The 57,671-nt window shown below is 68.7% G+C and carries 48 protein-coding genes and 3 pseudogenes (1 of these 51 running past the window's edge); 24 read left to right on the plus strand and 27 right to left on the minus strand.

Annotated elements, in window-relative coordinates; translation table 11 throughout:
• From DM816_RS05015 to DM816_RS05020, 3 genes and pseudogenes are all read right to left on the minus strand, one after another.
• Window positions 1–279: pseudogene (locus DM816_RS05015) on the minus strand (hypothetical protein); the annotation flags it as partial.
• 114 nt (window positions 280–393) lie between these two features.
• On the minus strand, window positions 394–645 hold the full coding sequence (locus tag DM816_RS42210; RefSeq protein WP_162907126.1) for a hypothetical protein: 252 nt from the start codon (window positions 643–645) through the stop codon (window positions 394–396).
• Between the two features lie 9 nt (window positions 646–654).
• Entirely contained in the window at window positions 655–1,584 is a 930-nt protein-coding gene (locus DM816_RS05020) for an LPXTG cell wall anchor domain-containing protein (protein WP_117208877.1), read from the minus strand.
• Window positions 1,585–1,608: 24 nt separating this feature from the next.
• Here DM816_RS05020 and DM816_RS05025 point away from each other — a divergent pair, with 24 nt between their 5' ends.
• Together DM816_RS05025 and DM816_RS05030 are read left to right on the plus strand one after the other, a co-directional pair.
• On the plus strand, window positions 1,609–2,781 hold the full coding sequence (locus DM816_RS05025; protein ID WP_117208878.1) for a pyridoxal phosphate-dependent aminotransferase: 1,173 nt from the start codon (window positions 1,609–1,611) through the stop codon (window positions 2,779–2,781).
• On the plus strand, window positions 2,778–3,578 hold the full coding sequence (locus tag DM816_RS05030) for a carbon-nitrogen hydrolase family protein (protein WP_117208879.1): 801 nt from the start codon (window positions 2,778–2,780) through the stop codon (window positions 3,576–3,578). The genes DM816_RS05025 and DM816_RS05030 overlap by 4 nt, the downstream gene beginning before the upstream one ends.
• Before the next feature lie 163 nt (window positions 3,579–3,741).
• On the opposite strand, the gene DM816_RS05035 is transcribed toward DM816_RS05030, so the two are convergent.
• Window positions 3,742–5,184 carry an RICIN domain-containing protein gene (locus DM816_RS05035; protein WP_211588549.1) on the minus strand — a complete coding sequence of 481 codons (1,443 nt, stop codon included), beginning with the start codon at window positions 5,182–5,184 and terminating at the stop codon, window positions 3,742–3,744.
• Window positions 5,185–5,402: 218 nt separating this feature from the next.
• On the opposite strand from DM816_RS05035, the gene DM816_RS05040 reads away from it, so the two are divergent.
• The 4 genes from DM816_RS05040 to DM816_RS05055 all read left to right on the plus strand — a co-directional run bounded on the left by DM816_RS05040 (window position 5,403) and on the right by DM816_RS05055 (window position 12,431).
• Window positions 5,403–8,060 carry an AfsR/SARP family transcriptional regulator gene (locus tag DM816_RS05040; protein ID WP_117208880.1) on the plus strand — a complete coding sequence of 886 codons (2,658 nt, stop codon included), beginning with the start codon at window positions 5,403–5,405 and terminating at the stop codon, window positions 8,058–8,060.
• Between the two features lie 72 nt (window positions 8,061–8,132).
• Window positions 8,133–11,228 (plus strand): S8 family serine peptidase, encoded by a 3,096-nt coding sequence (locus DM816_RS05045; protein ID WP_117208881.1) that lies wholly within the window; start codon window positions 8,133–8,135, stop codon window positions 11,226–11,228.
• On the plus strand, window positions 11,221–11,733 hold the full coding sequence (locus DM816_RS05050; protein ID WP_117208882.1) for a SigE family RNA polymerase sigma factor: 513 nt from the start codon (window positions 11,221–11,223) through the stop codon (window positions 11,731–11,733). The genes DM816_RS05045 and DM816_RS05050 overlap by 8 nt, the downstream gene beginning before the upstream one ends.
• The gene (locus tag DM816_RS05055) at window positions 11,730–12,431 is read left to right on the plus strand and encodes a hypothetical protein (RefSeq protein ID WP_117208883.1); all 702 of its coding nucleotides are present in this window, start codon (window positions 11,730–11,732) and stop codon (window positions 12,429–12,431) included. The genes DM816_RS05050 and DM816_RS05055 overlap by 4 nt, the downstream gene beginning before the upstream one ends.
• A 7-nt stretch (window positions 12,432–12,438) precedes the next feature.
• On the opposite strand, the gene DM816_RS05060 is transcribed toward DM816_RS05055, so the two are convergent.
• The 5 genes from DM816_RS05060 to DM816_RS05080 all read right to left on the minus strand — a co-directional run bounded on the left by DM816_RS05060 (window position 12,439) and on the right by DM816_RS05080 (window position 20,990).
• Window positions 12,439–12,948: a hypothetical protein gene (locus tag DM816_RS05060; RefSeq protein WP_117208884.1), complete on the minus strand. Its 510-nt coding sequence runs from the start codon at window positions 12,946–12,948 to the stop codon at window positions 12,439–12,441.
• 146 nt (window positions 12,949–13,094) lie between these two features.
• Window positions 13,095–15,500, minus strand: a complete 2,406-nt coding sequence (locus DM816_RS05065) for a hypothetical protein (RefSeq protein ID WP_117208885.1) — start codon at window positions 15,498–15,500, stop codon at window positions 13,095–13,097.
• Between the two features lie 5 nt (window positions 15,501–15,505).
• Window positions 15,506–18,544 carry a hypothetical protein gene (locus DM816_RS05070; RefSeq protein ID WP_117208886.1) on the minus strand — a complete coding sequence of 1,013 codons (3,039 nt, stop codon included), beginning with the start codon at window positions 18,542–18,544 and terminating at the stop codon, window positions 15,506–15,508.
• 321 nt (window positions 18,545–18,865) lie between these two features.
• Window positions 18,866–20,092, minus strand: coding sequence for an esterase-like activity of phytase family protein (locus DM816_RS05075; RefSeq protein WP_246001570.1), 1,227 nt, complete (start codon window positions 20,090–20,092; stop codon window positions 18,866–18,868).
• Window positions 20,022–20,990, minus strand: a complete 969-nt coding sequence (locus DM816_RS05080) for a DMT family transporter (RefSeq protein WP_117208888.1) — start codon at window positions 20,988–20,990, stop codon at window positions 20,022–20,024. The genes DM816_RS05075 and DM816_RS05080 overlap by 71 nt, the downstream gene beginning before the upstream one ends.
• 71 nt (window positions 20,991–21,061) lie before the next feature.
• On the opposite strand from DM816_RS05080, the gene DM816_RS05085 reads away from it, so the two are divergent.
• Entirely contained in the window at window positions 21,062–22,048 is a 987-nt protein-coding gene (locus DM816_RS05085) for a LysR family transcriptional regulator (protein ID WP_117208889.1), read from the plus strand.
• Here DM816_RS05085 and DM816_RS05090 read toward each other — a convergent pair.
• The gene (locus DM816_RS05090; protein WP_117208890.1) at window positions 22,007–22,453 is read right to left on the minus strand and encodes a Dps family protein; all 447 of its coding nucleotides are present in this window, start codon (window positions 22,451–22,453) and stop codon (window positions 22,007–22,009) included. The genes DM816_RS05085 and DM816_RS05090 overlap by 42 nt on opposite strands.
• Window positions 22,454–22,538: 85 nt before the next feature.
• On the opposite strand from DM816_RS05090, the gene DM816_RS05095 reads away from it, so the two are divergent.
• Window positions 22,539–23,588 carry a coiled-coil domain-containing protein gene (locus tag DM816_RS05095; RefSeq protein ID WP_246001578.1) on the plus strand — a complete coding sequence of 350 codons (1,050 nt, stop codon included), beginning with the start codon at window positions 22,539–22,541 and terminating at the stop codon, window positions 23,586–23,588.
• A gap of 58 nt (window positions 23,589–23,646) precedes the next feature.
• On the plus strand, window positions 23,647–24,387 hold the full coding sequence (locus DM816_RS05100) for a class I SAM-dependent methyltransferase (protein ID WP_117208891.1): 741 nt from the start codon (window positions 23,647–23,649) through the stop codon (window positions 24,385–24,387).
• A gap of 101 nt (window positions 24,388–24,488) precedes the next feature.
• Here the strand turns inward: DM816_RS05100 and DM816_RS05105 are convergent, their stop codons facing one another.
• Window positions 24,489–25,115 carry an SRPBCC family protein gene (locus DM816_RS05105; protein WP_117208892.1) on the minus strand — a complete coding sequence of 209 codons (627 nt, stop codon included), beginning with the start codon at window positions 25,113–25,115 and terminating at the stop codon, window positions 24,489–24,491.
• 275 nt (window positions 25,116–25,390) lie between these two features.
• Here DM816_RS05105 and DM816_RS05110 point away from each other — a divergent pair, with 275 nt between their 5' ends.
• Genes DM816_RS05110 through DM816_RS05120 form a run of 3 tightly spaced genes read left to right on the plus strand, consistent with a single transcriptional unit; the run spans window position 25,391 to window position 30,098 of the window.
• Window positions 25,391–26,935 (plus strand): serine/threonine-protein kinase, encoded by a 1,545-nt coding sequence (locus DM816_RS05110; RefSeq protein WP_117208893.1) that lies wholly within the window; start codon window positions 25,391–25,393, stop codon window positions 26,933–26,935.
• 52 nt (window positions 26,936–26,987) lie between these two features.
• Window positions 26,988–28,823 (plus strand): vWA domain-containing protein, encoded by a 1,836-nt coding sequence (locus DM816_RS05115; protein ID WP_117208894.1) that lies wholly within the window; start codon window positions 26,988–26,990, stop codon window positions 28,821–28,823.
• A 3-nt stretch (window positions 28,824–28,826) separates the two neighbouring features.
• The gene (locus DM816_RS05120; protein ID WP_117208895.1) at window positions 28,827–30,098 is read left to right on the plus strand and encodes an extracellular solute-binding protein; all 1,272 of its coding nucleotides are present in this window, start codon (window positions 28,827–28,829) and stop codon (window positions 30,096–30,098) included.
• Here the strand turns inward: DM816_RS05120 and DM816_RS05125 are convergent.
• Window positions 30,070–30,771: a universal stress protein gene (locus DM816_RS05125; protein WP_211588550.1), complete on the minus strand. Its 702-nt coding sequence runs from the start codon at window positions 30,769–30,771 to the stop codon at window positions 30,070–30,072. The genes DM816_RS05120 and DM816_RS05125 overlap by 29 nt on opposite strands.
• A 150-nt stretch (window positions 30,772–30,921) precedes the next feature.
• On the opposite strand from DM816_RS05125, the gene DM816_RS05130 reads away from it, so the two are divergent.
• A complete protein-coding gene (locus DM816_RS05130) occupies window positions 30,922–32,067 on the plus strand; it encodes an alkaline phosphatase PhoX (RefSeq protein ID WP_117208897.1) in 1,146 nt (381 codons plus the stop codon).
• A 349-nt stretch (window positions 32,068–32,416) separates the two neighbouring features.
• Here DM816_RS05130 and DM816_RS05135 read toward each other — a convergent pair whose 3' ends face one another.
• From DM816_RS05135 to DM816_RS05175, 11 genes and pseudogenes are all read right to left on the minus strand, one after another.
• The gene (locus tag DM816_RS05135) at window positions 32,417–32,881 is read right to left on the minus strand and encodes an NUDIX hydrolase (protein ID WP_117208920.1); all 465 of its coding nucleotides are present in this window, start codon (window positions 32,879–32,881) and stop codon (window positions 32,417–32,419) included.
• A 159-nt stretch (window positions 32,882–33,040) separates the two neighbouring features.
• Window positions 33,041–33,091, minus strand: a pseudogene (locus tag DM816_RS45150) (hypothetical protein); the annotation flags it as partial.
• A 103-nt stretch (window positions 33,092–33,194) separates the two neighbouring features.
• Window positions 33,195–33,374, minus strand: a pseudogene (locus DM816_RS45465) (hypothetical protein); the annotation flags it as partial.
• Window positions 33,346–33,618: a hypothetical protein gene (locus DM816_RS42215; RefSeq protein WP_162907127.1), complete on the minus strand. Its 273-nt coding sequence runs from the start codon at window positions 33,616–33,618 to the stop codon at window positions 33,346–33,348. The gene DM816_RS42215 and the pseudogene DM816_RS45465, both read right to left, overlap by 29 nt.
• Before the next feature lie 388 nt (window positions 33,619–34,006).
• Window positions 34,007–34,825 carry an ion transporter gene (locus DM816_RS05145; protein ID WP_117208898.1) on the minus strand — a complete coding sequence of 273 codons (819 nt, stop codon included), beginning with the start codon at window positions 34,823–34,825 and terminating at the stop codon, window positions 34,007–34,009.
• A 34-nt stretch (window positions 34,826–34,859) separates the two neighbouring features.
• Window positions 34,860–36,404: a hypothetical protein gene (locus tag DM816_RS05150; protein WP_162907128.1), complete on the minus strand. Its 1,545-nt coding sequence runs from the start codon at window positions 36,402–36,404 to the stop codon at window positions 34,860–34,862.
• On the minus strand, window positions 36,397–37,815 hold the full coding sequence (locus DM816_RS05155; RefSeq protein ID WP_117208900.1) for a phenylacetate--CoA ligase family protein: 1,419 nt from the start codon (window positions 37,813–37,815) through the stop codon (window positions 36,397–36,399). Before DM816_RS05155 ends, DM816_RS05150 begins: the two co-directional genes overlap by 8 nt.
• Before the next feature lie 72 nt (window positions 37,816–37,887).
• Window positions 37,888–40,860, minus strand: a complete 2,973-nt coding sequence (locus tag DM816_RS05160; protein ID WP_246001572.1) for a S8 family peptidase — start codon at window positions 40,858–40,860, stop codon at window positions 37,888–37,890.
• Between the two features lie 43 nt (window positions 40,861–40,903).
• Window positions 40,904–41,794: an NAD-dependent epimerase/dehydratase family protein gene (locus tag DM816_RS05165; RefSeq protein ID WP_117208901.1), complete on the minus strand. Its 891-nt coding sequence runs from the start codon at window positions 41,792–41,794 to the stop codon at window positions 40,904–40,906.
• Window positions 41,791–42,174 (minus strand): rhodanese-like domain-containing protein, encoded by a 384-nt coding sequence (locus DM816_RS05170; RefSeq protein ID WP_117208902.1) that lies wholly within the window; start codon window positions 42,172–42,174, stop codon window positions 41,791–41,793. Before DM816_RS05170 ends, DM816_RS05165 begins: the two co-directional genes overlap by 4 nt.
• Before the next feature lie 121 nt (window positions 42,175–42,295).
• Window positions 42,296–42,475, minus strand: a complete 180-nt coding sequence (locus tag DM816_RS05175; protein ID WP_117208903.1) for a hypothetical protein — start codon at window positions 42,473–42,475, stop codon at window positions 42,296–42,298.
• A 42-nt stretch (window positions 42,476–42,517) separates the two neighbouring features.
• Here DM816_RS05175 and DM816_RS05180 point away from each other — a divergent pair, with 42 nt between their 5' ends.
• From DM816_RS05180 to DM816_RS05200, 5 genes are all read left to right on the plus strand, one after another.
• Entirely contained in the window at window positions 42,518–42,742 is a 225-nt protein-coding gene (locus tag DM816_RS05180) for a type II toxin-antitoxin system Phd/YefM family antitoxin (protein ID WP_117208904.1), read from the plus strand.
• Window positions 42,739–43,119, plus strand: coding sequence for a type II toxin-antitoxin system VapC family toxin (locus DM816_RS05185; protein ID WP_162907129.1), 381 nt, complete (start codon window positions 42,739–42,741; stop codon window positions 43,117–43,119). Before DM816_RS05180 ends, DM816_RS05185 begins: the two co-directional genes overlap by 4 nt.
• A gap of 94 nt (window positions 43,120–43,213) precedes the next feature.
• Window positions 43,214–45,058 carry a choice-of-anchor B family protein gene (locus DM816_RS05190; protein WP_117208906.1) on the plus strand — a complete coding sequence of 615 codons (1,845 nt, stop codon included), beginning with the start codon at window positions 43,214–43,216 and terminating at the stop codon, window positions 45,056–45,058.
• Window positions 45,036–45,851: a hypothetical protein gene (locus tag DM816_RS05195; protein ID WP_117208907.1), complete on the plus strand. Its 816-nt coding sequence runs from the start codon at window positions 45,036–45,038 to the stop codon at window positions 45,849–45,851. Before DM816_RS05190 ends, DM816_RS05195 begins: the two co-directional genes overlap by 23 nt.
• 146 nt (window positions 45,852–45,997) lie before the next feature.
• On the plus strand, window positions 45,998–46,402 hold the full coding sequence (locus DM816_RS05200; RefSeq protein WP_117208908.1) for a hypothetical protein: 405 nt from the start codon (window positions 45,998–46,000) through the stop codon (window positions 46,400–46,402).
• A gap of 22 nt (window positions 46,403–46,424) precedes the next feature.
• Here DM816_RS05200 and DM816_RS05205 read toward each other — a convergent pair whose 3' ends face one another.
• On the minus strand, window positions 46,425–47,192 hold the full coding sequence (locus tag DM816_RS05205) for an alpha/beta hydrolase (RefSeq protein ID WP_246001573.1): 768 nt from the start codon (window positions 47,190–47,192) through the stop codon (window positions 46,425–46,427).
• A gap of 81 nt (window positions 47,193–47,273) precedes the next feature.
• Between DM816_RS05205 and DM816_RS05210 the strand changes: the two genes are divergently transcribed.
• Window positions 47,274–48,422 (plus strand): AI-2E family transporter, encoded by a 1,149-nt coding sequence (locus DM816_RS05210; RefSeq protein WP_246001575.1) that lies wholly within the window; start codon window positions 47,274–47,276, stop codon window positions 48,420–48,422.
• Window positions 48,397–48,810, plus strand: a complete 414-nt coding sequence (locus DM816_RS42220; RefSeq protein WP_162907130.1) for a VOC family protein — start codon at window positions 48,397–48,399, stop codon at window positions 48,808–48,810. Before DM816_RS05210 ends, DM816_RS42220 begins: the two co-directional genes overlap by 26 nt.
• Here DM816_RS42220 and DM816_RS05215 read toward each other — a convergent pair.
• Window positions 48,744–50,093, minus strand: a complete 1,350-nt coding sequence (locus DM816_RS05215) for a DUF1254 domain-containing protein (RefSeq protein WP_162907131.1) — start codon at window positions 50,091–50,093, stop codon at window positions 48,744–48,746. The genes DM816_RS42220 and DM816_RS05215 overlap by 67 nt on opposite strands.
• Before the next feature lie 414 nt (window positions 50,094–50,507).
• Between DM816_RS05215 and DM816_RS05220 the strand changes: the two genes are divergently transcribed.
• Together DM816_RS05220 and DM816_RS05225 are read left to right on the plus strand one after the other, a co-directional pair.
• Window positions 50,508–51,041 (plus strand): SigE family RNA polymerase sigma factor, encoded by a 534-nt coding sequence (locus DM816_RS05220; protein ID WP_246001577.1) that lies wholly within the window; start codon window positions 50,508–50,510, stop codon window positions 51,039–51,041.
• A 200-nt stretch (window positions 51,042–51,241) separates the two neighbouring features.
• Complete coding sequence (locus tag DM816_RS05225) at window positions 51,242–52,042, plus strand: hypothetical protein (RefSeq protein ID WP_162907132.1); 801 nt, start codon at window positions 51,242–51,244, stop codon at window positions 52,040–52,042.
• 438 nt (window positions 52,043–52,480) lie between these two features.
• Here the strand turns inward: DM816_RS05225 and DM816_RS05235 are convergent, their stop codons facing one another.
• The gene (locus tag DM816_RS05235; RefSeq protein WP_162907133.1) at window positions 52,481–55,255 is read right to left on the minus strand and encodes an AfsR/SARP family transcriptional regulator; all 2,775 of its coding nucleotides are present in this window, start codon (window positions 55,253–55,255) and stop codon (window positions 52,481–52,483) included.
• Window positions 55,256–55,638: 383 nt separating this feature from the next.
• On the opposite strand from DM816_RS05235, the gene DM816_RS05240 reads away from it, so the two are divergent.
• Both DM816_RS05240 and DM816_RS05245 read left to right on the plus strand, forming a co-directional pair.
• The gene (locus DM816_RS05240) at window positions 55,639–56,454 is read left to right on the plus strand and encodes a helix-turn-helix domain-containing protein (protein WP_117208913.1); all 816 of its coding nucleotides are present in this window, start codon (window positions 55,639–55,641) and stop codon (window positions 56,452–56,454) included.
• Window positions 56,451–57,272: an SAM-dependent methyltransferase gene (locus tag DM816_RS05245; protein ID WP_117208914.1), complete on the plus strand. Its 822-nt coding sequence runs from the start codon at window positions 56,451–56,453 to the stop codon at window positions 57,270–57,272. The genes DM816_RS05240 and DM816_RS05245 overlap by 4 nt, the downstream gene beginning before the upstream one ends.
• A 283-nt stretch (window positions 57,273–57,555) precedes the next feature.
• On the opposite strand, the gene DM816_RS05250 is transcribed toward DM816_RS05245, so the two are convergent.
• Window positions 57,556–57,671, minus strand: partial view of a DUF397 domain-containing protein gene (locus tag DM816_RS05250; protein ID WP_117208915.1) — the 3' portion only. It continues 85 nt past the right edge of the window; the window shows 116 of its 201 coding nt (coding positions 86–201); the start codon falls outside the window, past its right edge; it ends in the stop codon at window positions 57,556–57,558.

Genomic DNA, 57,671 nt, shown 5'->3' on the forward strand with positions numbered 1-57,671 from the left:
ATCGGCGTCGGCGAACGCCCGCCATGCCGCCTCGGCGGCGGCCTGGGCGGTGAGCCACTCCTGCCGCCGGCGGCCGGCCATGGCCGCCGCCCGCTGCGCCGCGACGCCCACCTCCTCGGCGTAACGGCCCAGCTCACGGGACTGAGCGAGCAGCGGTTGGGGGTCGATCGGGGTGGTGTGGCCGGCCCAGTTGCGCGACAGCAGCGCAACCGCGGCCAACGCGGCGAGACCTATCAAAACGCACCAAATGCCAACGGCAAGCAGCAATTCAACAATCATTTTTGAGGGGTACCTTCGAAGTCGTCGGTTGATTAGGTCGATGCGCGGGAAGCCGGGCGCGGTCGATCCGCAGGCACGGAGGGGCCCGAGCGGATCAGCGATGCAACGGCGCCGTCAGGCGGTCAAGCCCGGCGCGTCGCATCGCACGCGCCCGGATCTCAGGGGTGGGGCACGCTCACTGAGCGGCGAGGTGGCCCGCCGCACGGCGGGAGTCCACAATGGAGCGAGCGCGGCCGGCACGCGAAGCGTTGCAGCGCAAAGGCTCTCGACGGTCAAGGCCGGCGCGGGCTGCGGTGCGCCGCGCAGCACGGCCAAAAAGCGCGCCACGCCTGCCACCAGGCGGCGGACAGGCGCGACAAAGAACATGAAAACAACTTACCCCATGGTTCGGCGGCGTGCGAACGCAAACACCCCAATTCCGGCTATCACGAGCGCCACACCAAGCCACGCAAGCGATTGCGTCTTCGATCCCGTGATCGGCAGCCCGCCCGCGGCGCAACTGGCCGGGGCCGCGTAGGTGTGCTCGCCCAACGGCGGCACCGAGGCGTGAGCGTAGTTGGCCCGGATCGTGTCCCCCTCCGTGACCGGGATCGAGTAGGTGTGCGGCCCGCCCACCGGGACCCAATCGCTGCGAATGGCCTCGGTGCCCTTGGCCAGGATCACCCGCTGCGCGCCCCTGGCGTTGTTGGTCACCGTCCACTCGATCCTGCCGCACCTGTCGGCGAAGGCGTGCTGCAGTGTGCTGGGACCACAGCCGTCCGGTGTCACATACCCATGGTTGGCAAGGGTGCCGACAGCCCCGTGCGGACTCGTCCAGTTGATGGTGAAGGCGTGCTGGGCCACGTGCGTCGAGTCGCCCGGCGGCAGGGCCGGAATCTGCGTCGAAACACCCCTGCCGACGATCTGGTATCCGGTCGCCGGGACCGTGCCACTGTTGCGGAACGTGACGGCCGAGTGATCCTGGCAGCGATCTTCGAAGGACACCACGCTCACCTTGGGCTCATCGCAGCCCGCCGGCGTGGCGTGCGTGTGCGAGCCGGAAACGGAGCCGGCCAGCGAGATCGCCTGACCCGCCTGGGCCACGATCGCGAAGTTCCCACCCTCGGGAAGCGGGCTGGGGACGGCCGTGACATCCTCGCCGTCACGTGTGACCGTGAACGAGCCGGTGACTCCCGCGGGGTAGGTCACGCGGACGAGCCCGCACTCATCGGTCAGCTCCGCGGCGACGGGGGTCTGCGCCGCCACGGCGGGTGCGGCCGTGAGCACGGCCACGCACGCGGCCAACGCCAAGAGGGGCTTGCGCATAGCTGGGCAACATACCATCCCCTCATGACCGATCCCACCTCACGCGATATGACGAGCCGCAAACTTCGGGCCGTCGGGACCACCATCTTCACCGAGATGACCGCGCTTGCCCGGCGGACCGGCGCGGTCAATCTCGGCCAGGGGTTCCCCGACACGGACGGCCCACCGGCCATGCTGGCGGCCGCGCAGCGCGCGATCGCGAGCGGGCTCAACCAGTATCCGCCGCTGGACGGGCTGCCCGAGCTGCGCGAGGCCATCGCGCGGCAGCGGCTGCAGCGATACGGTCAGGACGCGGGCGACATCCTGGTCACGGCGGGCGCGACGGAGGCGGTCGCGGCGGCCCTGATCGGGCTGTGCGATCCGGGCGACGAGGTCGTGGTTTTCGAGCCGTACTACGACAGCTATCGGGCCAATCTCGCGATGGCCGGTGCCGTGCGCCGCCCGGTGCAGCTGGGCGGCGAGGGTGAGGCGTTCGCGTTCGACCCGGACGAGCTGCGCGCGGCGATCACCCCGCGCACCAAGCTGATCCTGCTCAACAGCCCGCACAACCCGACCGGCAAGGTGTTCACCCGCGCGGAGCTTTCACTGATCGCGGAGCTGTGCGTGGCGCACGACCTGATCGCGGTGACCGACGAGGTGTACGAATACCTGGTGTACGACGGGCTTGCGCACATTCCACTCGCGACACTGCCCGGGATGGCCGACCGCACGCTGACCATCTCGTCGGCGGGCAAGACGTTCAGCGCGACGGGGTGGAAGATCGGGTGGGCGTGCGGCCCGGCCAACCTCGTGTCCGCGACCCGGACCGCCAAACAATTCTTGACATTCGCCTCTGGTACGCCGCTGCAGGCCGCTGTCGCCGTCGGGCTCGACGAGGAACTGGGCTGGGTCGCGGCCCTGCGCGACGACATGCAACAGCGGCGCGACCGCCTGGGGGCCGCGCTCGTGGGCATGGGAGCGCGCGTGTACCCGTGCGAGGGCACCTACTTCCTGCAGATCGACGCGCGGTCGCTGGGCTATGACGATGGCGTGAAGCTGTGCCACGACCTGGCGCACAAGGCAGGCGTCGTGGCCATCCCCGCGCAGGTGTTCTTCGACGACGCCGACGCGGGCCGGCGCTACGTGAGGTTCGCGTTCTGCAAGTCCGACGCGGTGCTCGACGAGGGCATTGGACGGCTGTCAAAATTCAGCTCATGAGAGTAGCGGTTTGCCAGCTCAACGCGCGCGACGATCGCGCGGCCAACCTCGCACAGGCGCGCGGGCTGCTGGAGCGCGCCGCCGCGGCGGGCGCGGACCTGGCCGTGCTGCCGGAGTTCACCGACTATCTCGGCCCGGGGCCCGCGCCCTCCGAGCCGCTCGACGGCGAATACGCCACGTTTTTCGCCAAGGCCGCGCAGGACCTGCGCATGTGGGTGCTCGCCGGTTCGTTCCACGAGTCCATCCCGGGATCGGAGCGCAGCCACAACACGGCACCGCTGTTCGACCGGACGGGCGCGCTCGTTTCGGCGTACCGGAAAATCCATCTCTACGACGTCGAGATTCCGGGCCGGGTGTCCTACCGGGAGTCCGCCACGATCGCCCCCGGTGCCGAAACGGTCGTCGCGGACGTCGACGGCGTCCACATTGGACTGTCGACCTGCTACGACCTGCGCTTCCCGGAGCTCTACCGGCGGCTCGCGATCGACGGCGGCGCACAGGTGATCGTGGTCCCGGCGGCGTTCATGCTGCACACCGGCAAGGATCACTGGGAGGTCCTGCTGCGCGCGCGGGCCATCGAAAACCAGTGCTACGTCGTGGCGGCGGGCCAGATCGGCGACCACGACCCGGGCCGCACATGTTATGGGCGCAGCATGGTGATCGACCCGTGGGGCACGGTCATCGCACAGGCCCCCGACACCATCGGCGTCACCGTCGCGGAGCTCGACCTGGAGCGCCTGGCCCGCATCCGGCAGGAGCTGCCCAGCCTCGCCAACCGCCGCCTCTGGTCGCGATAAGCTCGCTGGGCGCCATAGTCTTTGGGCACCATAGTCTTTGGGCACAACGAGGACGGCGGCCCCCGAGGGTGGAGGGGCCGCCGTCGTGGGCGCCGTGCCGCGTCGCCGTCGACCGAGCCCGTGCTGTCCGTGCAGCGCGTCAGCGGAATGGCACCACAGGGGTTCAGGCGGCCCGACGCTGGAACTGCTGGTTCGTGCCGCCGTTGCACGTGTACTGCACGATGCGTGCGCTGTTGGCGGTCGAGGAACTGGTCACGTCGAGGCACTTGCCGCTGTGCCGGGCCACGACGCGCACGTAACCGCCGCCCGCGTCCTGCAGCTGGAACTGCTGATTGGTGCCCACGTGGCAGGTGTACTGGCTGACCTTGGCGCCGTCCGCTGTGGACCAGTTGGCGACGTCCAGGCACTTGCCGCTGTGCCGGGCGACCAGCTGCACGTAGCCGCCGCCGAAGTCGACCACCGTGAAGCGCTGGTTGGTGCCCGTGCCGCAGGTGTACTGCACCAGCTCGGCGCCGTCGCCCGTGGACCCGTTGACCACGTCGGCGCACTTGCCGCTGTGCCTGGCGACGAGGTTGGCCAGCGGCCCGTCCTGGCCTGTTACGGTGCCGGTCGCCGTGTCTATGGAGACTTGGGGGTACCAGTCGAGAGCCATCGTGGTGTTGGACGGGAAGCGCACCGGGAGCCAGACATAGCGCGACTCGTTGACCGGGCGGCTCACCGCGCCCGCCCAGCGGTCGCCCAGGTACAGGTATGACGTGCCCTGCGTGCCCGCAACGGGTACCACATAAGCGGTTTGAGAACCGTATGTCGTGGAGTTGCCGGCGTTCTGCCAGGCGCTCCACGGGCCGGTGATGCTCGTGGCGGTCGCGTAGCGCTGCTGGTTGGGGTTCCAGCTCGTGGCTCCGGAGGTGAGCATGAAGTACACCCCGTTGCGCTTGAACATCCCGGGCGCCTCGCGGTGGTCGCCGACCCACTGCCGCACGAGTGCGGCGACGTTGGTGAAGTCGGTCGTCAGCCGGTACACGTGCAGGTCGTAGTTCTCGCGGGCGGCCGAGATCATGTATCCGGTGCCGTCGGTGTCCACGAACGCGGTGATGTCGCGCGACATGTGCCCCATGGGCCGGAAGCTGCCGAGATAGGTGTAGTTGCCGTCCACAGTGGACGAGACGGCGACCGCTGCGCGCGCCTCGCCGTAGTCCGAGCCGTTCTCCTTGTGCATCCACATCACGTAGCGGTTGGTGGCAGCGTTGTAGATGACCTTCGGCCGCTCGATGTTGGCCACGTTGAGCTCGGCCGCCGACGATTGCGTCAGCACGTGGTTGCGGAACTCCCACGTGCGCATGTCGGTCGACCGATACGCCGACACGTAGCGGAACGTCCCGTTGGAGTTGCGATTCTCGCCGAACCAGTAGTAGTACTGGCCCACCTTGATGATGCCGCCGCCATGCGCCTGCACCGCCGCGCCGCTCGTATCGTTCGTCACGGCCCCGCTGACCACCGACACGGGCGCGGCCGAAACCGGCGACGCACCGATTGACGCACCCATTGACGCACCCATGCTCAACACCGTCGCGGCGACCGCGATCCTCGTCCAAACCCTGCGCATCACAAATCCCATCACGAGTGGCGAAACGGTCCATCCCAGCCCGGATTGGGATATCGACCATGCTCAACCCCCATCCCACCCCCTGTCAAGCGGGGGTTTGCCTTCCCGCCGTGGGCTTGTTCGCGCGCTACATCTCTGCACCGGCTACTCGGAGCAGAGATGTAGCGCGCGAAAGTGCCTGATGGCAGGGCCGGGGCCATGGCGGTTACAGTGGGCGCGTGCGGGTGCGGCTGCTCGGGCCGGTCGAGGTGATGGTGCGAGGCGAGGCACGAGGCGTGCCGGGGGTGCGCCGTCGTGCGGCGCTTGCGGCGCTCGCGCTGCAGCCGGGCCGGGCCGTGAGCAGCGAGCGGCTGATCGAGATGGTGTGGGACGGGTCGGCTCCGGCCACGGCGGGCAACTCGTTGCAGGCGCACGTTTCCTATCTGCGACGCGAGCTGGGCCTGCGTGATGTGCTGCTGGCCCGCGCACCAGGTTACGTGCTCGATCTGGAACCGTCCGAGGTGGACGCTGCGCTGTGCGAGCGGCTGATCGCCGGCGAACCGGCGGGGGAGGAGCCGGCCGCGCGGGCGCGGCGGCTGCGGACCGCGCTCGGGCTGTGGCGTGACCGGCCGCTGGCCGACCTGCCCGGACTGTCGTGGGTGGACGGTGAGGTGGAGCGGCTGGAGCGCCTGCGGCGCATCGCGATCCACGGGTTGGCCGAGGCGCGGCTCGCGCTGGGTGAGCACGCCGAGCTGATCCCGGAGCTGACCGGGCTCACGGCCCGTTATCCGACCGACGAGCGGCTGGTGGGCCTGCTCATGACCGCGCTGCACCGGGACGGCCGGCGGGGTGAGGCGCGGGCGGTGTACCAAAAAGTCAAGGAGCCGGGTCGGCGGCTCAGGGAGCTTGCGGCGCAACAGGATCCGCTTGTGCCGGTGCCTGCGCAGCTGCCGCCCGCGACCGCGGCCTTCGCCGGGCGGGAGGTGGAACTGTCGCGATTGGACGCGTTACTGGAGTCCGGCCGGTTCCGGATCGCCTTGTCGGGCACGGCCGGTGTGGGCAAGACGACGCTGGCCGTGCACTGGGCGCAGCGGCAGGCGCACCGTTTCCCCGACGGCCGGCTCTACGCCGACCTGCGCGGGTTCAGCCCGGCCGGTGCGGTGGCCGATCCGTCCGAGCCGCTGCGCGGATTTCTGGAGGCGTTCGGCGTCGCGCCACAGCGTATCCCGTCGGGATTGGACGCTCAGGCGCGCCTGTTCCGCAAGACCGTGGCCGGGCGGCGCGTGCTCATCCTGCTCGACAACGCGCGTGACGCCGCCCAGATCCAACCCCTGCTGCCCGGAGCGGATGAGACCGGCTGTCTCGTGCTGATCACCAGCCGTGCGGTTGTCGGTGAGGACGGTGTGCGCTTGGAGCTGCTCGCCGAGCCGGACGCGCAGCACCTGTTCGTGGCCCGCCTGGGCCGGGAGCGGGTGGCACGCGAACCGGAGGCCGCCGCCGCGCTGATCGCCCGCTGCGCCGGGTTGCCGCTCGCGCTCGCCATCGTGGCCGCGCGGGCCGCGAGTTCTCCGCGGGTGCCGCTGGCGAGCCTGGCTGGTGAGATGGCGGAGGCGGAAAGCGCGCTCGATCTGCTCGACGGCGGCGATCCGATCTCCAATGTGCGCGCGGTGTTTTCGTGGTCGTTCGGTGCACTCGGGCGGGATGCCGCGAGGCTCTTTGGGTACCTGGGAAATCATCCGGGACCGGAAATCTCGGCGACGGCCGCCGCGAGCATGGCGGGGATGTCAGCCGGGGCGGCAAGGGTTTTGCTCGCCGAACTCGTCGCGGCGAACCTGCTCATCGAGCGGGCCGAGGGGCGCTATTCGCTGCATGATCTGTTGCGTGCCTATGCGGGCGAGCAAGGCGTGGAGGACCAATCCGGTGCGCTGGAAAGAATGTGCGCGCACTATCTGCACACCGCGCATCGGGCCGCGATTCTGCTCGGCTCCGATCACCCGATTCCGCTCGGAGCCGCGCCGCCCGGGGTCACGGTGGAGGCGCTCGACGACTATCGCTCGGCAATGCGCTGGTTTGACGCCGAGCGGCAGACGCTTGTGGAGGTTGCCAAACGGGCTCTCGATAATGGACTGCACGAGCAGGTGTGGCAGCTGGCCTGGACGATGCGGGTCTATTTGAGCTATCAGGGGCTGTGGCAATGGCAGTCGAGCGTCCAATCGGCCGCCGTGGCCGCCGCGCAGAGACTCGACGATCCTTATGCGCTGGCGCACGCACTGCGCGGGCTCGCCTATGCCGATTCGGCGCTCGACCGGCATGACGACGCGTGCGCGCATGTGCGCCGCGCGGTCGAATGCTTCGCCGAGGCGCAAAGGCTTCCCGAGCAAGCCCTTTCACTGCTCAGTCTCGCGCGCCTTTTGGACAGCCGGGGCGACAGCGATCAGGCGCTCAAACACGCCCACGAGGCGCTCGAAATCTATCGCGCCACCGATTACGACTATGGGGTCGCCTACGCGCTCAATGCGATCGGCTGGTGCCACGGCCGGTTGGCCGATTATCAGGCGGGTCTCGACCATTGCCATCGCGCGTTGGGTCTGCATCGCTCGCTCGGCAATCAGGAGGGCGAGTCGTTCACTCTCGACAGCCTCGGCTACATTTACCACCATCTTCGTGACTTTCCCAAAGCCATTATCCGGTACCGTGAAGCGCTCGCGCTGTTCCAAGAACGCGCAGACCGTTCGAGCGAGGCCGAGACCTCCGAGCGGCTCGGCGACAGCCTGCACGCCACGGGTGACCCCGCGGCCGCCCGGCAGACCTGGCTGCGCGCGCTGGAACTGGTCGAGCAGGTGCGCGAGCCCGACCACCCAGACGGCGCCCGCCTGCGCCGCAAGCTAGCCCCCTGACCTGCGGGGAACCGGGCGGCCCGGTCCGCGCGTGTCTCATCCGGAAGCTTCAATAGATGAACGGAGCCCTCGATGACACGCGTGCTGAAGGCACTGCTGTGCGCCGCGATGGCCGGAGCGCTGGTCCAGCCGCCTCCGGCCCTCGCCGCCGCGCCCACCGGTGCACCCATTTTCGCGGACGCCGGTGATCGTTTACACACCGTCACACTGATCACCGGAGATCGCGTCACGGTCGCGGACGGGGAGGGCGGCCTGAAGATCGTGCGGATCGACGGTCGCAAGGGGATCACCTTCTCCGCGTACCGATCGCGCAACCGGCTGCTCGTGCTGCCCCGCGACGCGATCGCCCCGCTGGCCGCCAACCGGCTCGACAAGCGCCTGTTCGACGTGGCCGCGCTGCTGGAGTACGGATACGACGACGCCAGGCGCAAGGAGCTGCCGCTGATCGTCGGTGGTGGCGTGCCCATGCGCGCGGCCAAGCAGAGCCTGACCTCGCAATGGCGCGAGCTGGCCAAGTCGGGCAAGGTGTGGCTGGACGGGATGCGCAAGCCCGTGCTCAAGGAGAGCGTGCCCCAGATCGGCGCCCCGCAGGCGTGGCAGGCCGGCTACGACGGCACGGGCATCACCGTGGGCGTGGTGGACACCGGGGTGGACGCGAACCACCCCGACCTGGCCGGCAAGGTGGTCGCGGCGCAGGACTTCGTGGGCGACGGGCACGACCGCGACCTGGTCGGGCACGGCACGCACGTCGCGGCCACCATCGCGAGCACGGGCGAGTTCCGTGGTGTCGCGCCGGGCGCGAAGCTGGTTTCCGCCAAGGTGTGCATGGCCTTCGGCTGCCCGGAGTCGGCGATCCTCGCGGGCATGCGATGGGCAGTCGACCAGGGAGCGAAGGTCATCAACATGAGCCTGGGCGGCACGGACACGCCCGACATCGACCCGGTCGAGGCGCTGGTCAACGAGCTCACCGCGCAGCGAGGGGTGCTGTTCGTGATCTCTGCGGGCAACGCGGGCGGCGACGCGACCGTCGGATCGCCGGGAAGCGCGGACGCGGCCCTGACCGTCGGCGCGGTGACCAAAACCGATGAGCTGGCCGACTTTTCCAGCCGGGGCCCGCGCATCGGCGACGGCGCGATCAAGCCGGATGTCACCGCGCCGGGCGTGGACATCGTGGCGGCCCGCAGCGCCGACGGCCGGCTCGGTGAGCCCGGCCAGTCGCATATGAGCCTGTCCGGCACGTCCATGGCCGCGCCGCACGCGGCGGGCGCGGCGGCGATTCTCGCCCAGCAGAACCCGGCCTGGGGGCCGACCGATCTGAAGGCGGCGCTCATGAGCTCGGCCGTTGCCGGCGACGGCATCGGCGTGTTCGGGCAGGGCGCCGGCCGGGTGGACCTGACGCGTGCGGTACGCCAGCAGGTGATCGCCGAGACGCCGAGCCTGAGCTTCGGCGTGCAGCTGTGGCCGCACACCGACGACGTGCCCATCACGCGGGCGGTGACCTACCGCAACCGGGGCCCGGCCGATGTCACGCTGGGACTGCGAATGACGGGCGGCGCGCCCGCCGGGCTGTTCACGCTCTCGGCGGACTCGGTGACGGTGCCCGCAGGCGGGTCGGCCACGGTGAACCTCACGGCCGACACGCGTATCGACATCCCGGACACCGTCTACAGTGGACATCTCGTCGCCACGGACACAGGCGGCGTCGCCATCAACACGCCGTTCGCCGTGGACAAGGACACGGAGCGCTACGCGATCGACTTCCGGATCACCGACCGGGCCGGGCAGCCGGCGCAGGACGCCGCGCTGTTCCTGGTCAACACGACCAACGACGCCTTCATCGAGGTGTACGGCGGTTCGCAGACGGCACGCCTGCCCAAGGGCACGTATGTGGGCATTTTCAACGTGTACGAGGACGCCTCGGCGACCGCGCTGTTCCAGGCGGAGGTCGTGGCCGATCGGGATAGGACGGTCGAGGTGGACGCGCGGCGTGGACGCCCGGTGTCCATCACCGTCCCGTTCGCCGACGCACAACCCAACTTCGTGGTCGCGAGCACGGTGGTGCAGCACGCGGCGGGCGGGGCCATCGGCTTCCTCGCGTGGGGCGAGCCGGACGGGCCGCTTTACACGGCCAGCCTGGGGCAGCAGCGCCACCCGGCGGTGGACTCGCTCGTCGTCGCGCAGTACCAGCCCGCCGATGCGTCGTATGTCGCGCAGCTGGCATGGCTCGAACCGGGACGCCTGTTCGACGGGCTGACGAAGCGACTGTCCAAACACGACCTCGCGACCGTGCGAGCCTCGCATGCCGCTGCGGAAACACGGGAGGCGCTGCTGCGCTTCGGCCCGACGTGGCAGGAGCTGAAGCAGGCGGACAACCCGATCGACCCGGGCGCGTTCTTCACGATCCCGTCAACGCACACCGAGTACGTCAACACCGACGGCGGCGTCCGCTGGCAGCGCACGTTCTACCAGGTCAATGACGCGTCCGAGCAGGCACTGGCGCTGTTCGGGCCGCCGGTGCAGTTCCGGGCCGGGCGCGAGTACAGCGAGAGGCGTGGGCAGGCGGTGTTCGGTCCCGGCTTCACGGGCCTGGCGCCATTCGGGGTCTCGCGCCGGGGCGACACCCTTACGCTGTACCCGACCGTGCTCAACGACCAGCTGAACTGGGCAGGCGTGTCGAACGCGGAGTTCCGGATGACGCTGGACCGCGACGGGGTGCGGATCGTGGACTCGGCCCAACAGGCAGTGCAGGTCGGGGTACCGGCTAAACCGGCTCTTTACAGGTTGTCGGCGGAACAGGCGGGCGTCAGTTGCGTGTGGGAGTTCCGCTCAGGACGGTCGTACGGCCCGCTTCCGTTGTCCGCGGTGCGGTTCCTGCCCGACCTCGACTTGAACAACGCGGCGCCGGCCGGGCGGGCGTTCGCCATCCCGTTCGAGGTGCAGCGGCAGCCGGGCTCCAAGGCGGGTGCGGTGCGCACGCTGACCGTCGACGTGTCCTATGACGACGGTGCGTCGTGGCGTGCGGTCCCGCTCACCAGACAAGGCCAGCAGGGGGTCGCCCACCTGGTGCACCCGGGCACACCCGGATACGTGTCGCTGCGGGCGAGTTCCGTTGACACCGAAGGAAACACCGTCCACCAGACCATGATGCGGGCCTACCGAATTGGATGAGGACGAGTTCGTGGCGTATTACGTCTCGCGCGGGGACCGCCTGCGCAGGACGGCGTTCCTGCTGTGCGGCGACTGGCATCTCGCGGAGGACCTGACCCAGATCACCTTCGTGAAGCTGTACCAGCGCTGGCAACGCATCGAGCGGCACGACGTCATGGATCAGTATGCCCGCCGGGTGCTGCTGCGCACGTTCCTCGACCAGCGCAGGCTGCCGCGCCGGCGTGAGGTCGCGACCGAGCCGGACAGCTCCACATTGGACAGCCGGGTGCACCACGACCCGGTACCGGATGATCGCCTGGTGTTGCGGGAAGCGCTCTTGCGGCTCTCCCCGCAGCACCGGGCGGTGCTCGTGCTGCGGTTCTGGGAGGATCTGCCGGTCGAGCAGGTGGCCGAGATCCTCGCCTGCTCGACCGGCACGGTGAAGAGCCAGACCTCGCGCGGCCTGGCACGGCTGCGCGAGGTGCTCGACGACACGACACCCGTAGCGGGGAAGGTGCGCCGATGAACGAGTTCAAACAGCTCTGCGAGCGGGTGCTGGAGATCCCGGCTCCCGCACGGGCGACCAGCGCGCAAATGCTTGCCCTGGCACGGCATTCGGCCCGCCGGCGGGCACGGCTGCGTGTGCTGCTGTGCACGCTTGTGGCGGGTGCGGTGAGTCTGCCGCTGGTGTGGGTTCCCTCCGCTGGGCCGCCGCCGGTGGCCGAGCCCGCGCAGTGGGCGCAGATGCCCCCGCCCGAGACCGTCGCATCGCACTCCAGGCAGGCGGCCGATGCCGTGGAGCGCGCCGTTCCCGCACCGCTGATCTCGCCGAGCTGGACGGTGGTCTCGCCGGACGGGCAGCGGCGGGCACTGCGGCTGCTGTTCTATTCGGAGGGCAAGGAGGGTTCCCTGATCGTGTACTTCCAGCACACCGAGTGGTCCGTAGCCGACGGCGACGACCTGTGCGCCCCGGAGGTCGGGGCCGAGATCGTGGGCGCGCGGTGGGGGGAGATGGACCTGTGCTACGAGGCCACCGTCAACGGCCAGCCGATCCGGGTAACGGTGGGGGAGACGACCACCGCGGCCACCCGCTTCCTGATCGACGGCTTCGTCACCGTGGTGGCGCGGGAGGGGACGGCCGTGATGCTCACGCCACGCCAGGTGGCGCAGATCGCGGCCGACCCCGACATCCTGCCGCGGCCAGTCGACGTAGTGACCCGGTGAAACCGGTTTAGACGGGGGTGACGGAGCAAAGTTTGATCGGGTCGGCGACGTCGATGCCGGGCACCGATCCGGAGGTGTCGATGCTCGCCACGGGGTGCGCGTCGCACGTCACGTCGAAGACCGCGTCGCCGATGCGCAGCCGGACCGAGCAGGAGCCTTGACCGACGATGATGTCGTCATCGTCGACCGCGAAGATGGTGCCCTGGCAGTCCTCCCCGGCCTCGCCGGCGGCGGTGAGCAGGGTGACCCTGCACTGGCCGCTGAGCACCTCCACCGGGCCGGGCCCGCTGAGGTCGAAAGTCGAACCGCCGCAGTGGAAGCGTACGTGACCGATGCCGCCAACGTTCTGGTTGACGCGGCAGTCGATCCCAAGCTCGCCCGAGGATTCGTCGAACTCCAGGGTGCAGATGCCGGCAGGGTCTTCGATCGTGACCGCCTCCGCGGGTGTGGCCGCGACCGCGACGAAACCCACGAACATGACGGTGGCACTGAAGATGCTAAGCACAAGGCGTCTCATAGAGATCCCCTTTCAGCGATGGGGAATGCAGACGGCGCACCCGGCCCAAGGTGTATCGCCCTTGACACGATGCCGACAGCGGTCTGTCCGTCACCCGACACGCGTAAGAGTGGTGAATGTTCATTCACTCGGGTATGCCGCGCTCGTCATGTGAGGATGCCCTCGTCCTCCTCCTCGTCTTCTTCGTCGTCCCCGAGCAGCTTGTCGATGAGCTTCTGGATCCACTTCGGAATCTTCGTCACCGGCGGGGGATCGACGTGGACGTTGTCGAAGCCGACGTCCTTGCGGACCGCCTTCTCCAGCTCCTCGGCCTGCTTGGCGAGCTTGACCGCGTCCACCTCGGCGTCGTTGAAGTCCACGAGGTCGAACACGCCGGTGCCCAGGGCCCCGGCGAGGTTGTCGGTTTTGAGCGCGAGGCGCAGCTTCGCGTGGGTGGCGTCGGTCAGCCGCTGCGCCCGCATGAACTGCACCCGGGCGAAAAGTTGGCGCAGGCGCAAGGCATCCAGCCGCTTGCGGTAGCCCGGCGCGAGGTGCTTCTTCTTGTCGTTGCGCTCCAGCTTGTCGATGAGCAGCTCGATGCGCCGGTGCGTGCGCTCCAGCTGTTTGAGCATGCCGCCCGCGTCGCCCGCGAGCTTCATCGCCCGGTCGTGGGCGATCTGGTTCTCCAGCCGCTGCGACGATCCCCGGCCGATCGCGCGCTTGGCACTGGAGAACGCCACGCCCACCCGCATGTTGAGCGGGATGTCCTTGCCGAACACCGCCTTGTCGAGGTCGCGGATGATTTCGTGCACGTGTGCGGCGTACAGCGGGTGGGCCGCCACGAACACCTCGTCGCCGCCGAGCATGACCCGCACACTGCGGGCGAAGTCGGGCATGGTGTCGGCCGTGCGGACGGGGCTGCCGAAGGCCTTGTGCGCCTTGGTCTTCGCGTCCGGCGCGAGCCGGCCGTGGTACTTCTTGAACGTGGCCACGACGCTGTCAACGGTGAAGCGCTTGCGCTCCACGATCACGTCGGTGGACTCGATCGTGCGGCGCAGCAACCCGAAGCCGCCCAGCTTCTGCTGCACGATCTCCCGGGTCGCGACCTCGTAGTAGGCCATCAGGTCCACGCCCAGGTCGCGGATGTCCATGGCGAAGACGATCTGATCCTCGAAGTCGGATGTGTAGGAGTAGAAGACGAACTCCGACGCGGCGCCCAGGATGGCCAGCGGCTCCGGCCGCTGCCGCACATCACGCGTCAGCAGCTTGGCCAGCCGGGGCCAGTCGATGGGCGGGGCGGCCGGGTTTTCCAGCTCCTGCAGCGCGACGTGGCACAGGATCAGGTAGCGGTTCATCACCTGGCCGAACGCCTCGCCGGCCGTGAAGTCCTTGACGAAGTCGATCGCGTTCAGTGCGACCAGCCACATCTCCAGCAGCTCGACCTGCTGCCGGAAGGTGAACTTCATGTTGGGCAGGCCGGGCGGGCGCTCCAGGGCCTTCTTGCGCACATCCCTGATCACATCCGGGTTGCCGATGAACACCCCACGAATCAACAGGAACGCGACGGTCCACACCGTGTTGACGTAGATGGAGTTGTAGTCCAGTGGGTCGTCCCGGTTGGGCTTGCGCGTCATGAGCGCCTTGATGTCCTCGGCCGCCTGGGCCGTGCGCAGGAAGATGCTCAGGTCGTACTCGCGCCCGCGCGGGTCGTGACCCTTTGGCGCTTTGTCGGCGCCCCTGCCCCGCCCCAACGCACGCGCCTGTCTGGTCTTGACCTGTTGGGCCTTGACCGCGAGACGCGCCATGCCCGCGCCCTTGAGCGCCTCAGTGATCAGCTGGAGCACCACGCTGATCGGGTTACCGCGGGCCTCAAGGGAGTTGGCGCCGTAGAGGATGTCGAACCGGTACTTCTCGTTCTTGAGCGCCTTCTGCAGTTTGCGAATCTCCGCGAGGCGTTTGGAGTCCTTGGCCCGGGTGGCCTCGTCCTCGGCCTTCTTGAGCACCTCCAGCAGCCGCACGCGCAGCCTGGCGTCCAGCCGCACGAGGTCGGCGGCGAAGTCCTTGGGCCCCTTGCCCTGCGCGACGATGAGCGCGGTCTTGTAGTCCTGGCCCACCACCACATATCCGGGGCCGGATCCGGGGCGCGTGAACACGCCCCGGATCTCGTCCTGCCGGAGCGCGACGAACTCACTGGTGAGCTTGTAATGCAACACCTTGTCGTTGAGATCCTTGATGCCCGTGTTGTCGCGCCCTTCTCCGGGGAACAGCAGCACGAACAGGCTCAGCCGCCGGTCTGCCTTGGCGCCCGCGCTGCCGTCGGTGAGCTTGGTGACCTCTTCGAGCAGCCCCAGAATGCGCACCTGGCGGCGCAGCTCGGTGGCAAGCAGCGCCCGGTCGGGGCCGGCCGGTTTCGGGTCGGCCCGCTCCACGAGCTCGCGCAGGCGTTGCGAGGCCGCCCACACCGGCGACGGCTCGTGGCCGTCGTCGGTGTAGTTGTTGCCGTCCAGCCGGAACTGGTCGTAGGCGACCGTGCTCTCGGCGAGGGCGGGCCCGGGCTCCGGATCCTGTGCCATGCCGATCAGCTCTCGTCCGGGGTTGCGACCGTCGGCGCGGAGCTGATGATCGGGGTGTTGTCGAGCTTGACCAGGTTGGTGGGCAGCTTCACCTCCCACGGCTCGCCGATCAGCTTGCCGCCCAACGAGTAGCCGACCTGCTGCGCGGTGTCGCCGGTGTAGCTCGTGGCCAGCCGGATGGTCTGCTCGTCGAGCACGGTGCGGATCACGTAGGTCTTCAGGCCGATGCGGATGCGCCGGTTCTCGTCGTCGGAGGTGAAGGCCGTGCCGTTACCGGTGACGTTGACGCTGTGCCGCGTGACGTTGAGCGTGCCGACGCCCTCGACGTTGTTGTTGCCCAGCTGGCTCTTCAACTCGTCCACAATGGACAGATGGACCGGGTCGGGCGAGTCCGCGTCCGCGTTGATGACCGCGCCGTCCGCGCCCCACAGCTCGCCCGTGGACAGGTAGGTCAGCACCGCCTGCTCGAATCCGAGCCGCACCGGCACCTGCACCCTGGCCGCGCCCGCCCGCAGGAAGCGCAGGAACAGCGGGTCGTCGTCGGTGAGCGTGGCCAGCTCGGGCCAGTCGTCCTTGCGGCCCCAGAAGTACGGGTAGAACAGGTAGGTCATGTTGTTCCACTCGAAGCTCTGCTCGAATGCCTGTATGTAGGCGCCCTCGGCCTTCGCCTCGGCAAAGTCGATTTCCGGGTACCCGAACGGCGCCACGTTGCGCGCGACGGCGTCGAACAGGTCGAAGCGCTGCCCGGTGAGCAGGGCGACGCAGCCTTTCTTCAGCTCGGTCTGCTCGATTTCCCGGTTGAACACGGGGTTGATCCCGCCGACGACCCCGCGGTCGGCCTGCAGCCGCGCCTCGGCGACCGCCTGGTCGAAACGGCTCTTTTCGTCGCGGTAGGCGTTCATGACCGAGGTGAACGTCTTGAACTGCCACTCCTGGAACTTCTCCAGCGACAGCGTGCAGAACACGAGCGCCAGCACCTCCCAGTTGTGGAAGCCCACCGAGTTCACGGTCACCGTCACGGTCGAGGTCGGCAGCAGCTTGAGCGGGAAGATGCCGCCGTCGTTGTCCGGTTCGATGTAGGTCCCCTGCTGATCCTGGATCTGCACGATGACCTGATGCTTGCCGGCCTGCGTCTCGCCGTAGATGTTGATGAACGCGCTCTGCGCGAGGTAACCGTCCGCGATGGACACGTCGAACAGGTCGGTGGCGATGAGGCGATCCCCGGCGCTGGGCAGTTGTTCGGGCGACTTCTTCGCGCCGGAGGCGATGACGACGCTCGGCGGCGGGGACTCCACATCGGACGCGCCGTATTTGCTTGCCCAGTAAAGGTAGTTGTCCCGCGTGATATCGGTGGCCTTGAGTGGCACGAAGGTCTTGCCATCGGGCTGGCAGTATCCGGGCGGGTCCGGCTCGGCGAGCGTGACGCCGGCGGTCGGACGGCGGGTCAGCGCGTGGCGCACGAAGGCCGCCGGTTCGGGCACGGTGAACTCCAGCATGAGCCGCTTGCCGTAGTTCACGATCTGCGCCTGGTAAACCTTGTCCACGAATCGGTACACGCCGATGATGTCGTTGTTGCCGTTCTTGTTGTCGAACCCGTGCTGGCTGGTCTCCTCGATCACCTTGACGACGCTCGTGGTGCGGCGGGTCAGGGTGCGGGTCTGCACCCGGTCCCGCGCCTTCGTGGTGATCTCCCGGGCGTAGCTGGCCGACGCGCTGTCGGACCGCTGGCGCGAGCTGCCGCTGGAGAAGTTGAAGTTGGAGGTGGCGTCGACCGACGGGCCGTATGAGGCGTGGATCGTCAGGCCGGCCTCCTTGTTGGCGGTGCTGCTGATGACCGACTGGGACTCGGTCTGCAATTCGAACCGCTCGGTGGAGGAGAGGTCGCGCTCCTTCTCCTCGGTCACCTCGGTCTCCGTGACCTCCGTCTGCTCCGTGGTGGTGCTGGTCTTGAAGGTTCTGGTACGGGTTTCGGACTTCAGGACGTTCTCGATGTGCGCGATCTCGCCCAGTTCGTAGCGCAGCAGTTCCTGTTCCAGCACCATCAGGTCGGCGATGCCGAGAATCCGCGCGTCGCCGTGCCCGGTGGGCACGGTCGCCGCGTCCGCCGGGATGCCGACCTCGGGGGCCGGAGGGCACGGGCCGGGCGTGCCCGTGGGCGCCAGCCCGTTGCCGCTGTGCAGCCCGCGGGCGAGCTCCGCGGCGCGATTCTCCAGCAGCGCCACGGTTTTGGGCACATCGATCGGGCCGTCGGCGAGGCGCAGGTCGCGTAGCACACCCCTGGTGGCCTCCGTCAGCCGCGCGCTGTCCGGCAGGGCGAAGATGAGCCCACTGTTGCCTGCCGGGCCGGTGCTGTTGAACGTGGCCAGCAGCTCGTCGACGGCTCGGCGGTGCGCGGTGAGCTCGTCTGCGAGCCGGGCCTGCGCCTCACGCGCCTCCCGTGCGGTGGCCGCGGCGGCGGCTCGTGCCTCGCGCAGGTCGCCGGTGCTCGCGGGCGGCAGCGGGAAGATGCCGTGCGGCAGCACGAGCGGCGCGGACTGGAAACCTGCCCGGGACAGGCGATCGGCTGCGGCCAGGCGGCGGATGAGGAACAGCAGCCGCGCGGACGCGGTCAGCAGCGCGCGCACCTTGGGTGGTACCGAAGAAAGCATCATCGAGGAGACGATGCTGTCGCCGACGCGGCCGTAGAACGCGATGAAGGCCTCGGTGGCGACGAATGCCGCCGGGTTGGTGTTGAAGCTCGCGGTGAACGCCTGGCCTGCGCCGGTCCAGAACTGGTGCTCCGGCAACGCTTTCACTGCCGCCGCGAAGTCGAGATAGCGCTCGTCGATGCGGCGCGGAGAATCCACGAAGGATTCCGAGGCGGCGAACGCCGACGCGGCATCGACCATGGCCTCCCGGCCGCCGTCGCCGCGCAGCACGCGCAGGGTGTTGGTGAGGGACGTGGGGAACGCCCCCAGGTCGATGGAGGCGTCGCTGGACGCTTGCAGGCTATCGACCTCCTGCGGAGGCCGGACGGTGACGAAGCGGAAGACTTCCGAACTCATGCCCCGCAGGGTGACCGCCGCGGCTGATGCCGTGCTGACGTGGCGCTGAAAACCCCTTACCCGGGGGCCGGGGTGTGTTTGTTGCGCGCTGCATCTCTGCCCTGAGTGGCCGGAGCAGAGGTGTTGGGGTGTGCTGTTGCGTGCGCTGCATCTCTGCGCTGAGTGGCCGGAGCTGAGGTGTCGGGGTGTGCTGTTGCGTGCGCTGCATCTCTGCCCCGAGTAGCCGGAGCAGAGATGTAGCGCTCCGCGAAGACACCCGGACCAGGCTCGACCGGCCCCGGCCGTCGCGCAGAATCAGTTGATCAAGCCGAGCCGCTCAGCTCAGCGCAGCGGGCGCGCCAGGCGGATGGTGATGAACTCGTTGTTGTCCGGCTGCCCCGGCGTGCGGCCGGACGAGAACGGGAAGTTGTTGTCGTTCAACACTCCCAGCGTGCGGTCGTCCAGGATCACGACGTCCTCGATGGTCTGGAACGGGAACCGGAACGTGTCACCCGGCCCGGCCAGGTGCTTCGGGTCGGCGATGTCGAGCAGGTCGGCCACGAGGGTCTTGTCGGCGTTGCCGTCACGGTCACGGTCGCGCAGGTCGATCTGGTAGATGCGCTTGAACGCGGCCGCGTCGCCCTGCAGGTTGTCCCGCTCGATCACCAAAAACCGGTGCCGGTCGATGGCGATGAAGTCGCCGATGGCGTGGTCCGTGCTTTCCAGCTGATATTTCCATCTGGTACCGGTGTAAGCCTGCGCGCGCCGGTCGAGCTCGTAGATCCGCAGCGATCCCGCGGGGTCACCGGTCACCGTGCCTTCGAGCATCGGATACAGGAAGCGACCGTCCACCGAGGACGCCATGCCCTCGAACCCCCTGCTGCCCCCCAGGTTCGCCGGCACACCCAGCATCGCGGCCCGCTCGGGAGCGTAGACGTCCGGCAGCGGGATCGGCGCGGCCGCGAGCCGTCCGGCCCGGTCGAAGCGCAGCAGGTACGGGCCGAACTCGTCGCCGATCCAGTACCCGCCGTCGTGTTCCATGGCCGCGGCCGGCTCCTGGCCCGCGTGACCTCCTCTCGCGCCCGCCAGGCCGTCAGTCTTGACGATCGACTCGACGTCGAAGTCCGACCCGGTGAGCACGCGGTCGGGCCGGGTCAGCGGCCACGGCACGAGCCCGCGCGGGTCGGTCAGGTTGATCCCGCCCACGACGTCGACCGTTTTCGAGCCGAAGTCGGGAATCACCCGATGGATGCGCAGCACGAAGTCGGCGCTGTTGGCCTTGCCGCCGTATCCGTTGTCCGACAGCACATCGAAGCTTCCGTCCCGGTTGCGGGCGATCCCGCTGAATCCCTGCACCGGCTGGTCCGCGAACGGCGGAGTGACCCCGTTGATCGGCGCCGTGCCGAGCGCAGAGCCGGACGGGTCGCTCGCGGGCACGAATGTCAGCGCGGGCAGCGAGGCGAACCCGGTCAGCGTGGCCCGCCCCGCGGAATCGGGCTCAGCCGCGGCCGCGCTGCTCGCCGGCAAGAGAAGCAGCAGCGGCGTCATCACTATGGCTAGTTTCTTCACCCGGGGAAGGTACGTCCGCGATCTTAACCGCTTTCGAACGCCAGGGGTTGGTTGTCGAAAGGAACGACCCGATCAGGATGAGCGCGAAGCCGAGCAGGGTCGTGCTGGTGAGCGGTTCGTGCAGCACGATCACGCCGAGGACCACGGCGACGGCCGGGTTCACGTAGCTGACCAGTGCCGCCCGGCCCGCGCCGATGGTCGCGATGAGGCGGTAGAACAGCAGCAGGGCGACGGCCGTGCTGAACACCCCGAGGATGACCACCGACGACACGGCCTTGAGGCTGGGCAGCTGGGTGGGCGCGGTGGCGATGGCGAACGGCGCGAGGAACAAGGTGGTGAGCGTGACGGTGGCGGTGGTCAGGCCCAATGACGGGACCCCGGCCAACTTGCGCTTCACGATGAGGGTCGAGCCGGCGTAGCCCAGCGTGGCCAGCAGCACGTAGCCCGCGCCCAACAGTCCGAAGTGGTCACTGCCCAGGTCGAACCCGACGACTGCCGCCACGCCGGTCAGGCCGATGCCCAGGCTCACCAGCCGCCCCCGGGTGATGCGCTCGCTCACGTCGAACCGAAGCGCCAGTGCGGCGATCATCAACGGCTGGGTCGCCAGCAGCAGGGCCGTCAGCGACGAGCTGATGTATACCTCGCCGTACGTGATGAGCAGGAACGGGCCGCAGATGTGGGTCAGCGAGAGCACGACCACCGTGCCCACGCGCCCGCGCAGCGCCCGCAGCGCCCCGCTGCGGATGGCCAGCGGAAGCAGGATGGCCGCGGCGATGGCCGTGCGCCCGACCACGATCACCGGCGGGGACAGCTCGAACACGGCGATCTTGATGAACAGGTACGGGAAGCCCCACAGCACGGAGACCGCGGCGAACATCAGCCAGGCACGACGACTCATGACACACACTGTGCCCTGCTACGGTCTTTAGGAGAAGTGGTGATCACCTTATCCGGCTGTTAGGAGCGCTAATGATCGACATGCAGCGGCTGCGCGTGCTGAGCGAGGTCGCCCGGCACGGCAGCTTCTCCAAGGCGGCACAGGCCCTGTTGTTCACGCCGTCGGCGGTGTCGCAACAGATCGCCGCGCTGGAGCGCACGCTCGGCACGCCGGTGGTCGACCGCAGCACGCGCGGGGTGGTGCTCACCGAGCCGGGCCGGCTGCTGGTCGAGGCGGCCGAAACCATCTCGGCGGAGCTGCTGCACGCGCAGGCCCAGATCGAGCGGCTCAGCCGGGGCCACACCGGGCGCCTGACCATCGCCACGTTCACCAGCGGCGGGCAGTATCTGCTCCCGGCCGCGCTCGGCCGGTTCACCGCGCAGCACCCCGAGATCGAGCTGACCGTGCTCGAACACGAGCCCGACGAGAGCATCCAGCTCGTGCGGCAGGGCAAGGCCGACATCGCGCTGGCCTACCGCCACTCCAGCGACTCCGGCGCGAGTCCGGAAAAACTCCGTTCAGGCGAAGCCGTGCTCTTGCGCGGCGGGACTCGGTCGCGAAGCGATCCGAGGCCCACCGCTGCTGAAAAAACAGGCATGCAATGGACCCATCTGATGGACGATCCAATGTGGATAGTGCTGCCGCCGGGGCACCGGCTGTCCAAGCGCAAGCGGGTGCGCCTGGCCGACCTCGCGCACGAGCGCTGGGTCATCGGCTGCGTGAAGACCTCCGACCTGCTTCACCGCTACGCGGCCCTGGCGGGCATCGAGCTCAACGTCGCCTGCAGCGGCACGGATTACTCCTTCGCACAGTCGCTTGTGGACGCTGGACTGGGCATTTGCCTGGTACCATCCGTCGCCTTAAAGAAAACGGCAAACGCGGTGGCCTTGGAGCATCCGCGCCCCGAACGACACATCGGCGCGGTGACAATGCGCCGCCGCCACCCGCAGCCGCAGGTGGAGGCGTTGCTGGAGACGCTACTTGGCCTGTGCCGCGAACATCCAGTGGTGCTTGCGTAGGTCGTGCTCCGCGGAGATCAGCAGGTCCTGCGAGACCGGGTCGGCCTCGGCGGTCTCCTTGACGCCCTCGCGCAACCGCCCGACGATCTCGGCGAGCAGCTGTACCATGCGCGTGATCACCTCGCTGTCGGGCACCGGGCCCTCGCCGAACGGGGCGCTCGTGTCGCGCGCCACGGTCGCGGCGCGGCCGTCCGGGTTGACGCCGATCGCGACCGCGCGCTCGGCGAGCGTGTCAGTATGCTCACGCGCGGTAGCCACGACCTCGTCGAGATGCAGGTGGATCGAACGGAAATGCGGGCCGGTCAGGTTCCAATGCGCCTGCTTGCTTTGCAGGGCAAGGCCGATCAGATCGACCAGTGCCCGCTGCAGGGCCTCTCCCGTGACCTTCTGTTCCTCTGGTGTCATGACTAACGTATACCCAGTTCAACGGCTGTCCATCGGCACAATGACTGGAGAGGTCAAGCACCCTGCTGTAGGGTGACTCCCCGTGATGCGGCTTCGGGTGGCAACCTCCACACTCGTCGTGCTCGCACTCGTCCTCGGAACGGCCGCCTCGGGTTTCGCACAGCCGGCGCCGACCAACCCGCCCAACGAGGGCAGCACACCGACCCTGCAGACCCTGCGCGACAACCTCCAGGCGGCCTCGGCCGCCTACATCGAGGCCGAGGCCAAGCTCGACGCGTCGAAGCAGCGGCAGGCCGAGCTCGAGGGCAAGCTGCGCAAGGCGGAGGAAGACATGGCCAAGGTGCGCGCGGGCGTCGCGCGCTACGCGGGCGAGGCATACAAAAACGGGCGCCTCGGTGCGATCGGCATGATGCTCAACTCCTCCAGCCCTGACGCGTTCATCGAGCGCGCCGCCGCACTGGACAAGATGACCCAGCGCGACCAGGGCAGCCTCGTCGCCCTGCTGGACGCGAAGCGCCGCGCGGCCGACGCCAAGGCGGGCATCGACCGCGAGGTCGGCGAGCAGCAGGTCGCGGTGGACGAGATGAACAAGCGCAAGATCGCGGCCGAGCGTGCGCTCGCCGCGGTCAGCGGTGGCAACAGCGCCGGCACGAGCACGCGGGTCAACAATCTCGTCGGCGCCGCGCCGAGCGCGAATCCGGCCCCGCGCAACGATGACGGCAGCTGGCCCAGCCAGAGTTGCTCTGAAGACGACCCGACCACGCCCTCGGGCTGCAGCACCCCGCGCAACCTGCACGCGCTGCGGGAGGGTTGGCGGGTCGGCTACGACTGGCACGTGTCGTGCCACCGCTCCGGCGGCGACGGCGAGCATCCGAAGGGCCGCGCGTGCGACTGGGCCGCGTTCCAGAACGGCTTCGTCAACAGCTCGGCGGGCGGCAACAACCGGACTTACGGCGACAAGGTGGCGGCGTTCTACATCAAGAACGCGAAGGCGCTCGGCGTCATGTATGTGGTGTGGTACTGCCAGATCTGGCAGGTCAGCATCGGCTGGCGCCGTTACAACTCGACCGGGTCCAACTGCGGCGACGCGCCCGCCGGCGACCATACCAACCACGTGCACGTCAGCATCTATTGACGGCCGTTTGCCCGTAAACCGCTGGACAGCGAGCGCCGGCAACGGAGATCGTGGCAGTATGCGCCAAGAGGACATCTGGGACGCCGAGGTAGCCCAGCGCTATGACACACCGGGCACCGGCATGTTCGCCCCCGACGTCCTGGGGCCCACAGTGGATCGCCTCGCCGAACTCGCCGGGGGCGGGGCCGCGCTCGAGTTCGCCATCGGGACGGGCCGTGTCGCCATCCCGCTTGCCGAGCGCGGGGTGCCCGTCACCGGCATCGAGCTGTCCGACGCGATGGTCGCTCAGCTGCGCACCAAGGCCGACGAAGCGGCGATCCCGGTCGTCATGGGCGACATGGCCACCGCGCTCGCCCCGGGCAAATTTACGCTGGTGTACCTCGTCTTCAACACGATCTCCAATCTGCTCACGCAGTCGGAGCAGGTCGAGTGCTTCCGCAATGCCGCGCGCCATCTCGTGCCCGGTGGGCGGTTCGTGATCGAGTTGTGGGTGCCGGAGTTGCGCAAACTCCCACCGGGGCAGCAGGCCGTGGTGTTCACGGCCGCCCCCGGCTATATCGGACTGGACACCTACGATGTCCTGCGCCAGCACGTGGTCTCGCACCACTTCCGGTTCGACGAGAGCCGGCAGGCACGGCTGGAGCGCACTCCGCACCGCTACATCTGGCCGGCGGAGCTCGACCTCATGGCCCAGCTGGCCGGGTTCGAGCTGGAGTCCCGGCACGCGGACTGGTCCGGTGCCGAGTTCACCGCCGAGTCGCGCTCGCACGTGTCGGTCTACCGCCTCCCGCCGGACTGACGCCCGCCTCCCGCCGGCCCTGTCGGATTGACCATGAAGTTGATGCAAAGACACGCCGTCGAACATGGACGTAAGTTCATGATCGACGCGAAAGGGCGGGGTTATTCGCCGGTGTAGAACTGGGTGCTTGCGCGGACTGCGGCTTCGACCTGCTCTGGGCTCGCGCCCGCCGCGGCGTGGGCGTTGCCCCACAGCTCGCTTGCGGCCGTGTTGAACCGCTTGGCCTCCGGCGACCCGATCCACGCGGCCCGCTCCTCGGGCGCGGCGAGCTCGCCGCGAAAGTGCAGGGCGAGGCCGAGCAGCGCGCCGTCCCAGCCGACGCCCACCGCGCCCGGACCGAATTGCGCCCACATCTCGTCCGGCACGGTGGCCGTGTGCTCCAGCTCGAACCGGGTCGTGCCATCGTCGTCTTTGGACAGCCGCACCTCGACCTCGCTGAAGTCACCCTCCTTGGGCTCGCCGAAGATCCAGCTGACCCGCAGCAGCCGGGGCGGCTCGCAGCGCAGCACCTCGCCGCCCGCGTTGCCCTCGATCTGGTAGCGCCCGCCCAGCCGGAAGTCGCCCGACACGGGCAGGAACCAGCGCGGCAGCCGCTCCGGGTTGGTGACGGCGTCCCACACGTCTTCGATCTCGGCGTCGTAACTGCGCCGCATCACGATGGTCTTCAGCTCGTCCTTGATGCTCAGCTCGCGCTGGACCAAGCCGAGTTCGCTGATGAAGTCTTCCATGACCGGGAGTATTTCAGGTACCACTTATATAAGTCAAATCTAACGGATGGGAGAGCGGCATCGGCATCGGCAATGAACCAGGGCACGTTCCCTGACCACGGCCGGGCCCGGCGGTCGCGCTGATCGGAAACGACCTGCACGCGGTGCACCTCGGCGCGGAGTACAACCAGATCCGGTGGTCGACCTGGGAGGATTCGCAGGCGGCCGACTGTCCACATCGGATATTCGGCCGGGCGGCGGTTTAGTTCTCCGTGCGCGCGGGAATACGTTGTGTCGTGGGCGAGCTGCTTTGTGGTCGTTACCGCCTGATCGAGCGGTTGGGCGAGGGCGGCATGGCGGTGGTGTGGCGGGGGCACGACGAGGTGCTCGGCCGGCGGGTCGCGGTCAAGGTGCTCGGTCCCGACCTGGCCAACGATCCCGCCTTCGTCGTGCGATTGCGCCAGGAGGCACAGGCCGCCGCGCGCCTGTCGCACCCGAACATCCTCAACGTGCATGACTACGGCGAGGCCGACGACGGCGATGGAAAAGTGCGGCCGTTCGTGGTGATGGAGATGCTCGAAGGCGAAACGCTGCGCTCCCGCCTGACCGAGGGCCGGACCCTGCCGTGGCGGCGGGCGGTCACGGTCGCGGCCGAGGTGGCAGCCGCGATGGCCGCGGCGCACTCCCGTGGGATCGTGCACCGCGACATCTCGTCGAGCAACGTGATGCTCACCCCGACCGGCGCCAAGGTGCTCGACTTCGGGATCTCGGCGCTCATCGGCGAACACGAGCCGGACGACCACGACCAGCTCCTGGGCACACCCGCATACGTGGCTCCCGAGCGGCTCGTGGGCGCGGACGTGACGCCGGCCGTCGATGTGTACGCGCTCGGTGTGCTCCTGTATCGCGCACTGCACGGCAGCCTTCCGTGGGCCGTGGACACCACCACCGGCCTGCTTGAGGCCCATCAATGGCTCATCCCCACGCCGCTGCCGCCCATCCCGGGCATGCCCGCGCAGGTCGCCCAGCTGTGCCATCGGTGCCTGGCCAAAGACCCGCAAGCTCGCCCGTCCAGCGCCGAGCTCGCGGTCGCCTTCGCCAGGATCGCCCGCGTCCCGGCCCGGGTCCCGCCGTTCGCCGACGCCACGCCGAGCGAGGTCACGATCGCCGGGCGCGGCACGGCGGTGCTGCCGTGGCGCGCGTTCGCCCCGGGCGTCGCGGCGGCCGCCGACACCGAAAGCACCCCGCAACAGTCCACGGTCGTGCTCACCCGTCGCGGCCGGTTCACGTTGGCGGGCATGGCAATCGGGCTCCTGCTCGTCGTCGCCTCCGGTCTGGCGATGGCGCGTGGCGACGGCCGTCCACCCGTCATGGAGCCACCGGCCGCCGTGGCCGCCCCACCCCCGCCGAACTGCCGCGTGACCTATCTGCAGACCAGCGACACGGGCGGGCGCTTCGCCGCCGCGATCACCGTGCACAACAGCGGGCAGACCCCGGTCGAGGGCTGGCATCTGGAGTTCGGCTGGCCCGGGGACCAGACCCTGGTCGGCGCCGAGGCCGGCACGTGGGCGCAGCAGGGCCGGCAGGTGGTCGTGCGCCCGCCGGGCGAGCAGGCCGCGCTGGCGCCCGGCGCCTCGCACCAGTTTGGACTGTCGGGCCAGTATCAAACCCTCAACGCGATGCCCGCGAGTTTCGCCCTGGGCGGCACGCGGTGCGAGTCGATCCAGCTCGCGCAGGTGGCTCAACCGGTACAGCAGGAAGAAAAACCCGGCGGCGACGGCAAGGGCAAGAACAAGGGCAAGGGCAACAACAACGACGACGACGACGATGACGACGATTGATCGATAGATCGCCACATAGAGCGGCTTGCCCCGGTCGGGTAGGGTCGGGGGCGTGAGCAAAGGCGGCGAAGAGCCCTCGCCGAAACGCGATTTCTTCGTCGCCGCGATGGGCATGACCGCGATGGCGGCCGGCCAGTTGTCCACCGGCTGGCCCGAAACGGCGCTGCAGTGGGGTTTTCTGATCGGCGGCTCGATCGCGGTGGGCCTGGCCGCCCTGTCCGACACCATCGAGGAGCTCTGGCAGCGCGCGCTTCATCTCATGCGCAGCGTGCGACCGCTTCCGTTGCGCCAGACGGTTCTGGCCGTGGTGGTGGTCGTGCTCGTGGTGCTCACCGGCCGGCTGATCGCGGCAGTCGGCCCGCCCCTGGCCGGCGCCGCCCGGGTGGAGCTGTTCGGCTGCCCGCAACCGGTGCAGCTGCGCGTGCTGACCACGCCCGAGGGGCTCCCGTCGGCCCGCGAGCTCACGGAAGCCTTCGAGGCGCGCTCGGCCAGATCCAATTTTCGTTGTCCTAAAACGCTTTTTTATGTGTACCCGGCAGAGCCCGCGAAGGCACGCGAAGCCCTGTCCAGCGGCTGGGGTCCCGAGCACCTTGCCGCGTTAGGCCCGCGCCCCGACCTGTGGCTTCCGGGCTCCACCCACTTCCCGCCGCCCGAGCCCGGCGATCGTCTGTCGCATGTGGAGTCCGTGTCGGTCGCGTCGTCGCCCATCGTGCTGGCCGTGCCCGAGGGCCTCAGCGGCGTCGACCCGCGCGAGCTCACGTGGGCGCAGGCACTCGACAACGCGCAGCGATCCGGGTGGGACGTGGCCCGCCCCGAGCCGTCCGGCTCACTCGTTGGCATGCTCGCGACCATCGCCGTCTACGACAGCCTCGGTGTGCGCCAAGGACGTCCACTCGACGCGGGCCAGGCGCGAGGCGTCGAGCGCGCGTTCGAGCGGGCCCTTGACGCCGGGGGTTACTCGCTCTCGGGCCTGCTGTGCCGGCACGCCCAGCCCGAACCCCCGCGCAGCGCGGTCATCGTCTCGGAGCAGGAGCTGGCACGGTTCAACCGCGGGATGCCGCTGGGCGGGCAGTGCGCCGGGGCCACGTCCGCGCACGGCCGGCGGATGACCGTGGTGCGCCCGTCGCCCACCCGCACGCTTGACCACCCGCTCGTCCGTCTGCAATGGACAGACGCGGGCAGCGAGCAGACCAGGCAGGCGCGGGCGTTCGCCGAGTGGCTCACCGGACCGGAGGGCCACACCGCGCTGAGCAACGCCGGGCTGCGGCCCGGCGGGGTCAGCGACGGCCGGCCCACGCCCGACGACATGCGCCTGGTCGAGCTGCACGAGCAGGCGACCCGGCCGGGCCGGATCCTGCTGGCGCTGGACACGTCCTTCTCGATGCGCCAGCCGCTGGCCGCTGGCGTCAGCAGGTTTTCCGTTGCGGCGCAGGGCGTGACACGGGTCGTTGCGATGGCGAGCGGCCGCGATGAGCTGGGGCTGTGGGTCTTCCCCGCGGTGGGCGGGCGGCGTGAGCTGCTCCCGGTGGGACCACGGGCACCGCTGCCGCCGCTGGACGGGATCGTGCCCGTCGGGCCGACCCCGCTGTACCAGACAATCGCCGACGGCGTGCGGGCGCTCCCGCCCGGCGACGAGGCGGCACGGGCTCTGGTGGTACTCACCGACGGCGAAGACTCCGGCGGCGGGCTCACGGCGCAGCAGATGCTCGGCGACATCTCGGGAAAGGGCGTGCGCGTGTTCGTGGTCGCGGTGGGCGAGGCCAACTGCGCCTCGCAGGCGCTGGCGCAGGCGACGCAGGGCACGGGTGGCGCGTGCCTGGAGACCGACTTCGCCGGGCTTCAGGCCGCGCTGGAACAGGTGTTCACGCTGCTGTGGAAGGGGGTCTGAGCGATGCTTGCACTGCTGATGCGTTACCGCGGCTGGGCGGGGCTGGGCGCGGGTGTCGTGATTGGAGCGTTGGCCACGCTTCTGGTCACGAGCGTGGTGCAGCGCGCGCCCGGCGGGCTGGAGCCGGGCACGCTCATCATCCTCAGCGGGCGCGACGATGGTCTGGGCGGGCAGCGGCAGGCGCTGGTCGACCAGTGGAACGCGCTGCCCGGCCGGCCGCGCGCCGAGATCGTCGTGGTGGCCGGGGAGGCCGACGCGCACCACGCCCAGATGCTCGGCCACGCCCAGTCCGGCGGCGCCGACGTCGACGTGTTCAACCTCGACATCACGTGGATCGCCGAGTTCGCCAAGAACGGCTACCTGCGGCCGATTCCGGCCGAAAGCGTTGACACATCGGGATTTCTGGCCAAGCCGCTGGAGGCGTGCCACTACGAGGGCAAGCTGTGGGCGTTGCCGTTCAACACCGACGCCGGGTTGCTGTTCTACCGCAGCGATCTGATCCCCGGCGACCCGCCCAACAGCTGGCCGCTCATGCAGCGGGCGATCGACGACGTGTTCGCCGGGCCGCACCCGCCCGAGCTGGTCGCGGGGTTCACCGGCCAGCTGGGCGACTACGAGGGCCTGACGGTCAACGCGTTCGAGGCGATCTGGGCCGCCGACGGCGAGGTGGTCGGGTCCGACGGCACGGTGGTCGTCGACTCGCCGCAGGCGCGCGACGGCCTGCGCCGCCTGGCCGCCGGGCTGTCGCCGGGCCGCCCGCAGCAGATCCTGCCCGAGTCGGTGAACTTCAACGAGACCAGCAGCCGGCAGGCGTTCCATGAGGGCAAGGTGGTGTTCATGCGCAACTGGCCCGTGTCCTACCGCTTGCTCGGCGACCCGCCGAAGGTGAAGTTCCAGACCACGGTGCTGCCGCGCGGGAGTGTCCTAGGTGGACAAAACCTGGCCGTGAGCAGCCGCAGCGACCAGCCGCGGGCGGCACGGGAGCTCATCGAGTTCCTGACGAGCGAGCGCAGCCAGCAGATCCTGTTCGAGCGCGGTGGGTTCGCGGCCACACGGGAGCTGGTCTATCAGGATCGTGAGGTGCAAGCCAAACACCCATATGCGCAAACGCTTCTCAACGCGGTGCGGCAGGCCCGGCTGCGTCCGGTGACCCCGCACTATTCGCGGTTCAGCGCGGAGTTCCGGGCCGGGGTGCGCTACGCGCTCGCGCACGGGGGTGAGATGCCGCCGGGCTTCGAGAAGCGGCTCACTGAGGCGCTTGAGGGGCGTGTGTAACCGCCACCGGGCAGTGCGCGTGGTGCAGGACGGCCTGGCTGACCGAGCCCACCAGCAGGCCGGCGACCGGTCCGCGGCCGTGGGAGCCGATGACGAGCAGCGCGGCCGACTTGGACGCCTCGATGAGCACGGTCGCGGCGGTGCCCTGCACGGTTTGCGCCTGAACGTCGAGGTCGGGGTGCTGCGTGCGGACCCCGGCGAGGGCCTCGCTGAGGATGGCCTCGTTTTCGGCCTGCAGCGCGTCCAGGTCGGTGGGCAGGGGCACCAGTGTGTCGTGCCCGGTCGCGATCGGCTGCAGCCAGGCGTGCACGGCCAGCACGCGCATGCCGGTCAGCCGGGCTTCGTCAAGCGCGAAGTCAAGCGCGGCAAGGGAAAGCGGCGAACCGTCGACCCCGGCCACGATGATGTCGGAGTCGGGCAGCTCGGGTTTGGTGATCACCACGACGGGGCACGTGGCGTGCATGGCCGTGTCCATGCTCGGGGAATGGAAGATGGCGTCGTGCACCTGCCCGTGGCCCTCGCTGGCCACGACGACCAGCTGGGCGGGCTCGCTCAGCATCGCGTTTTTCGGGACGACGCGCAGGGGGCAGCCGCGGGCCGCGGCGGCGCGCTCGGCCCACTCGCGGGCGGCAGGATGGTCGCCGTCGCCCAGCAAGATCGGCAAACCTCGCACAGGGGTGGATACCCCACCTTGGGGTCCGGTGAAACGTCGATCGTGACGTTGCGGGCCCCGGCACGCCCAATGGATTTAAGTTCATGATCGGCGAGGAAGGGGTCGGGTGGGGTTTACCGGAAATTTATGTTTGTCACTTTGGATGGGCGTATGGAACGTCGACACTTTCTGCGGGCCGCCGTCGTCGGCGCCGGGAGCACCGTCGCGCTCGGGTTCACGCTCTCCCGTGACGCGATGGCCTATCCCGCGCTGCCCGGACCGAGCCCCTACGGTCCGCTACAGGCGGCCAACTCGCACGGCATCATGCTGCCGCAGGGCTTCACCAGCCGGATCATCGCGCGGTCCGGCCAGACCGTGACCGGCACATCCTATGTCTGGCACGGCGCACCCGACGGAGGCGCGTGCTTCGCCGACGGTACCGGATGGATTTATGTGTCCAATTCGGAGCTCGGCAGCGCGGCGGGCGGCGCCAGTGCGGTCAGGTTCAGCAGCACGGGGCAGGTGACGGGCGCCTATCGCATCCTTTCCGGCACCAACCGTAACTGTGCGGGCGGCGCAACCCCTTGGGGGACATGGCTTTCATGCGAGGAAGTGGATCGCGGCTACGTCTACGAGACCTATCCGGGCGGCGGCACAGCGGCCGTGCAGCGCCCGGCGATGGGGCGGTTCAACCACGAAGCGGCCGCCGTCGACCCCGATCGTCGCGTTGTCTACCTGACCGAGGACGAGGGCGACGGGTGCTTCTACCGCTTCGTGCCATCGACGTGGGGAAATCTTTCATCCGGTACCTTGCAGGTGCTGCGCGAGTCGGGCGGCGTCCTTTCGTGGGTGACCGTGCCCGATCCCGACGGCAGCCCCACCCGGACACGCAATCAGGTGTCGGGCGCGAAGCGGTTCAACGGGGGAGAGGGCGCATACTATCGCGGCGGCACATGCTTCTTCACCACCAAGGGCGACAATCGGGTGTGGGCATACAACGCCGTCACCAATACGCTGGCGATCGCCTACGACGACAATGTTTCCGGGGCCCCACTGTCCGGAGTGGACAACATCACGGGCAAGGCGGGCGGTGACCTGTATGTGGCCGAGGACGGCGGCAACATGGAAATCTGCATCATCACGCCCGACGACATCGTGGCACCGTTCCTGCGGGTGACCGGGCAGAGCTCGTCGGAACTGTGCGGGGTCGCGTTCAACCCGGCGGGCAACCGGCTGTACTTCTCGTCGCAGCGCGGCACGTCGGGGTCGAGCAGCGGCGGCATCACCTACGAAATCACCGGCCCGTTCCGGGCCTAGCCCGGCTTGACTCGACCTGGCCGCCCGTCACGGTGCGCGGCACGCGCGGCCGGGTCCGAACGTCGCGGTGCTCGGTCCGGGCGCGATCCCGCAGACACCCGAGCCGCCGGTCGGCTTCGAGGGCTTGGATGCTTCCGCCCGAGAACAGGCCGTCCGGAGGTCTTCGGTCGTGGTGCCGCTCACCGGGACGCCGAGACAGCGCTCCGGCTTCGGGTACGCGGTTGTATTTGTCCAATCCGGCCTTTGCGACCTCGACCTGCCGGGATTGATTCCGCGCTCTAGCATTCGGCCCGCCAGCGCGACGAGAGATTACGCGCTGGCGGGCCTTCGGCTGTGCCAGGGCACAGGGTCACGGGTGACGGTGCTCCTTGAACCATCGGGCCGCCGCGGCTACGAGTTCGGGCAGCTCGGCCGGGGTGGGCAGGCTGGTCACGTCGGCGACGGGCACCCAGCGGGCACCGCCGACCTCTTCGAGCTGGGGAAGCAGTTCGCCGCCGAAGTGCTCGCAGACGTACACCATGTCGATGTGGCGATGCCGGCCGTGGTTGGTGTCGGTGACGTCCATTTCGATGATCGCCCACGGTGGCAAGTGCCCGACGACCGCGGAGTGCCGGAAGTTGGTTTGGCCGAGGATGGCGGCGCGGATGCCGGTCTCCTCGGTCAGCTCCCGGATCGCCGCCTCACCCGGGGTCTCGTCCGGGTCGATGTGCCCTCCCGGGTACAGCCAGAGCCCGATCTTGTTGTGGTGGACCAGGAGCACCCGCTCGGCGTCGTCGAACACGACGGCGGACGCGGTGAAGTGACGGATCGTCATGGGAGAGGCCTTTCGGCGAAGGCGCGGAGGCGGTCTGCGACCCAGCCTAGGGCCGGACCCGGCATACCCGGGTGAACCGGGAACTGGAACGTGGTCGCGGCGAGCGTTTCGGTCGTGGGTGGAGAAACACCCGGCCCGGTGCAGGGTGCCCGCGTACCGGCCCCGGGTCTTCGTACCATGGGCCTGGCAGGCGTCCTCGATCAGCGGCACCCTGCCGGGGCAAGAGTCGCCGCGGCGGCGGTGTCGTCGGCCGGGTACCCCACAGCGGCAGGCTGATCACCGCTTTGGTGCGCTTGGTCAGCCGGGCCGCCACATCGTTGGGGTCCATCGCCAGCGCGCCTGGCACGGTGTCCGCGATGACCGGGGTGGCGCCGCAGGTGTAGGGTCTCGTTCTCGGTGGCCAAATACTCAACACTATGGCCACGGTCCGGCCTTGGCCAAGTGGTTGAGATTTACGCATGCCATCAGTAGCGGAAGATCCAGCTGTACGCATCGAAGAGCACGCCTTTATCGAGCTGATGCATCGGCATGTGCCAGCGAAACGCCGCGATATACCGAAGCGGCAGCGAGATAGCCAGACCCAGCCCGATCCAGCCGAGCACTACTGGCCATCTTTCCATGTCACAGCAGCCAAGGACAATTGGGACCGGCAAGGTCCGCATCCACCAGACCGACGCCCGGTACAGCGGGTGCGAACGGTCAGGCTCCGGTGTGGATGCCTGGTTGCCTTGGGCCATGGCTCGAAGGTATCGAGCAACCGCAACAACGCCTCTGACCGGCCCGGCGCGGGACACGGCCTTACAGGGCCTGAGTCGGCTGGGATCGTAGTGGCGGAGGCTTGAGCCTGGCTCTAGTCAGGCTGTGGTCATCATGGGCTGAGATCCGCTGGTGGAAGATCCACGACCGGCGACTGTCGCGTTGGCCAGTGTGGACATGTCTTCGGCACTGGTGTGGTTGCGTCGCTTCGGTCAGGGCGATGGGTGGCGGTATCCGCGTAGGGGGTTGGGTCCGCATCTGTTTGCGGAGCCGTTGGGGTTGGCCAGGGTCCGTGCCGCCGGTAGCAAGAAAGTCAAGCCTCCCGAATGGGTAGTCTGCCTGAATGCCACGCCGAGCTGCGCGAGCATCTCAGGAACCCTTCTGCCTGACCGACAATTCGGCCTCCAACGCCTGCACGGCAAGCCGCAGGTCTTCCAGCCGCTGCGCAATTCCCGCATCGTCCTCGGTGGCCGGGCGCGCCTTCTCGGCCTGCCGCGTCTCCTCCATCGAGTTGATGACCACTCCAACCAGGACATTGACCAGGAGGTACGAGGCAACGAGCACATAGGACACGAAGTAGGCCAGCGTCCACGGGCTCACCGCGAGGCCCATCGCGATCGCGTCCGGCAGCGTTTCGAGCGACAGCAGGAGGAACAGCGTGAGCACGGCCCGCCCGACCGTGCCGTATTCGGCCGGATACACGTCGCCGAACAGCATCCAGCCCACCATGCCGTAGAGGTAGAGCGTGAGCGCCGACAGGGCAAGGAACCCGGCCACGCCCGGCAGGCTGCGCGCGATCCCGACCAGAATCGTGCGCAGCGCGGGGAAGAACCGGACCACGCGCAGCACCCGGGCCAGCCGGGCCATCCGCAGCAGGGTGGCGTTGGAAGCCAGGCCAGGCACGAACGCCACACCGATCACCACGAGGTCGAACACGTTCCAACCGCTGCGGAAGAAGTCCTGTGGGCGCCTGCCATGCGCGATCAGCCGGATCGCGAGCTCCGCCACGAACACGACCAGAAACACGGTCTCCAGTCCCGCGAGCACCCCGCCCGCCGCGCCCGAAAACCGTGGGTAGGTGGCCAGGCCGAGCACGACCGCGTTCAGCAGGACGACTATCACGATGAAGAGGTTGAACGCCGTGGACCGCGACAACGATGCACAGAACTGGACAAGGCTCTTCGGCACGGTGGCTCAGCCTACCGTGCCTTCTGACACAGGCTCACTGGGTGGCCAGCAGCCCCGCGAGGCTGAGCTGGTTGGCGGCGGCGTAAACGTCGGCGCCCGGCTTGTGGGCCAGCAACGCGGCCACCTCACCGAAAGTGGCGCGGTGGCTGGCGGACGCGGTCAGCAGGGCTTCGCATCGGCCCTCGCTGCCCGGTCCGGTTTGGACGGCCATCGCGCGGACCGTCTCGGCGTGTGTCCAAACGGGAGGGACAGGAGCGTCGAGGTCGCCGGAGGTGTCGGTGGTGCCCCGGTGCCACCGGCCGTTGGCCCACCAGAAGCAGAAGCTCAGCAGACCGTTGCGGTTGCGGGTGTTGAGCACGGTGTCGTTCACCCACGCCGGAGCACCGGTGTAGAGGTCGGGCTGGGGGCGGCCACCGTTGTAGGCGGCCTCCAGCAGCGCGGAGTTCCACTTCCCGCCGGACAGGACGGCCCGTGCGCCCGGAAGCAGGAACAGCGTCGCACCGCTGCGGCGATCGTTTTCGTACCAGCCGTAGCTCGGGTAGATGCGTGGCCCCCATCCCGATCCGATGCCCGCCTCCACGGCCGAAAGGACCGCCCAGCGCGCCCAGATCTCGCCGAGCGGGGGAAGCCTGCCGTCCAGTGTCGCGGCGCGACGGGCGGTGATGTCCGCGATCGCGGCCACCCCGGCCCGGTGTGGGTCGCGGCCCTGCGCCGCGGGCCCCGCGACATATCCCGCGAGCCACACGGGCAGGCGCGGGCGAGGATAGGCGGCCAGGTCGTTGCGGTAATGCCCGGCCTCGACCAGCTGGTCGTCGGGGAACGGTTCGTCGCCGTAGTCGTACTCCACGGTCGTCTCGCCCCGGTTGGTGACCGCGAGCAGCAGCCGCCACCATGGCCCCGCCGGCATCCGCGCCGCGACCTCCCGCTGCTGCCGGACGAGCTCGGCGATCGCGAGCGGCACCGGCACGAGGCCTGATCGGTCACCGGTCCAGAAGCGCAGCTGGGCGATCTCGGAGGAGACGGTGAAGGCGAACTCCGCCGACAACCTGTGCCAGCCGGGCGGCCCGAGCAGGGCCACCTGCTGCACGATCGGCTCGATCAGCCGCGAAGCCTCGGCATCGACGGCCGCATCGCCTGCCGCGCCGTCGCGTGTGTGGTCAACCGCGGTGAAGCTGCTGACTGCCGGCGGGCCTTCGGCGGCGAGGCGGCTGAACTCCCGCTCGAACTCGGCCATGAGCGCTGCCTCCTGGGATCCGCCGCCATGGGATCCACTGCCATGGGAACCGCCGCCGGTGGATCCCATGGCGGCCGGTTCGTTCGCCATGAACCGGTCGATGGCCACCTGTGGCGGGACCGACGACGACGACTCCTCGATGCGCCCGGAGTCACTGACCAGAAACACCGACCGCCCGATCGGCATGTCCAGAAACGCCATCGGATCGCTCTCGTCGATCTCCACCGGCGCGTAGACGCTCCAGCCTCCCGCGAAGCGCTCCGCCTCCAAACCGTCGGTGGGATAGTCCAATCGGCGAGACCGGATCCATTCCGCCACCAGATCGATTGCCCGTGATTCATCCATGTGCATGTCCTTCCGTCGGGTTGGGCCGAGAGTAGCGGTGTTTCACCCCGATCGGAAAATAGCCGGGATCGCCGGCAGGGCGCAGCCGCACGTGCGGCAGCTGCCGACCGGCGGGCACGTAGTGGGCGAACTCGCTGTTGAGCCGCAACAGCTCGCGCCGGATCGCGTCGGCCACCGATCCGGCTTTCGCATCATCGCCCACGACGCCGGGTGCCAGCTCGACGGTCACGCGCAGGAAGCGATCGCGGTCGGCGTCCTCCGGCGTCTCCAGCACAAACTTGCCCGTCGTCCACTCGCTCACGGGCGGCTGCTCCAGCGCGACCGTCACATTTTCCGGATAGATGTTGGCGCCGAACAGGGACACGGTAAACAGCGAACGCCCGAACACGAAGACAAACGGCAACCGCGGGCCCTGGTCCCGTAATGGCATCCCTCGTTCCCGGCAGAATTTCAACATTTCCTGGTACCCGATGAGCCCACCCTCGTCGGCGATGTGATAGCGAATCAGCGGGATTCCATTGTCGCCCGAGAATGCGAGCGTCCCGTCGATCTGCTCGAAGAAGCGGCTGCCCGGGTCATACTGCACCAATGTCGGCAGGCGTTCGCCGCCGAACAGTTCCCGCGCCAGCTCGGGCCGCTGTGCCACGAACCGCCGGATCGACACCGACAGCGGTGTCTCCACGCCCAGCACGCCCGCGTCGGCCGTGCCATAGAGCGAGGCGGTGTCGGTGACCGGATCGGCGATCCCGGCCCGCTGCGCCACCAGATCGCGAAACTGCTCGCTGAAAACCTCGCCCGCGAACACCATCTTGACGGTGTACCGCCGCAGGTCCGGGCAGGCGTCGACGACCTCCTTCATGAACGGGGGATAGCCCAGCAACACGATCTGGTCGAAATGCGGGGCCAGTTCCGGGAGCACGCGCAGGATCTCGCCCTTGTTGTTGCCCGGCGCGACTGTCGTGATTGGATAACCCTTGGCGGCGAGGTGGCGCGTGCAGGCGAGCGTGAACAGCCCGCCGACCCACGTGCCGAGCGGGAAGCACACCACCGCCAGCGTGCTGCGCTCGTTCGCGCCGAACCCGTCCCCCAACACCTGCTCGAACCGGCGCGCCACATGCAGTTCGTCAGCCACCGAGCGCGGCCAGATGGTCGGCGCCCCACTCGACCCCGACGACACCGCGATCATGTCGCACGCCTCCAGCCGCCCGCCCCGGCACCGCTGCGGCAGCGGATATCTCCGGTGGTAGGACTCCTTGTCCATCAACGGGAGCCGGCGAAAATCCTCGGCCGTGGTCACCGTGGCCGGATCGATGCCGTGCTCCCGCAGAAACGCCCGATACGCCGGCACGCCCGCCACGGTCCGCGCAAACAACTCCGCCGGCCACTCACCAACCCCATGCGCGCCTTCCATGAGGCCATGCTCTCAAACAAGGATCGGGGCCGCCCGCGCAGGCGAGCGGCCCCGAACCGGATCTTCCGGGTATCAGTGGATGAGGATGAACGAGCGCCCGAGGGCGGTGGTCCCGTCGCTGTAGGACAGGATGCCCAGGTGGCGCACGTCGGTAAGGCCCGACCACGCGATCGTGAGGGTGGGGCGGCCGCCGATGGTGGCGGGCACGCCGGCCGGGCTCACGGTGGCGTTGCCGGAGTCGGCCGCGGGCACGACATAGGCGTGGTGCTTGGCATCCGGGATGGCCGGCAGTGCCGTGTCGTAGGCGAACATGACGACGTACACATCGTAGGTGCCGGGCGCGGTGAGGTTGATTTCCTCGGCGCTGGTGCCGCCCGCGCTCGTGCCGACGAGTTGATTGGTGCCGGACCGATACGCGTACATGTCGATGTCGGTGCCGGCCGGCACGTCCGCGTCATACAACGCGAACCGCGCGTGCGCCGCACCGGCGGGCACGGTGACGGTGACCTTCTTGGCCGCCGGGCCCTCGGCGGGCGCGGCCGTCGGGAACCCCTGGGACGTGCCGGTGAAGCCGAGCTCGGCCACCTGCGCCGGGGCCAGCCCGGCCAGGGTGGCGGTCACGGTACCAGAAAATCCGGTTTGGACAGTCACGGCCGCGGAACCCGCCGCGCTATCCGCCTGTACCGTGCCCGGAGCCGAGAAGGCGACGGGCTTGACCGCGATCGGGCTCGTCACCTGGCGGTTGCCGAGGATGAGCTCGTCCCACGTGAGCGACCCGAACGCGAACGTGCCCAGCGGGGCCGTCGTGCGCTTGAGCTCGACCTGGAACGTGGCCGACTTGCCGGGAGCCAGGATCAGCCAGCTGGGCGTCACCTTCACGGTGAACCCGTCCGGCGCGGTCACCTTGGCCCGGTAGATGCCCGGCAGCTTGGCCACATTCGTCACGGTGCGGGTGATGGTCTGCGTCCCGACCAGGTCGCCCACCGAGATGGACGGGTAGTTCAGGTCGCTGGGGTCGAGCGCGGGCAGCGACTCGCACGTGCCCGGCGCCGTCACGGCCTGGAACTGGCCGAGCGCGCAGCCGTACTGCAGCCACTGCTGCGGTCCCGAGTCGTACACCAGGCCGGGGTCGAAGGCCTTGCTCGGCACGACATGTCCGGCGCCGACGTTGTGCGGGGTGGTGTCGCCGCCCGAGAACTGGATCGGCCCGCCCGTGTTGTCCTTTGTGGACGCCGTCGTCATCAGCGCCGACTTGATCCAGATCGGGGACCACGTGGGGTTCTTGCTCTTGAGCAGCGCGGCAAGTCCGGCCACGTGCGGGGCCGACATGGACGTGCCCGACTTGAAGTCGAAGCTGCGCCCGAACGTGCCCGGCGGGGACGACGCGGCGATCACGTCGACGCCGGGCGCGGTGATGTCCGGCTTGAGCAGGTCGCCGCCGCCGGCCTGGGCCGGGCCCATGTTGGAGAAGCCCGCCATCTCCGGCGCGCGCACCTTGGCCGGATCGACCGCACTGATCGCGGCCGTGGCCCCCGCCGTTGCCGCGTATGCCTTGATGGCGTTGCCCGGGTCCGGTCCGAAATGGACGGTCGGCACGAAGTGCCAGTCGCCGTTGATGGATTCGGCCACGGTGTTGTTGGTCAGCACCATGCCCACGCCGCCCGCGTCGCGCACGGTCATGCTCTTGTCCACCCGCGCGTTGCTGCCGCGGGTGCAGATGACCACCTTGCCCGTCGCCGCGGCCGGGTCGACCGAGCCGGGCAGGCACAGCCGCGCGTCCGCCGCGGTCCGTCCCGCTGCCGGGATGCTCTCCGAGTTCACGAGACCGGCCGACGCCACCGCCGGCGGGTTCACGCCCACGCCGACGTACGACGCGCCGTTGCCCAGCGTCACCGTCTTGCGGTTGCCCCGGTCGTGCGTGGACGCCGCGACCGTGGTGAGCCAGGGCGCGTTGTGGTTGACCCGCGACACCAGACCGTCGTTGCCCGCCGAGGCCGACACGAACACGCCCGCCGCCACCGCGTTGAAGAACGAGATGTCGATCGAGCGGTTGATCAGGCTGGGTGAGCCCGAGATCGAGTAGTTGATGACATCGACGCCGTCGGCCACCGCCTTGTCGATGGCCGCCACCAGGTCGATGCCGCTGCCCGACGCCGAGCCGGTCGACGACACGTGCCACAGCGCCTTGTACGCGGCGACGCGCGCGGCCGGGGCGACACCCGACGCCTCGCCCAGGTCGTGTCCGTCGATGTTCACGTCGACGCCGAAGTTGCCGGCCGCCGTGCTGGCCGTGTGCGAGCCATGCCCGTTGCGGTCGCGCGCCGAGAAGAACTCGCTCTCATCGATGCTGCCCGCGCCGCCGGCCCGGAAGTACTGCGCGCCGATCAGCTTGTTGTTGCACGTGACCGGCTGCTCGGGCCCGGTGTCGCAACTGCCCTTCCACTTCGCGTCGATGATCGCCTGGTCGGGCCGTGGCTCGCTGAGCGGGGCGAACGACGGGTTCTCCGGCCAGATGCCGCTGTCAATCACCCCGACGATCACGCCGAGGCCCGCCTTCCGGTCGCCGTGGAACTGCCGCTCCCACACGCCCTTGCGGCCGCTGAGGCCGAGGAAGTCGCGGGTGGTCGTGGTGTCGGCGTGGACGATCTCGTCGGCCCACACGGCGATGACATCCTTGCTGCGCTTGAGGCGCTGCGCCTCGGCCTCGGTCAGGCGGGCGGCGAAGCCGTTGAACGTCACGCCGAAGTCGTACACCTTGGCCGACGAGTTCACCCGGGCCTGCTTCAACGCCGCGTCGTGATCGGCGCGCAGCTTCTGCCGCCACTGCCGGGCCGCCTGGCTGTCGCCGTCGACCCGGTCGCCGTCACTGGGCTTGGTCCGGGCAAAACCCGCCACCGAACCCTCGTATGTGGACACCGGCTGGCCCACGGTCTGCACCAGGTAGAGGGATGTCTCGCCCTGGCTCGGCGCTGCCTGCGCCCCGGACATCACCGAGGTCGCCAGGATTGCGGTCATCACGACCGCGAGAGTTTTGGGGTATCTCACGCCAGGCAGCGTATGGCCGTGCTGTCCAGGTGTGATCCCCCGTTCACTCAGTCTTGAGTAGAGGTTCGCCCCGCTCCCGGTCCCAGGCCGCGGTCGTTGCGGCGGTCTGCTCGTATGGCGTCACCGGCATCCCGACCGCGCGCGCCTTGGCCGAGCTGAACTGGAACATGATGTCGTAGGCGGGATCCGAAAGCACGAGTGGCTGCGGCTTCTCACCCGGCTCGGCCACCTCGATCTCGTCGGCGCCGCATGCCCGGATGAGCTCGGCCAGCGTCACCGGCTCGCCCGTGCCGTTGAACTCGCCGCCGCGATCCTGCTCCAGCAGGAGCGTCACCAGCCGAGCGAGGTCGGTCGAATCGATGACCTGCGTCGGCTGGGTGGGCCGGCCACGCAGCACCACCCGGCCACCGCGTGCGGCGTGACGGACCCAATAGGTGAACCGGTCGGTCGGATCGTGCGGTCCCGCGACGATGCCCGGCCGCACGATGGTCGCCCGGTCGCCGTAGCGCGCCGTCACGTCGTCCTCGCACGCCACCTTGAGCGGCCCGTAGGTCGCGCCGGTGACCTCCTCGGTGCCGCGCTCCGGCGCGAGGCGCGGGCAGTCCTCGGCCGGGAAACCCTGTGCCCCGGTGTGGTCGTAGACCGATCCTGTCGATATGAAGAGGTACCGGGCGAGCCCGTCGCCGACCGCGTCGGCCGCCTGCCGGACATGCCTGGGAATGTAGGCGCTCACGTCGACGACCGCATCCCAGCGTCCATTTTGGAGCGAGGCGTAGTCGCCGCTGGCGCGGTCGCCGACGCGCTGGTCAAGGTGCGGGAACACGTCCTTGTTGCGGCCCCGGTTGAACAGGGTCACCTCGTGCCCGCGCCCGACCGCGTCGTCAACGATGGCCCGCCCGACAAACGAGGTTCCACCCAGTACCAAAATCCTCATAAGACGAAATCTAGCCCGGCCTCCCGCCATGCGGCGAAACCGCCGACCAGGTCGGTGGCCCGGTGCAGCCCCAGGTCCTGCAGCGCGGCCGCGGCGAGCGACGAGCTGTAGCCCTCCTGGCAGAACACGATGATCGGCAGGTCGTAGCGGTCGGCGATGGGCAGGCGCGCCTCGGACTGCGGGTCGAACCGCCACTCCAGATGCACCCGCTCGATGATCAGAGCGCCCGGGATCTGCCCGAACCGCTCGCGTTGCCACTGCGGCCGGGTGTCCACCAGCACCGCCCCGTCGTGCCGCACAGCTTCGTATGCCTCTTGCGGCCCAAGCCTTTTCAGCCGCGAGCGCGCCTCTTCCAGGACCTGCGCAATGCTCCGAGTCACCAGTCCACCCCCGCGGTCTCGACGGTTGCCACAACCAGTCTTTCATTTTCCATCCGGTACCGCCGCATCGTCTTTCAGCGCGGGCCCGTAGACGTGCACGGACACGGCCGGTAGCTTGCCGTCATTGACGATCCGGTGCACGTGGTCGGGGCCCGAACGCCCTTTCCTTGCAGCATTGCGCGCGCAGGCCGCCCGGCGTGACCACCTCCTCGGTCAGCTCGCCCGACACGACCACGAACGCCGAGGTCTCGAACATCGCGCCCCGAAGGCCGGAGCCGTGGTGGCCACGATCGCCGGTCACGCACGTACGTGTTAGTATGGGCGTACGTACGTAGGAGGGGCCATGACCATCACGGCGTCGGAGCTGCGCCAGAACGTGTATCGCTTGCTTGATCAAGTGCTGGCCACGGGGCTGCCGCTTGAGATCGAGCGGGGCGGGCGGCGCCTGCGGATCGTGCCCGTGGATGTGCCGTCGAAGCTCGATCGCCTGTCGGCTCACCCCGACGCGATAGTTGGCGATCCGGAGGAACTTGTTCACCTGGACTGGTCCAGTGAGTGGCGTCCGTGATTCTTCTCGATACGCATGTCGTGGTTTGGCTCTATTCCGACCCGCAAGGACTTGTGCCTGTTTCGGTGAGGCACCGTTTGGACACCGAACAGCTTGCGCTGTCACCGTTTGTGCGGCTGGAACTGCAGTACCTGTACGAAGTCGGCAAGGTGGCGGTGCCCGCGCAGGCGATCATCGATGAGCTGGCCCCGAAGCTGGAGCTGGTGTTGACCGATCCGCCGGCTGCAATCCTGTGTCAGGTTGCGACAACGCTTGACTGGACACGCAATCCGTTCGACCGGCTCATCTCGGCGCAAGCGGTCGCGGCGGGGACGACCCTGGTGACCAAGGATCGGGTGATCCGGGAGCACCTTCCGCTCGCGTGGTGGGCAAACTGAGGCCGCGCGTGGCCGCAGGCGCTGACCCGGTACTAGTCAAATAAAACATCGGCATGTAACGATGAGGGCTCTCTCACGAAAGGGAGCCACCACCATGCGACGAACCTTGCGAACAGCTGGCGTCGTGGCTGGGCTGATCGCTCTGGCGCTGTCGGTCACCACGGCGTCATGGGCGCACGACCCGAAGTCCCCCGAAGGGCAGGAAGAGCTACGCCGCATCCTTGCCGACCACGAGCCGGCGTGGCGCCTGGCCGACGGGGTGACCGTGCAAGCCGCTGCGGCCTGCTCCAACGGGATGGCCGCGCAGTACCCCTGCAAGAATATCGACCTGCTGAGCGCCCTCCCGCTGTCGAGCATCGGCGGCGGCAACGGCAACAGCATGTGGGGCTGGACCGACACGTTGACGAACAAGGAGTACATCATCTTCGGGCGCACCACGGGCGCCTCGTTCATCGACGTGACCAACCCGACCGCCCCCGTCTATCTGGGCAACCTGCCCTCGCACAACGGCACCTCGAGCTCGTGGCGCGACATCAAGGTGTACGCCAACCACGCGTTCATCGGCGCCGACCGGATCAGCTCGCACGGCATGCAGGTGTTCGACCTGACCCGGCTGCGCAACGTGACCTCGCCGCAGACGTTCACGGCCGACGCGCGCTACACGGGCTTTGGCAACTCGCACACGCTCGCGGTCAACGAGCAGACCGGTTACATCTTCGCCGTGGGCACCAACACGTGCAGCGGCGGCGTGCACATGGTCAACGTGCAGAACCCGAAGAACCCGGTCAACGCCGGTTGCGTGAGCAGCGACGGTTACGTGCACGAAAACCAGTGCGTGGTGTACCAGGGGCCGGACACCACATACCGCGGGCGCGAGATCTGCTTCAACTACAACGAGGACACGCTGACGATCGTGGACGTGACGAACAAGTCCGCGCCGGTTCAGCTGTCCCGCACCGGCTACACCGGCGCTCGCTACACCCACCAGGGCTGGCTGACCGCCGACCACTCCCGCCTGACGATGAACGACGAGCTGGACTCGGACTCCCCGGGGACGCGCACGTTCATCTGGAACGTGTCGGACCTCAACGCCCCCGTGCACACCGGCACCTACATCTCGCCCACGAACACGGCGACCGACCACAACCACTACATCATCGACAACCTGATGTACCAGGCGTCGTATCGTGGTGGGCTGCGGATCCTCGACATCTCGGGCATCGCGTCGAACCAGCTGACCGAGGTCGGGTACTTCGACATCTACCCGTCCAGCAACGGCACCGGGTTCAACGGCGCGTGGAACACGTACCCGTTCTTCCGCAGCGGGACCATCGCCATCAGCGGGATCGAGCAGGGTCTCGTGCTGGTGAAGTACAACCCCGACTCGCAACCGCCGGGCACGGAGGTCTACGCCGACACGTTCGAGACCGCGACCGGTTGGACCGCCAACCCCAGCGGCACCGACACGGCCACGCTGGGCGCGTGGGAGCGGGGCGACCCCGAGGCCACCGACTCCAGCGGTGCCAAGCAGTTGGGCACGACGGTCAGCGGCACCAATGACCTCGTGACGGGCAGGCAGGCGGGCACGAGCGCGGGCGCGTTCGACATCGACGGCGGCACGACGAGCATCCGCTCGCCTGCCATCACGCTGCCGTCGAGCGGCACGCTGAACCTGTCGATGTCGTGGTATCTGGCCCACGGCAGCAACGCGTCCAGCGCCGACTTCTTCCGCGTGAGCATTGTCCACAATGGTGGGACAACAACACTGTTCACGCAGGCCGCAGCGGCGACTGATCGCGACGCGGCGTGGACCACCGGCACGTGGAACGTCTCGGCCTACGCGGGCCAGTCAGTGCGGATCCTCATCGAGGCGGCCGACGCATCGGGTGCGAGCCTGGTCGAGGCCGGCGTGGACGATGTCAAAATCACGCGCCAATAATCGCCTCCGGCTCGCCTACGCGGCCCTCGCGGTCGCGTTCGTGGCCACCGTGGCATACGTGCTGACCGTCCTACCCGGACGGTCAGCACCGCCCGTGGCCGTGCCGTCGCCATCGCCCTACGAGCATGGGGACGGCCTGTCCGACAGCCACGACGGATACCTCATGCGGCCGGTCATCATGCCCGAAAATCGGGGCAAGGGCGTGCCCCTCATGTTCCAGATCCTCGGCTCGGACGGAGCGCCGCTGGTGCACTACGAGACCGTCCAAACCAAACAGTTGCATCTATACCTTATCAGAGATGACATTTCTGGGTACCGGCACCTGCATCCGGTGCTCGACGGCGAAACGTGGTCGACCACATTGGACATCGACGACGGGGGAAGTTACCGCGTCTACGCCGAGTTCACGCCCAAGGGCGGGCATGCGACCACGCTCGGGCTGCCGTTCGTCATCGCCGGTGACACCAAGCTCGTCCCGCTGCCCGGACCGGCCGCGTCCGCCACCGCCGGCCCGCACACCGTCACCCGCCTCGACGGCATCGCCCACCTGCGCGCGGGCCAGAGCGCGCTGCTGCGCTTCGGCGTCAACGCGACTCTTGAGCCTTATCTTGGTTCGTACGCGCACATGTCGGCGTTCGAAGTGCGCACGGGCGCGCTGCTGCACATGCACCCGGCCGCCAGCGAGCTGACCTTCCACACCCAGTTCGCCAACCGGGGTGAATACCGGCTGTTCCTGGAGTTCCAAGTGGACGGCAAGGTGCACCGCGCCGACTTCACTGTCTTCGTCGCATAGGCGTGCGCCATCGCCATCGCCATGGTCGGGGAGGGTCATGGAGGGTCGGGGAGGCAAGCGGAAAGAAGCCATTGACGCCTGTGGATCACGGTGGGGATAATCGATGGAAAGCGCTTTCCGCCGATTCGCCGACGCAGGGAGACCACATGAGACAAAGGCTGTTGTCGACAGTCGCCGCAGCACTGATCGCCGCCGCGGTCGCGGTGCCCGGCGCCGCGAGCCCGGCACACGCGGGCTTCACCGTCGGGCCCCCTCCTGGTTATCTGCCGCCTCCGCACGCCCAGACGACCCCTCCAGACGGGTGCCATGTCTACTACTTCACGCACAAGTTCCCGGAAGGCGAACGCCCCACCGGTTCGATGACCGAGTGCACCAGGATGGGAGGACTTCACCGAGCGGCGGCCCAATGCTCCGACGGCAGAATCATCCATGGCTGGACGGAGGAGATGGAATACTTCCGTCAGTCCCTGGCCATGTGCCGGGCCGGAGGGGAATTCGGCAGCTACGTTCCGGCCCTGTATGTGTGGGGCGAGTACTGGACTGATTGGTGAGCGTCCAGCACGCGGCCCTCGCTCAAGCGGGAGCCGGCGCGAGCCGCTTGATGAAGTCGACGGTATCGTCAAAAATTCGGGGCGCGTCATGGTCGAGCGTGGCGACATGGTAGCTGTCGTGGAGCACCACCTCGTGCTTGTCCCGTGAGGACACTCCCTTCAGGACCATGTCGCTGTTGACCGGCTCGACGACGTGGTCGTTGGCGGAGTGGAACAGCAGCAGCGGCTGCGCGACGCGGGCGAGATCGGCGCGGACCATGGCCTGAAAGCGGCGCAGCGACGCGGCAGCCCGCACGGGCGTGCGCGGATATGCGCCCTCGCGGATGCCCGGCTTGGCGATGTCATCGCCGATCGCCGGCACGGATGGGATGAGCCGGCCGAGCACGGGCAGAAACTTCGTGTCCCAGCGCAGCATGATGACCGCCGGGTTGACCAGCACGATGCCGGCCACGTCGTCGCCGTGCCGCTCGGCCAGGCGCAGTGCGAGCGTCGCACCCATGGACAGCCCGCACACGAACACCCGGTCGCACCGCTGTTTCAGGCCGGCGAAGGCCGCCTCCACCGCTGAGTACCAATCGGTCCAGGTGGTGCGGTTGCAGTCGCGCCAATCCGTCCCGTGCCCGGGAAGCAGCGGCAGCGTGACCGTCCAGCCCTGCTCGGCCAGATGGCGCGCCCATGGGCGGACGCTGTGCGGCGAGCCGGTGAAGCCGTGGCACACGAGCACACCGATATCGGTCGAGCCATCGTGGGCGAACGGCGACGTGTCGATGGCGGGGGCGGCTTCGGTCACGCGCGCATTCTGACAAGCGAATACCTCATCAGTCGACCCCCACGGGGCGCAAATGTCATAGCCGGATGGCAAGGTGATGTCATGGCCGAGAATTCCTCGCCTCCTCCCGGGGAGGCACCGGCGGCAGCACGCGCGGCACAAGCGGCACGGGCGGCCGAGCCCGCGGGCCGGTCCCGGCGCGGCATGCCCGACTGGCTGTGGCAGGGCGCCTTCGTCAGCGGGTGCCTGCTGCTCATGGCCGGCGCGGTGTTCGTGCTCGGGCTCATCGCCGTCCAGCTCGCCTCGCTCGTGCTCGCGCTGATCGCGGCCATGCTCATCGCCGCGCTGTTCGAGCCGGTGCTGCGCGGGCTGCAGCGGCTGCGCGTGCATCGGGCGGTGGCCGCGCTGCTGTGCCTGCTCATCCTGCTCACCGCGTTCGTCACCCCCGCCGTGCTGGTGTGGAATGTGGCGGCTGCCCAGTTCGGCGATGTCGCCGGGCGGCTGGAGGAGGGTGCGGAGCGGCTGCGCACGTTCGTCGCCAACGTGCTGCCCATCACCGAGGAGCAGCTCAACCAGATGTTCCGCCAGGCGTCCGGCCGGCTCGCGCTCGGCAGCAACCCGCTCGCCGGCGCGCTGACGCTGGTCGAGATCCTCGCGGCCATCGTGCTCTCGCTGTTCGTCGCGTTCTTCCTGCTCAAGGACGGGCCCCGGATGTGGGGCTGGTTCATCGGCGAGCTGCCCGAGCGGGCGCGGCGGCCCACCCATCAGGTCGGTGAGGCGATGTGGGAGACGCTCACGCGATACATCCGGGGCACGATGGCGGTGGCCGCGATCGATGCCGTCGGGATCGGCGTCGCGCTCGCGCTCATCGGCGTGCCGTTCGCGCTGCCGCTGGCGCTGCTGGTCTTCGTCGGCGGGTTCGTGCCCTACATCGGCTCGACCATCAGCGGCAGCATCGCGGTGCTCGTCGCGCTCGCCGCCAACGGCCCGGTCGACGCCCTGCTCGCCCTCGGCGCGGTGGTCGCGGTGCAGCAGCTGGAGGGCAACTTCCTGGAGCCGTTCATCGTGGGCCACCAGGTGCGGCTGCACCCGGTCGCCGTCGTCGTGGCGGTCTTCGCCGGCTCGCTGACCGCGGGCATCGCCGGGGCCATCGTGGCCGTGCCGCTGGTCGCGGTAACGTACCGGGTTTTCCGCGTGCTGCGCGATCGGCCTGAGAGGCAGGATTATGGTCAACTTCCAGATAACGTTTGACTGCGCCGACCCCGGGCGCCTGGCGCGGTTCTGGGCCGAGGCCCTCGACCACCGCGTGCCCGATCATGGTCGGGCAGCTTGCCACAGGTGGCCGGCGCCCGCGCCCGCTCGACCTCCAGTTTGCGGGCCTGCGCGCGCAGCGTGTGGGCGGCGAACTGGAGGTCGAGGGTGCCGCAATCAAGTTTCCGGTTGCAAGAGGGTAACCGCAGACTCGATCCGCGTTTCACTTGATGGGATCGCGACCGGGCACCGACGCGCGGATGTGACATCCAATAGTGGCACGGCGGGCAAGCAGCGCGCTCGCTTGACCGCCGCGGGCGGTCAAGCCTGGCGGGTCAGGCCGGGCGGCTTCCACACCTGGTTGAAGATTTCCGGCGCTGGGAGATAGCAGCGCATCTTGAGGTCGAACGTTCCCACCGGCGCCGGAAGCCAGTTCCGAAGCTGCACCGGGTCGGTCGGTCGGTCGTGCTGGATATAGATGGTCAGTCCACCGTCAACCCAGTTCAACCCGGCGGTTCGGTTACCGATCGAGTAGCGGTTGATGGGGTTATGGACGAGGTTGTAGTTGGCGTACAGCGTCACTGACCAGAAGCCACCGTCCTTCACCGGCGGCAGGTCCGCCTCGGAGAACTCCAAGGTGTACCGGTAGGCCCCGCTGAGCGGTTCGCCTTCCGCGTCCCGGTAGGCGTACGGGTAGACGGCTTCCTCCAGGTCGTTGTAGACGATGCCGCCCATACACTGCGGCGAGGCGCGCACGAGGAAGTCGTCGTGGGCGCCGGCCCGGCCGATGGTCAGCGGGGGGAAGGTCCACCCGTTGATAGTCGTGCCCAGCGCCCCCGAAGCATGATCCAGCATCAGCCGCGCATCGGAGGCGGCCTGGGCGAGCCCGGCCTTGGTGGCCTCGCTGGCCAGTTCGACATCCTGCCAGGGGCCGACGTGCACTTCGGCGAACTGGGCCAGCAGCGGGTCGAGCCGGTGCCCGGGCGGGCTTTCGGACATCGCCCGGTTCATCGTCTTCCAGTCGGCCAGAGGATCGTCGTTGCGGCTGAACGGTTTGGGCACGTCGCGGTCTATTGGCACTTCGGCAGATGTGCCCCACAGGCTGAGCGGTCTGAGCAAGTACTGGTCCTGGAGGGCGCGAACGGCGTCCAAGTCGAGCTTGCCGTCGATCAGCGTGCGCCCGACGATGAGGGCGAACGGCGTGTGGGCCTGCGGCAGCGGCGCCACGCCGTCGGGCAGGGTGCCATGCCAGTCAGGCCCGATGATGGCGTAGTTGCCGGCGACCTCACCGGTGGTACGGGTACCCACGTAGGCGAAGTTGTCGGAGTCCATCCCCGCGATCTCCATCGTGAAGTACCGGTTGACCACCGCGGGCACCGAGAGCACGACCGGCCCCTGCCGCAGGTCCACCCATGCGATGGAGTACAGCGTGTCGTTGTTCGGCGAACCGCCGTCGGTGTAGTCGGCGTTGATCAGGTTCCGGGCGTGCCAGAAGTAGTTGAGCGGGGCGTACGGTGTGGTTTCGGGGTCGTGTTCCACAACGACCCACTGGTGTCGCAGCTCCGAAAAGTACACCCACGGAAACCCGAATACGTAGGCTTGCATCCCGACGCTGTAGGCATACGTCCTCTCCCAGTCGAACGTCTCCTTGTCGGCCTGCTGTTCGGTCATGGTGGTCCTTTCTGGACGATCGGCACGGTAGGCGAATGCTCGTTCCGCAACGCGATGGACGCACGTCATCGTATCGATGCTCGGCAATGAAGGTACTGTCGGATCGTTTACGGTCCGTCGACAGAGAAGGGCCCCGCGCGGGTCAGTCCTTCTCTGTTCATTCAGGGAGTCGGCCTTCCCGTCGCACCCCGATCTGCGAGGGGGTCTCGCCCGGGAACTTGCCAAGTCAGCGCGGCAGTTCAGGCTGGCTCGCGGTTCTTGGTTCGTCAGAGTTACGCTTCGCAAGGATGGCCAACATGTCCGATTCTTTCCATATAACGCTGAGGGAACCATGGTGAACCAAGAACCGGGTTCATCGTCGCCCGTAGCGACCTTCTCGCGCGGGCATGACGTCACCTGCTCGGCAGCTAAATTGTGAGCGCCGCGGAAAATCCGGGGCGGCCCATTCAACAAATGCCGCGCGGGAAGCATTCAAGTGATGTGACATTCGACGAGTACCTCAGTCACCGGCTGGCGGCACTGCTGCGCTATGCCACCGTCGTCACCTGCGATCCGCATTTGGCGGAGGATGTGGTGCAGGAGGTCCTCGCCCGGGCGCAGCTGCGGTGGCAGAAGATATCCCGGCTGGACATGCCTGAGGCTTACCTCAAACGCATGGTGCTCAACGAATTCCTGTCGTGGCGACGGCGTCGGTCGGCCATGCACGTGCCGCTTGCACGTGAGCCCGATGCGCCGGATCCGGCCGAGGCGATTTCCTCCCGCGACGCGCTGTTGCGCCAGATCGCCATGCTTCCTCCACAACAGCGAGCAGTGCTCGCACTGGGCTTCTACGAAGGCATGACCGACGCTGAGATCGCCACTTTTCTTGACTGTTCTGAAAGCACTGTCCGAAGTCACCGGTCCCGGGCTTTGAGCACGCTGCGCATGGTGCAGGAGGTAGGTCGATGAACACCAACGATCAGATTCGTGAGGCTTTCGCCGAGCTTGCGGCACGGGCACCGGTGCCCGACCGTGTCGCCGCAGGCATCGCCGGCCGATCCCGTGCCATCCGGCAGCGCCGGCTTCTCCTCGGCGCGGGTGGCGCCGTCGCCGCGGCTGCCGCCCTGGGCGTGCCTGCCTTGTTTTTGTGGCCTGGCACACCGTCCACTGTGGACGAACTGCTGAGCCCGGTTCGGTGGCGTGGTTACCCGATGCCGTTCACACCATCATGGCTGCCCGATGGCTTCAACATTACGCAACGCCGGGTCACGACCGGTCGTCCCGGCCCACAGCGCCGCGAGTGGCACCTGAACCCGCTTCACCTCCATCCGCGAGTCCAGCTCGAGCTAAAGCTTGGCGGCCCTTCGCCGTGGCCTTCGGCGTCCACCGTCGACATCAATGGCACGCCCGGCTGGGTCAGCCACAGCAAGTATTCGGCGTCGTGCTCTTGGCAGCCCTTTGAGGGGATAGAGATGCGGGTATCCGTCGCCGGCGAGCCCGACGAGCCCGACACGGACCGGGGTGCCCAATTCGCGGAGACAGTCGTGCGGATCGCCCGCTCCACTGGCGTCGGCCACGTCGAGTACCTACGGCCGACCATGAGTTTTGGCTGGTTGCCAGGTCAAGTGCCGCTCAGGCTGGCCTTCGAGCGGCACGACCGGCCCGATGGCTCGGGTGAGATGGCGAGCGCCTTCATCAGCGGGGAATCGCGCCGGGTGATCTTCGCAGGCGTCTTCGATCGGCTCGACGACAGCATTCGCCTGGAGGAAGCGCAGAAGACGACGTTGAGGGGCAGGCCGGCCTGGTATGTTCCCCCTGACCCTCAAACGGAAACTCAAGGGCCTGGAACGTTCGTCGTCGAGCTTGCCGACGGCAGGTGGCTCTTTGCGGCGACCGACCCCGCCGAAGGCGGACCCGTCGTCACGAAGGACGATCTGTCGCGGATCGTGGAGACGTGCAGATTGGACTAGGCAAGAGGAAGCCATGCTGTCCAAGTCGCCCGCCATCTGATCGGCGATGAGACCACCCAAGTCTTCACCAGCGCGGCCTCCGCTTGGGAAATCTCGACGAAGCAGCGGCTCGGAAGGCTAGACGACGTACCGCAGGCGGCCGAGCGCTATCTGGATTTGACTGCGGCAGGCAGGTACCTGTGAGTTCTGGGTCGCGTGAGGCGGCGCGTAGCCGGCTGGGGCAGTGTGGAGCCGCTTTGGGCGTGTGGAGCCGCTTTGGACGTGCGGGGCCGCTTTGGACGTGCGGGGCTGCTTTGGACGTGCGGGGCTGCCTTGGGCGTGCGGGGCCGCTTTGGACGTGCGGGGCCGCTTGGGGGCTATCGCGAGGCGATGCCGGTGCCGAGCTGGGCGGTGGTCGGCAAGCGCGATGAACCCGGCCATCCCGCGAGGCGGCAACCGTTACTCCAGCTGTTTGCGGAGCCGTTCGGCATCCGGGTGCCCGATCTCGTCCAAGATGCCGAGCGCCCGTGTCCGGGCCGCGCGGGCGGCGGGCTCGTCGCCGAGGGCCTCGTGGCTGTCCGCCAGCCTCGTCAGGCTTTCCGCTTCGTAGAGGCGGACGCCCAGTTTGCCGAACAGCGCCACGGCTCTCTCAAAACAGGCGATCGCCTGCTCATGCCGCGTGAGCCTCTGATGGGCGAATCCGAGGGTGTCCCAGGTGTCGGCATGGAATCGGTGGTCATGCGCGATGGGCACGGCGAGCGCCCGTTCGCAGTAGGCGATGCTGTCGTCATAGCGGCCGAGCTGGGCCAGCTGCCAGCCGATGCCGTTGAGGCAACCGACCTGGCCCGAGAGTTCACCGGCGGCCTGCGCCGCGCCCAAAGCCAGCCGGTTGTGGTCGAGCGCCTCGTGGTGCAGGCCCTGCCGGTCGCAGTCGACGGCCATCGCCAGGTGCGCGCCCATGAGACCGCGGTGCCTGCCAAGCGAGGCGTTCAGGCGAATGGACTCGCGCAGGTGCGTGCCGGCTTCATGATGCCTGCCGAGGCGGCTGTAGTTGAGCCCGAGACCCTGGTGAGCGACGGCCTGCATGGTGAGTTCGCCGAGACGGCGGGCTGCGGTCAGCGCCGTGTGCTGGCCGGCAAGGACATCCGCCCACCGGCCGCGCCGCTCCAGGTAGTCGCCCATCGCCCAGGCGAGGTGCCAGCTGTGGCGGTTGTGCCCCGTGCCGGCTGCCTGCTCGACGCAGGCGAGCAGGGTCTGGCGCTCGGTGCGGAACCACGCGTCAGCGTCCACATGCGACGACAGCTCGGTGACGACGGCGCCGGGCAGGGCGGGCCCCGGCTCGACCGGCGTCGGACGGGGGTTGATCAGCTTCGCGGCCGTGTGGCTGGTGTGCACGTAGTGGTCGAGCATCCGGCTCGTCGCGGCCCGCCGGTCCGGCTCCGGATCGATCGTTCGCGCCAGCTCGGCGGCGTAGGCGCGGATGAGGTCGTGCAGGGTGTACCGGCCGGGCGAGTTTTCGGTGACCATATGCGCCGCGGCCAGGGCGTTCAGCAGCTCGCGGGTGTGTGATGACGGCAGGTCGGCGAGGCTGGCCGCGGCGGTGACGCTGATGTCCGGGCCGGGGTGCAGGCCCAGCAGCCGGAACAACCGGGCAGCGGTCGCCGGCAACGCGTGATAGGACCAGGACATCACGGCCCGGACGTCGGTGGCGGCATCGGGGCCGCTGAAAGCATCGAGCCTGCGGCCTGCGTCGGCCAGTTCGGCGGCGAAGGCCGACATGGGCAACGCCGGTCGGGTGGCGGCTCGGGCGGCCACGATGGCCAGCGCCAGCGGGAGCCCGGCACACGCGGCGACGATTTCATCCACCGCCTCGGGTTCGGCGGCCAACCGGTCCGGCCCGAGCCGGGCGGCGAGCAGCAGGCGCGCTTGCTCGGCGTCGAGCGCGTCCAGCCAGATCGGCCGGGCTCCCTCGGCGGCCACCAGGCTTGCCAGGTCATTGCGGCTGGTGATCAGCGCCATGCTGCCGGCCGAGCCGGGAAGCAGCGGCCGGATCTGCTCGGCGTCGCGGGCATTGTCAAGCAGCACAAGCATTTTGGCCCCGGCCAGACGGCCCCGGTAGATGCCTGCCTGCGCCTCGACGCTGGCCGGTATCTGCCGCGGCGCGACGCCGAGCAACTCCAGCAGGGCCCGAAGCGCCTCGCTGGGTGACATCGCTTGACCGCCGGGATCGAACCCGCGCAGGTTCAGGTACAGCTGACCGTCCGGAAACCGGTCGCGCACGCGATGGGCCCAATGCACGGCCAGTGCTGTCTTGCCGATCCCGCCACAGCCGCCGATGGTGGAAATGACCATTGTGGACGGTGGATCGCCGGGGCAGCCGAGGACGGCGTCGAGCTGGCTGAGCGCCGCTTCGCGACCTGTGAAGCCGGCGATGTCAGCGGGCAGCTGGGATGGCGCGTCCGGGTTGCTCCCGCTGCCGAGGCTGTCGGTGGCGTTGGCGACGAGCACGGGATCCTGCCGCAGGATTTGGTGGTGCAGGTCGCGCAGCGCGGGCCCCGGATCGCTGCCCAACTCGCCGACCAGCAGATCGTGCACCTGCCGGTAGTGTGCCAGCCCGTCGGCCTGCCGGCCGCTGAGGTACAGGGCGAGCATCAGCTGCCCGGCCAGGCGCTCGTCCAACGGGTGAGCCGCTGCCACCGCGGTCAGTTCGGGCAGCAGGCGTGCGTGCTCGCCACCGCGCAGGAGTAGGTCGTTGCGTTCCACCAGCGCCGCGAGCCGTTCGGCCTCCAGCGAGGTCGCGATCGCGCGAAGCCAATCGTTGTCCAGGTCGGCGAACGGGGCACCCTGCCACAGTCCGAGTGCCTCGGACCAGAGCCGCGCGGCGGTGTGGTCGTGGGTTTCGCTTCTGGCCTGCTCGGCGAGCGTGCGGAACCGGTGCAGGTCCACCGCGGCCGGGTCGGCCTCAAGGGTATAGCTGCGTGCCCGGCGGATCAGGGCCTGGCCTTGCGTGTCACCCAGCACAGACCGCAGGCGTGACAGATAGGTGTGCAGCGTCTCCCGGGCGCGTTGCGGCGGTGCCTGACCCCACACGCGGTCGATGAGCTGGTCGAAGGCAACGGCCGTGCCGAGCTCGGTCAACAGCACAGCCGCGACGGTTCGTTGCCGCGCGGGCCCAAGCGGTACCGGCCCGTGCTCGTTGTGCGCCATCACGGAACCCAGCAGCCGGAACCGCATCAACCCTCGCCACCTGCTTCCCGTTGGTCGGCACCATCCACCGGGCACGATAGATCACCTGCGCCAGCCGAGCACGGGAAATCCCGTCGGGATGGGTTTTTCGTCAGGTGGGCGTTCCCGGAGCAGCGTGGCTGGCGTCGATGCGTCGGTGCGGATAGCATCTTGCCGCGGCTGTGTCGACGCGGGGAGCTGACTCGGCGGCCACCCGGGGTGCGCCCGGTGGCGCTGCGGCCGGTGTCGATGTGGTGGTGCCTGACACCGCGGGCCGTCCGGTTTGGACTGGCTGGTCAGAGGATCAACGTGGGACCGTTCGAGTGTCGGGATTACGCAGCGCGGTCGGTACGATACCGTTCTCCGCGAGACGCGGCGGGAGGTAGAGGCAGGTGCCTGTCACTGGGCAGCGAGTGGTACGCCGGACGCTGGGGCGTCGGCTGACCCGGCTGCGCCTGGCCTGCGGCAAGAGCCGGCGCGAGGTGGCCGAGGCCAAGCTCGGGATATCCGAGCCGACGCTGCACCGGATCGAGACCGGCAAAGTGCCGGTGACCGTGGCCAACGTGCGCGCGCTGTGCTGGTTATACGGCGCGGACGAGAGCATCACGAGCGCCCTGGCCGAACTCGCGCTGGGCACGTCGCACGAGGAGTGGTGGGACGCCAACCCGGTCATCCCCGAATGGTTCAAGCTGTACGTGGGGCTTGAAGCCAGCGCGATCCGGATCTACACCTACGACGGCGAGGTCGTGCCGGGCGAGTTACAGACGGCCGACTACGCGCGGGCCGTGTTCCAGGCCGAGCAGCCCGAGGACCTCGAAGCCGTCGAGCGGCACGTCAAGCTGCGCATGCAGCGGCAGAAGGCGTTGCTCGGCCGCAAGCCGAAGCTGTCGGTGGTGCTCGGCGAGGGTGCGCTCAAGCGCGAGATCGGCGGCCGGGCGGTGCTTGACGCGCAGCTCCAATACCTCTCCAAGCTGGGCGAACGGAGCTGGATCGACATCAGGGTGCTCCCGTTCGTGGTCGGTGCGCACGCCGCGATGGCGGGCGCGTTCCGCATTCTGGACTTCGATGAGGCCGACGACCCCGATATCGTCTACCTTGAGTCGCATGTGGGCGCGCTCTACCTTGAGGAGGATCACGAGGTGGAGGAATACCGGCGCATCTTCAAGCTGATCGGCGAGGCCGCCATCCCGCTTAAGGAATACCAATGACAGCGTCGCAACCGAGCCAGACCGCCAAACCCGCCACTGCGGCTCGCATGTATGACTTCTTTCTCGGCGGTACCCATAACTTCCCCGCCGATCGGGAGGCGGCCAAGGCGATCATCGGCATGTTCCCGCACACCCCGGTGGCGGCCCAGGTCAACCGGGCGTTCCTGCGCCGCGCGGTGCGCTACCTGTGCGAGCAGGGGGTGCGCCAGTTCCTGGACATCGGCTCGGGCATCCCGACGGAGGGCAACGTCCACGAGATCGTGCAGGAGGCGTCGCCCGGCGCGCGTGTGGTCTATGTGGACATCGACCCGGTCGCCGTCGCCGAGAGCCAGGAGTTGTTGCAGGGCAACGCCCATGCCACGGCGATACAGGGCGATCTGCGCAACCCGGGGGCGATCCTGAGCCATCCGCAGGTGCGCAAGGTGCTCGACTTCGACCAGCCGATCGCCGTGCTCCTGGTCGCGGTGCTGCACTTCATCGACGACGACGCGGCGCACGGTGCGGTCAGGCAGCTGTTGGGGGCCGTGTGCCCGGGGAGCTATCTGGTCGTCTCGCATCTGCTCGACGATGATCCGGACGAGCCGGCGGCGACTCCCGAAGAGCTGGACCGGGTGCACGATATCTACAAACGACAGACGGCGGCGATGCTGCGGCTGCGCACGCTGCCCGAGATCAAGCGGTTCTTCGACGGACTTGAGCCGGTCGATCCGGGCATCGGCTTCGTCTTCGACTGGAGACCGGCACCGGACGATCCGGGGGTCGGCAACGCGGTCGCCCGTCAGGCGGCCGCAGGCGGCATTGGGCGAATGCCCGCGTAACGCTGAAGCTTGTGGCCACGGTCGGTTTGCGGCTGCGGGCAGCATTGGGCGAATGCCCGCGTAACGCTGAAGCTTGCGGCGAGGGTCGGTTTGCGGCTGCGGGCAGCATCGGGCGAATGCCCGCATAACGCGGAGGCTCGTGGCCAGGGCCGTGTGTGCGGGTGAAGGCGGCGGCTCGCGCGGTGGTGGTTTTTGCGTGATCGCGGTGCGGACACTGCGCCCGCACCGCGATCCACATTGGATGCCTACATTGGACGCCTAAGTAGGCAGACACAATGGACGGTCAGCCGGCCATCAGCCGGTCGAACTCGCCCTTCTTCGCACCGTCTAGGAACGAGTCCCACTCCTCGACGGTGAAGCGGACCGTGCCCGCGTCAGGCTGCTTGCTGTTGCGCACCT

It is taken from the genome of Allorhizocola rhizosphaerae (assembly GCF_003426775.1).
Taxonomy (GTDB): domain Bacteria; phylum Actinomycetota; class Actinomycetes; order Mycobacteriales; family Micromonosporaceae; genus Allorhizocola; species Allorhizocola rhizosphaerae.

Coding starts and splice junctions, on each gene's coding strand:
- DM816_RS42210 (WP_162907126.1), bottom strand. CDS start 645: ATGTTCTTTGTCGCGCCTGTCCGCCGCCTGGTGGCAGGCGTGGCGCGC.
- DM816_RS05020 (WP_117208877.1), bottom strand. CDS start 1,584: ATGCGCAAGCCCCTCTTGGCGTTGGCCGCGTGCGTGGCCGTGCTCACG.
- DM816_RS05025 (WP_117208878.1), top strand. CDS start 1,609: ATGACCGATCCCACCTCACGCGATATGACGAGCCGCAAACTTCGGGCC.
- DM816_RS05030 (WP_117208879.1), top strand. CDS start 2,778: ATGAGAGTAGCGGTTTGCCAGCTCAACGCGCGCGACGATCGCGCGGCC.
- DM816_RS05035 (WP_211588549.1), bottom strand. CDS start 5,184: ATGCGCAGGGTTTGGACGAGGATCGCGGTCGCCGCGACGGTGTTGAGC.
- DM816_RS05045 (WP_117208881.1), top strand. CDS start 8,133: ATGACACGCGTGCTGAAGGCACTGCTGTGCGCCGCGATGGCCGGAGCG.
- DM816_RS05055 (WP_117208883.1), top strand. CDS start 11,730: ATGAACGAGTTCAAACAGCTCTGCGAGCGGGTGCTGGAGATCCCGGCT.
- DM816_RS05060 (WP_117208884.1), bottom strand. CDS start 12,948: ATGAGACGCCTTGTGCTTAGCATCTTCAGTGCCACCGTCATGTTCGTG.
- DM816_RS05065 (WP_117208885.1), bottom strand. CDS start 15,500: ATGGCACAGGATCCGGAGCCCGGGCCCGCCCTCGCCGAGAGCACGGTC.
- DM816_RS05070 (WP_117208886.1), bottom strand. CDS start 18,544: ATGAGTTCGGAAGTCTTCCGCTTCGTCACCGTCCGGCCTCCGCAGGAG.
- DM816_RS05080 (WP_117208888.1), bottom strand. CDS start 20,990: ATGAGTCGTCGTGCCTGGCTGATGTTCGCCGCGGTCTCCGTGCTGTGG.
- DM816_RS05085 (WP_117208889.1), top strand. CDS start 21,062: ATGATCGACATGCAGCGGCTGCGCGTGCTGAGCGAGGTCGCCCGGCAC.
- DM816_RS05090 (WP_117208890.1), bottom strand. CDS start 22,453: ATGACACCAGAGGAACAGAAGGTCACGGGAGAGGCCCTGCAGCGGGCA.
- DM816_RS05095 (WP_246001578.1), top strand. CDS start 22,539: ATGCGGCTTCGGGTGGCAACCTCCACACTCGTCGTGCTCGCACTCGTC.
- DM816_RS05100 (WP_117208891.1), top strand. CDS start 23,647: ATGCGCCAAGAGGACATCTGGGACGCCGAGGTAGCCCAGCGCTATGAC.
- DM816_RS05105 (WP_117208892.1), bottom strand. CDS start 25,115: ATGGAAGACTTCATCAGCGAACTCGGCTTGGTCCAGCGCGAGCTGAGC.
- DM816_RS05120 (WP_117208895.1), top strand. CDS start 28,827: ATGCTTGCACTGCTGATGCGTTACCGCGGCTGGGCGGGGCTGGGCGCG.
- DM816_RS05130 (WP_117208897.1), top strand. CDS start 30,922: ATGGAACGTCGACACTTTCTGCGGGCCGCCGTCGTCGGCGCCGGGAGC.
- DM816_RS05135 (WP_117208920.1), bottom strand. CDS start 32,881: ATGACGATCCGTCACTTCACCGCGTCCGCCGTCGTGTTCGACGACGCC.
- DM816_RS42215 (WP_162907127.1), bottom strand. CDS start 33,618: ATGGCCCAAGGCAACCAGGCATCCACACCGGAGCCTGACCGTTCGCAC.
- DM816_RS05150 (WP_162907128.1), bottom strand. CDS start 36,404: ATGGATGAATCACGGGCAATCGATCTGGTGGCGGAATGGATCCGGTCT.
- DM816_RS05155 (WP_117208900.1), bottom strand. CDS start 37,815: ATGGAAGGCGCGCATGGGGTTGGTGAGTGGCCGGCGGAGTTGTTTGCG.
- DM816_RS05165 (WP_117208901.1), bottom strand. CDS start 41,794: ATGAGGATTTTGGTACTGGGTGGAACCTCGTTTGTCGGGCGGGCCATC.
- DM816_RS05180 (WP_117208904.1), top strand. CDS start 42,518: ATGACCATCACGGCGTCGGAGCTGCGCCAGAACGTGTATCGCTTGCTT.
- DM816_RS05190 (WP_117208906.1), top strand. CDS start 43,214: ATGCGACGAACCTTGCGAACAGCTGGCGTCGTGGCTGGGCTGATCGCT.
- DM816_RS05195 (WP_117208907.1), top strand. CDS start 45,036: ATGTCAAAATCACGCGCCAATAATCGCCTCCGGCTCGCCTACGCGGCC.
- DM816_RS05200 (WP_117208908.1), top strand. CDS start 45,998: ATGAGACAAAGGCTGTTGTCGACAGTCGCCGCAGCACTGATCGCCGCC.
- DM816_RS05210 (WP_246001575.1), top strand. CDS start 47,274: ATGGCCGAGAATTCCTCGCCTCCTCCCGGGGAGGCACCGGCGGCAGCA.
- DM816_RS42220 (WP_162907130.1), top strand. CDS start 48,397: ATGGTCAACTTCCAGATAACGTTTGACTGCGCCGACCCCGGGCGCCTG.
- DM816_RS05215 (WP_162907131.1), bottom strand. CDS start 50,093: ATGACCGAACAGCAGGCCGACAAGGAGACGTTCGACTGGGAGAGGACG.
- DM816_RS05235 (WP_162907133.1), bottom strand. CDS start 55,255: ATGCGGTTCCGGCTGCTGGGTTCCGTGATGGCGCACAACGAGCACGGG.
- DM816_RS05245 (WP_117208914.1), top strand. CDS start 56,451: ATGACAGCGTCGCAACCGAGCCAGACCGCCAAACCCGCCACTGCGGCT.